The organism is Geodermatophilus sp. SYSU D00879, from assembly GCF_054050375.1.
Map to the genome: position 1 here is coordinate 114,273 of NZ_JBJGZF010000011.1, position 46,649 is coordinate 160,921.

General features: G+C 77.0%; 51 protein-coding genes (1 of these 51 only partly in view). 28 read left to right on the forward strand and 23 right to left on the reverse strand.

Annotated elements, in window-relative coordinates; translation table 11 throughout:
- Positions 1 to 312, reverse strand: partial view of a hypothetical protein gene (locus ACI79B_RS15340; protein ID WP_456928808.1) — the 5' end (the start) only. Its footprint begins 321 nt before the window's first position; 312 of the gene's 633 nt are visible here — the first part of the coding sequence; its start codon is at positions 310 to 312; its stop codon lies off the left edge, out of view.
- Positions 313 to 531: 219 nt separating this feature from the next.
- On the opposite strand from ACI79B_RS15340, the gene ACI79B_RS15345 reads away from it, so the two are divergent.
- Entirely contained in the window at positions 532 to 1,407 is an 876-nt protein-coding gene (locus tag ACI79B_RS15345) for an MIP/aquaporin family protein (RefSeq protein ID WP_456928809.1), read from the forward strand.
- Here the strand turns inward: ACI79B_RS15345 and ACI79B_RS15350 are convergent.
- Entirely contained in the window at positions 1,382 to 1,954 is a 573-nt protein-coding gene (locus tag ACI79B_RS15350) for an N-acetyltransferase family protein (protein WP_456928810.1), read from the reverse strand. The genes ACI79B_RS15345 and ACI79B_RS15350 overlap by 26 nt on opposite strands.
- Before the next feature lie 93 nt (positions 1,955 to 2,047).
- Here ACI79B_RS15350 and ACI79B_RS15355 point away from each other — a divergent pair, with 93 nt between their 5' ends.
- From ACI79B_RS15355 to ACI79B_RS15385, 7 genes are all read left to right on the forward strand, one after another.
- Positions 2,048 to 2,299 (forward strand): hypothetical protein, encoded by a 252-nt coding sequence (locus tag ACI79B_RS15355; RefSeq protein WP_456928811.1) that lies wholly within the window; start codon positions 2,048 to 2,050, stop codon positions 2,297 to 2,299.
- 69 nt (positions 2,300 to 2,368) lie between these two features.
- A complete protein-coding gene (locus ACI79B_RS15360) occupies positions 2,369 to 2,872 on the forward strand; it encodes a copper chaperone PCu(A)C (RefSeq protein WP_456928812.1) in 504 nt (167 codons plus the stop codon).
- A 90-nt stretch (positions 2,873 to 2,962) separates the two neighbouring features.
- Positions 2,963 to 3,931, forward strand: coding sequence for an NADPH:quinone oxidoreductase family protein (locus tag ACI79B_RS15365; protein WP_456928813.1), 969 nt, complete (start codon positions 2,963 to 2,965; stop codon positions 3,929 to 3,931).
- Between the two features lie 106 nt (positions 3,932 to 4,037).
- Positions 4,038 to 4,493, forward strand: coding sequence for an RDD family protein (locus ACI79B_RS15370; protein ID WP_456928814.1), 456 nt, complete (start codon positions 4,038 to 4,040; stop codon positions 4,491 to 4,493).
- A gap of 98 nt (positions 4,494 to 4,591) precedes the next feature.
- Positions 4,592 to 4,810 (forward strand): hypothetical protein, encoded by a 219-nt coding sequence (locus tag ACI79B_RS15375; RefSeq protein WP_456928815.1) that lies wholly within the window; start codon positions 4,592 to 4,594, stop codon positions 4,808 to 4,810.
- 76 nt (positions 4,811 to 4,886) lie between these two features.
- Positions 4,887 to 5,138, forward strand: a complete 252-nt coding sequence (locus tag ACI79B_RS15380) for a lipopolysaccharide assembly protein LapA domain-containing protein (RefSeq protein WP_456928816.1) — start codon at positions 4,887 to 4,889, stop codon at positions 5,136 to 5,138.
- 7 nt (positions 5,139 to 5,145) lie between these two features.
- A complete protein-coding gene (locus ACI79B_RS15385) occupies positions 5,146 to 5,574 on the forward strand; it encodes an ester cyclase (protein WP_456928817.1) in 429 nt (142 codons plus the stop codon).
- 10 nt (positions 5,575 to 5,584) lie between these two features.
- On the opposite strand, the gene ACI79B_RS15390 is transcribed toward ACI79B_RS15385, so the two are convergent.
- On the reverse strand, positions 5,585 to 6,265 hold the full coding sequence (locus tag ACI79B_RS15390; protein WP_456928818.1) for a response regulator: 681 nt from the start codon (positions 6,263 to 6,265) through the stop codon (positions 5,585 to 5,587).
- A complete protein-coding gene (locus ACI79B_RS15395) occupies positions 6,262 to 7,434 on the reverse strand; it encodes a sensor histidine kinase (protein ID WP_456928819.1) in 1,173 nt (390 codons plus the stop codon). The genes ACI79B_RS15390 and ACI79B_RS15395 overlap by 4 nt, the downstream gene beginning before the upstream one ends.
- Positions 7,435 to 7,635: 201 nt before the next feature.
- Between ACI79B_RS15395 and ACI79B_RS15400 the strand changes: the two genes are divergently transcribed.
- From ACI79B_RS15400 to ACI79B_RS15455, 12 genes are all read left to right on the forward strand, one after another.
- The gene (locus ACI79B_RS15400; RefSeq protein ID WP_456928820.1) at positions 7,636 to 8,469 is read left to right on the forward strand and encodes a hypothetical protein; all 834 of its coding nucleotides are present in this window, start codon (positions 7,636 to 7,638) and stop codon (positions 8,467 to 8,469) included.
- Between the two features lie 122 nt (positions 8,470 to 8,591).
- Positions 8,592 to 9,428 (forward strand): MEDS domain-containing protein, encoded by an 837-nt coding sequence (locus ACI79B_RS15405; protein WP_456928821.1) that lies wholly within the window; start codon positions 8,592 to 8,594, stop codon positions 9,426 to 9,428.
- A complete protein-coding gene (locus ACI79B_RS15410) occupies positions 9,425 to 10,360 on the forward strand; it encodes an anti-sigma factor RsbA family regulatory protein (RefSeq protein WP_456928822.1) in 936 nt (311 codons plus the stop codon). The genes ACI79B_RS15405 and ACI79B_RS15410 overlap by 4 nt, the downstream gene beginning before the upstream one ends.
- Positions 10,361 to 10,466: 106 nt before the next feature.
- Complete coding sequence (locus tag ACI79B_RS15415; protein ID WP_456928823.1) at positions 10,467 to 11,684, forward strand: Gfo/Idh/MocA family protein; 1,218 nt, start codon at positions 10,467 to 10,469, stop codon at positions 11,682 to 11,684.
- Between the two features lie 133 nt (positions 11,685 to 11,817).
- The gene (locus tag ACI79B_RS15420) at positions 11,818 to 12,792 is read left to right on the forward strand and encodes a substrate-binding domain-containing protein (RefSeq protein WP_456928824.1); all 975 of its coding nucleotides are present in this window, start codon (positions 11,818 to 11,820) and stop codon (positions 12,790 to 12,792) included.
- 60 nt (positions 12,793 to 12,852) lie between these two features.
- Positions 12,853 to 13,917: an ABC transporter permease gene (locus ACI79B_RS15425; RefSeq protein WP_456928825.1), complete on the forward strand. Its 1,065-nt coding sequence runs from the start codon at positions 12,853 to 12,855 to the stop codon at positions 13,915 to 13,917.
- A gap of 5 nt (positions 13,918 to 13,922) precedes the next feature.
- Positions 13,923 to 14,738 (forward strand): ATP-binding cassette domain-containing protein, encoded by an 816-nt coding sequence (locus tag ACI79B_RS15430; protein ID WP_456928826.1) that lies wholly within the window; start codon positions 13,923 to 13,925, stop codon positions 14,736 to 14,738.
- Between the two features lie 174 nt (positions 14,739 to 14,912).
- The gene (locus ACI79B_RS15435) at positions 14,913 to 17,186 is read left to right on the forward strand and encodes a cytochrome P450/oxidoreductase (protein WP_456928827.1); all 2,274 of its coding nucleotides are present in this window, start codon (positions 14,913 to 14,915) and stop codon (positions 17,184 to 17,186) included.
- Complete coding sequence (locus tag ACI79B_RS15440; protein WP_456928828.1) at positions 17,183 to 18,202, forward strand: Gfo/Idh/MocA family oxidoreductase; 1,020 nt, start codon at positions 17,183 to 17,185, stop codon at positions 18,200 to 18,202. Before ACI79B_RS15435 ends, ACI79B_RS15440 begins: the two co-directional genes overlap by 4 nt.
- A complete protein-coding gene (locus ACI79B_RS15445; RefSeq protein ID WP_456928829.1) occupies positions 18,199 to 18,975 on the forward strand; it encodes a TIM barrel protein in 777 nt (258 codons plus the stop codon). The genes ACI79B_RS15440 and ACI79B_RS15445 overlap by 4 nt, the downstream gene beginning before the upstream one ends.
- Positions 18,976 to 19,115: 140 nt before the next feature.
- Positions 19,116 to 19,844 (forward strand): GntR family transcriptional regulator, encoded by a 729-nt coding sequence (locus tag ACI79B_RS15450; protein WP_456928830.1) that lies wholly within the window; start codon positions 19,116 to 19,118, stop codon positions 19,842 to 19,844.
- A 126-nt stretch (positions 19,845 to 19,970) separates the two neighbouring features.
- Complete coding sequence (locus ACI79B_RS15455; RefSeq protein WP_456928831.1) at positions 19,971 to 20,174, forward strand: hypothetical protein; 204 nt, start codon at positions 19,971 to 19,973, stop codon at positions 20,172 to 20,174.
- A 13-nt stretch (positions 20,175 to 20,187) separates the two neighbouring features.
- Here ACI79B_RS15455 and ACI79B_RS15460 read toward each other — a convergent pair whose 3' ends face one another.
- Positions 20,188 to 20,781 (reverse strand): hypothetical protein, encoded by a 594-nt coding sequence (locus ACI79B_RS15460; RefSeq protein ID WP_456928832.1) that lies wholly within the window; start codon positions 20,779 to 20,781, stop codon positions 20,188 to 20,190.
- A 74-nt stretch (positions 20,782 to 20,855) separates the two neighbouring features.
- Positions 20,856 to 21,116 carry a hypothetical protein gene (locus ACI79B_RS15465; protein ID WP_456928833.1) on the reverse strand — a complete coding sequence of 87 codons (261 nt, stop codon included), beginning with the start codon at positions 21,114 to 21,116 and terminating at the stop codon, positions 20,856 to 20,858.
- Positions 21,117 to 21,213: 97 nt separating this feature from the next.
- Between ACI79B_RS15465 and ACI79B_RS15470 the strand changes: the two genes are divergently transcribed.
- On the forward strand, positions 21,214 to 21,972 hold the full coding sequence (locus tag ACI79B_RS15470) for an MBL fold metallo-hydrolase (protein WP_456928834.1): 759 nt from the start codon (positions 21,214 to 21,216) through the stop codon (positions 21,970 to 21,972).
- A gap of 63 nt (positions 21,973 to 22,035) precedes the next feature.
- A complete protein-coding gene (locus tag ACI79B_RS15475; RefSeq protein ID WP_456928835.1) occupies positions 22,036 to 22,851 on the forward strand; it encodes a DUF899 family protein in 816 nt (271 codons plus the stop codon).
- A gap of 12 nt (positions 22,852 to 22,863) precedes the next feature.
- Here the strand turns inward: ACI79B_RS15475 and ACI79B_RS15480 are convergent, their stop codons facing one another.
- From ACI79B_RS15480 to ACI79B_RS15535, 12 genes are all read right to left on the reverse strand, one after another.
- Complete coding sequence (locus ACI79B_RS15480) at positions 22,864 to 24,357, reverse strand: CoA-acylating methylmalonate-semialdehyde dehydrogenase (RefSeq protein ID WP_456928836.1); 1,494 nt, start codon at positions 24,355 to 24,357, stop codon at positions 22,864 to 22,866.
- A gap of 27 nt (positions 24,358 to 24,384) precedes the next feature.
- Positions 24,385 to 25,260 carry a sugar phosphate isomerase/epimerase family protein gene (locus ACI79B_RS15485; RefSeq protein ID WP_456928837.1) on the reverse strand — a complete coding sequence of 292 codons (876 nt, stop codon included), beginning with the start codon at positions 25,258 to 25,260 and terminating at the stop codon, positions 24,385 to 24,387.
- A complete protein-coding gene (locus tag ACI79B_RS15490; protein ID WP_456928838.1) occupies positions 25,257 to 26,330 on the reverse strand; it encodes a Gfo/Idh/MocA family protein in 1,074 nt (357 codons plus the stop codon). Before ACI79B_RS15490 ends, ACI79B_RS15485 begins: the two co-directional genes overlap by 4 nt.
- Entirely contained in the window at positions 26,327 to 27,286 is a 960-nt protein-coding gene (locus ACI79B_RS15495; protein ID WP_456928839.1) for a sugar phosphate isomerase/epimerase family protein, read from the reverse strand. Before ACI79B_RS15495 ends, ACI79B_RS15490 begins: the two co-directional genes overlap by 4 nt.
- A gap of 23 nt (positions 27,287 to 27,309) precedes the next feature.
- Positions 27,310 to 29,241 carry a 3D-(3,5/4)-trihydroxycyclohexane-1,2-dione acylhydrolase (decyclizing) gene (gene iolD / locus ACI79B_RS15500; RefSeq protein WP_456928840.1) on the reverse strand — a complete coding sequence of 644 codons (1,932 nt, stop codon included), beginning with the start codon at positions 29,239 to 29,241 and terminating at the stop codon, positions 27,310 to 27,312.
- Complete coding sequence (gene iolB, locus ACI79B_RS15505) at positions 29,238 to 30,215, reverse strand: 5-deoxy-glucuronate isomerase (RefSeq protein ID WP_456928841.1); 978 nt, start codon at positions 30,213 to 30,215, stop codon at positions 29,238 to 29,240. The genes iolD and iolB overlap by 4 nt, the downstream gene beginning before the upstream one ends.
- The gene (locus ACI79B_RS15510) at positions 30,212 to 31,147 is read right to left on the reverse strand and encodes a class I fructose-bisphosphate aldolase (protein WP_456928842.1); all 936 of its coding nucleotides are present in this window, start codon (positions 31,145 to 31,147) and stop codon (positions 30,212 to 30,214) included. The genes iolB and ACI79B_RS15510 overlap by 4 nt, the downstream gene beginning before the upstream one ends.
- The gene (gene iolC / locus ACI79B_RS15515) at positions 31,140 to 32,141 is read right to left on the reverse strand and encodes a 5-dehydro-2-deoxygluconokinase (protein WP_456928843.1); all 1,002 of its coding nucleotides are present in this window, start codon (positions 32,139 to 32,141) and stop codon (positions 31,140 to 31,142) included. Before iolC ends, ACI79B_RS15510 begins: the two co-directional genes overlap by 8 nt.
- A 129-nt stretch (positions 32,142 to 32,270) precedes the next feature.
- Positions 32,271 to 32,663, reverse strand: a complete 393-nt coding sequence (locus tag ACI79B_RS15520) for a hypothetical protein (protein WP_456928844.1) — start codon at positions 32,661 to 32,663, stop codon at positions 32,271 to 32,273.
- Positions 32,664 to 32,856: 193 nt separating this feature from the next.
- Positions 32,857 to 34,056, reverse strand: coding sequence for an MFS transporter (locus tag ACI79B_RS15525; protein ID WP_456928845.1), 1,200 nt, complete (start codon positions 34,054 to 34,056; stop codon positions 32,857 to 32,859).
- 29 nt (positions 34,057 to 34,085) lie between these two features.
- Positions 34,086 to 34,640: a TetR/AcrR family transcriptional regulator gene (locus ACI79B_RS15530; protein WP_456928846.1), complete on the reverse strand. Its 555-nt coding sequence runs from the start codon at positions 34,638 to 34,640 to the stop codon at positions 34,086 to 34,088.
- Positions 34,637 to 35,227, reverse strand: coding sequence for a sugar O-acetyltransferase (locus tag ACI79B_RS15535; protein WP_456928847.1), 591 nt, complete (start codon positions 35,225 to 35,227; stop codon positions 34,637 to 34,639). Before ACI79B_RS15535 ends, ACI79B_RS15530 begins: the two co-directional genes overlap by 4 nt.
- A 119-nt stretch (positions 35,228 to 35,346) precedes the next feature.
- On the opposite strand from ACI79B_RS15535, the gene ACI79B_RS15540 reads away from it, so the two are divergent.
- Both ACI79B_RS15540 and ACI79B_RS15545 read left to right on the forward strand, forming a co-directional pair.
- Positions 35,347 to 36,225, forward strand: a complete 879-nt coding sequence (locus ACI79B_RS15540) for an alpha/beta fold hydrolase (RefSeq protein WP_456928848.1) — start codon at positions 35,347 to 35,349, stop codon at positions 36,223 to 36,225.
- A gap of 98 nt (positions 36,226 to 36,323) precedes the next feature.
- Positions 36,324 to 36,509 (forward strand): DUF1918 domain-containing protein, encoded by a 186-nt coding sequence (locus ACI79B_RS15545; RefSeq protein ID WP_456928849.1) that lies wholly within the window; start codon positions 36,324 to 36,326, stop codon positions 36,507 to 36,509.
- Between the two features lie 260 nt (positions 36,510 to 36,769).
- Here the strand turns inward: ACI79B_RS15545 and ACI79B_RS15550 are convergent, their stop codons facing one another.
- From ACI79B_RS15550 to ACI79B_RS15565, 4 genes are all read right to left on the reverse strand, one after another.
- Positions 36,770 to 37,516, reverse strand: coding sequence for a PadR family transcriptional regulator (locus ACI79B_RS15550; RefSeq protein ID WP_456928850.1), 747 nt, complete (start codon positions 37,514 to 37,516; stop codon positions 36,770 to 36,772).
- Between the two features lie 56 nt (positions 37,517 to 37,572).
- Complete coding sequence (locus ACI79B_RS15555) at positions 37,573 to 38,028, reverse strand: hypothetical protein (RefSeq protein WP_456928851.1); 456 nt, start codon at positions 38,026 to 38,028, stop codon at positions 37,573 to 37,575.
- 64 nt (positions 38,029 to 38,092) lie between these two features.
- On the reverse strand, positions 38,093 to 39,070 hold the full coding sequence (locus ACI79B_RS15560) for a serine hydrolase (RefSeq protein WP_456928852.1): 978 nt from the start codon (positions 39,068 to 39,070) through the stop codon (positions 38,093 to 38,095).
- Between the two features lie 62 nt (positions 39,071 to 39,132).
- The gene (locus ACI79B_RS15565; protein ID WP_456928853.1) at positions 39,133 to 40,002 is read right to left on the reverse strand and encodes a LysR family transcriptional regulator; all 870 of its coding nucleotides are present in this window, start codon (positions 40,000 to 40,002) and stop codon (positions 39,133 to 39,135) included.
- A 61-nt stretch (positions 40,003 to 40,063) separates the two neighbouring features.
- Between ACI79B_RS15565 and ACI79B_RS15570 the strand changes: the two genes are divergently transcribed.
- From ACI79B_RS15570 to ACI79B_RS15580, 3 genes are all read left to right on the forward strand, one after another.
- Positions 40,064 to 40,990: an EamA family transporter gene (locus ACI79B_RS15570; RefSeq protein WP_456928854.1), complete on the forward strand. Its 927-nt coding sequence runs from the start codon at positions 40,064 to 40,066 to the stop codon at positions 40,988 to 40,990.
- Between the two features lie 76 nt (positions 40,991 to 41,066).
- Positions 41,067 to 41,657 carry a hypothetical protein gene (locus tag ACI79B_RS15575; protein ID WP_456928855.1) on the forward strand — a complete coding sequence of 197 codons (591 nt, stop codon included), beginning with the start codon at positions 41,067 to 41,069 and terminating at the stop codon, positions 41,655 to 41,657.
- 165 nt (positions 41,658 to 41,822) lie between these two features.
- Positions 41,823 to 42,407, forward strand: a complete 585-nt coding sequence (locus ACI79B_RS15580) for an AAA family ATPase (RefSeq protein ID WP_456928856.1) — start codon at positions 41,823 to 41,825, stop codon at positions 42,405 to 42,407.
- Here ACI79B_RS15580 and ACI79B_RS15585 read toward each other — a convergent pair.
- On the reverse strand, positions 42,355 to 44,913 hold the full coding sequence (locus ACI79B_RS15585; RefSeq protein ID WP_456928857.1) for an HAD-IC family P-type ATPase: 2,559 nt from the start codon (positions 44,911 to 44,913) through the stop codon (positions 42,355 to 42,357). The genes ACI79B_RS15580 and ACI79B_RS15585 overlap by 53 nt on opposite strands.
- Before the next feature lie 114 nt (positions 44,914 to 45,027).
- Between ACI79B_RS15585 and ACI79B_RS15590 the strand changes: the two genes are divergently transcribed.
- Positions 45,028 to 46,548: a sensor histidine kinase gene (locus ACI79B_RS15590; RefSeq protein ID WP_456928858.1), complete on the forward strand. Its 1,521-nt coding sequence runs from the start codon at positions 45,028 to 45,030 to the stop codon at positions 46,546 to 46,548.
- The last annotated feature ends 101 nt before the right edge of the window (positions 46,549 to 46,649 follow it).

Below are 46,649 nucleotides of genomic sequence, written 5' to 3' on the forward strand. Positions count from 1 at the left end.
GGCGGCGGCGGCCCGCACCGCGGCGTGGACGACGGCGGCGGTGCGGCGGGCGTCCCGGAACCGCGCGGTGCCGGCCAGCGCCGGGGCGAAGGCGGCGAGCAGCGGCCGCCCGTCATCGGTGGAGGCGTCGTTCACCAGCCGGGCCAGCGCGGCCAGCGTGGGGTCGGTGCAGCGGGGGTGGTCGTCGAAGGAGGCCCCGGCGAGCACCGAGACGTACTCCATGAGGCACGCGCCCTGCTCCGGCGACGCGTGCCACCCCGCACGGAGCCGGGGGAGCCCGTCGGGGACGACGGGACGGTCGGTCGTCGTCATGGCCACCACCTGTTCGGTCGACGGGCGGCGACGGCCGCGCGCGGGGGCGCGGCGCGCCGCCGGGACGGGCGTCCCGGCAGGCGCAGCCTCGTCCGGTGCGCCCGCCCGCACGTCGCCCGGACCGGATGAGTCGCGGCCGCAGGATCGTCCCGCGCGGACGGTGTCCGCGGGCGCGTGGGCGGCCACGGTCGTCGTCGGACCGGTGCACGGAGGTGGGCGATGGCCGGCGGCACGACGGCACCCCCGGAGCGGCGCCTGCTGCGCGCCATGGGCACGCCCGACTCGATGCTCGACGAGTTCGACTTCTGGGACCGCCGCCAGGAGGGACGGCGCCTGTTCGCCGAGCTGTTCGGCACCTTCCTGCTGGTGCTCGTGGCCGTCGGCGGGGGGATGGTGAACGCCCGTTTCGGCGGGTCGGCCGTGCCCTACGGCGCGCTGGTCGTCGCCCCGGCGCTCATGGTCACGGCGGTCATCCTGTCCATGGGCTGCGTCTCGGGGGCGCACCTGAACCCGGCGGTGAGCATCGCGTTCGCGCTGCGCGGCGACTTCCCGTTCCGGCGGGTGCCCGCCTACGTCGTCGCCCAGTTCCTCGGCGCCGTCCTCGCGACCCTGCTGCTGTGGGCCCTGGTCGGCCGGCAGGGCAGCGCCGGGCTCACCCTGCCCGGCCCGGGGATCTGGGTCACCACGGCGATGCTGTGGGAGGTCGTCCTCACCGTCGGGCTGGTCAGCGTGATCCTCGGCGTGTCCTCGGGGCCGCAGAACCTGGGGCCGATCGCGGCGGTCGGCGTCGGCAGCTACATCGCCCTGGCCGGGCTGTGGGGCTCACCGGTGAGCGGCGCCTCCATGAACCCCGCCCGGTCGCTGGGCCCGGCCCTCGTCCTCGGCGACTGGACGGCGTGGTGGGCCTACCTGCTCGGGCCCGCCACCGGCGCGGTGGTCGCCGTGGGCATCGCGGTCGTGCTGCGCGGCGCCGGGGGAGGGCGCAGCGGGCGGCTCGCGGCCCAGGGCGTGCTGGGCGAGGACCGGCGGGCGCCCGCCGCCGGCGCACCCGGGGTCAGCGCACCGGGAGTCAGGGGACCGGGGGCAGGTCGGTGACCTCGACGGTGAGCTCGCCGCCGCCTGCGTGCCGCACGGTCATCGACCCGGCCCGGCGCAGCATCCCCAGCGAGGAGCGGTTGTGCGCGGCCACGCTGGTGCGCAGCCGGACGACGTCGCGGGGCCGGCGGGCGAGCACGGCGTCCAGCAGCGCCCGGCCCACGCCGCGGCCCTGCCAGGCGTCGAGCACGGTGACCGCGACGTCCGCCGTCCCCGGCTCGCCCGGCCAGCGCACCAGCCGGGCCACGCCCACCGGGCGCGCACCGCCCTCGGCCGGGAAGGCGGTGAGGACGACGGCGACGTGGTCGACGCCGTCCACGCCGTCGACCAGCAGCCGCAGCAGGGAGTCGGAGAGCTCGGGCAGGTCGGTGAGGAAGCGGGAGCGGCGCGACTCGCGCGAGAGCTCGGCGTACCCGGCCCGCAGCGCCTCGCCGTCGGTGTCCAGCAGCGGCCAGATCAGGGCGGGCGTGCCGTCGGCGAGGACGGCCTCCGTCAGCGGGCCGGCCGTGCCGGGGGCCCGCTCGGTGGTCGTGCTCGGGGTGCTCATGGAACGTGCAACGCCCGCCGGGGCCCCGGGCGTCCGGGATGTGCGCGGGAGCACGTCGTTGCCACGGGGCGCCGCGGCCCGCACCCTCGCTGCATGACGCGCAGGGGGACGTCCACCGGCACCGTGGTCCGCTGGGACGAGCAGGCGCGTGGCGCCGTCGTCGAGGTACCCGGCCTGGCGGGCGACTGCTGGGCCGACGCTGCCGCCGTCGACCCGGCCGGCGGCGTGCTGCGCGCCGGGCAGGTGGTCACCGTCGACTGGGTCGAGGAGCCGGCGCACGGGCGGCCGTTCCGCGCGGTGCGCGTCCGGCGGCGGGAGGACCTGCAGGCCACCCCCGGCGCCTGAGCCCGGACCCGGCGCGCGACCGGCAGCAGGGAGCACGGCGACGCTCCGCCCCGACGTCTGGAGGAGACCGTGGAGCAGCGGACCGGAGCACGCACACCCCTCGGGACGGCGACCGGCGCGGCGGTCCTCGTCCTCCTCGCGGCCGCGTGCGGCACGGGGCAGGACGCGGAGACCACCCAGGAGGTGCCGGACACCCCGGGCGTCGACGGCTCGGTCGGGCAGGTCGCGTTGAGCGACGTGTACCTCGACGCCGACGCGACGATCGCGGCGGGCGACTCGGTCGCCCTGCGCGGCGCGCTGACCAACGACGGGGACACCGACGACCGGCTGGTCTCGGTGAGCACGCCTTCGGCCGGGTCGGTCGCGCTCCTCGACGAGCAGGGCGACAGCAGTCCCGACGGCATCGACCTGCCCGCCGACGGTTCGGTCGACGCCACGCAGGGCCAGGCGCGGATGCAGCTCGACGACGTGACCGCCGACATCACCACCACGGACACCGTGCAGGTCACGTTCGCCTTCCAGGAGGCCGGGCAGGTGCAGCTCGACGTGCCCGTCGGGACGGCGGGCACGTAGGGACCGCGGGGGCACCCGCCGCGGCCGGTGGGGCCGCGGGCGTGCTCTGACACACTCGCCGCACCGTCTCCCGAGCCCCCAGGAGGACCCGTGCGCGCCGCGCAGATCACCCGCCTCGACGGCCCCTCGGCCATCTCCGTCGCCGACGTCCCCGAGCCCGACGCCGACGGCAAGGTCGTGATCGACGTGCACGTCGCCGGCGTGACCTTCCCCGAGGTGCTGCTCAGCCGCGGCGAGTACCAGCTCAAGCCGCCGGTGCCGTTCGTGCCCGGCAGCGAGGTGGCCGGCGTGGTGCGCAGCGCCCCGGAGGGCAGCGGGCTCACCGCCGGCCAGAGGGTGGCCGCCTTCCCCGGCTTCGGCGGCTTCGCCGAGGTGGCCGCGGCCGACCCGGGCTTCGTCTTCCCGCTGCCCGACGCGGTCTCCTTCGAGCAGGGCGCCGCGCTGCCGATGAACTACCTGACCATGCACTTCGCGCTGCGCCGGCGCGGGCAGCTGCGCGAGGGCGAGACGGTGCTCGTGCACGGCGCCGCCGGCGGGCTGGGGACGGCGGGCGTGCAGCTCGCCAAGGCCTACGGCGCGCGGGTGCTCGCGGTGGTGTCCAGCGAGGCCAAGGGCGAGGTGGCCCGCGCCGCCGGCGCCGACGAGGTCGTGCTCGCCGACGGGTTCCGCGAGCGGGTCAAGGAGCTCACCGGCGGCCGCGGCGTCGACGTCGTCGCCGACCCGGTCGGCGGGGACCGGTTCACCGACTCGCTGCGCAGCCTCGGCCGCGAGGGCCGGCTGCTGGTGCTCGGCTTCACCGGCGGCGAGATCCCCACGGTCAAGGTCAACCGGCTGCTCCTCAACAACGTCTCGGTGGTCGGCGTCGGCTGGGGCGCGTTCTGGACGGGCGACCCCGGCTTCGTGCGCGACCAGTGGGCCGACCTGCTGCCGCTGCTCGAGCAGGGCCGCCTCCAGCCGGTGCTCGGCACGGTGCACGACCTCGCCGACGCCGCGGCCGCGGTCACCGAGCTCGACGAGCGCCGCGCCACCGGCAAGGTCCTGCTGCGCGTGCGGGACTGACCCGGGGCCGAAGGGCCCCGCGCGCCCGGGCCGTCCGGGCGTGGGGCCGGGCCGGGCCGCCCCGCGAGGCTGGGGCGGTCCGTCCCGCACCCCGCAGGAGGCAGCCATGACGGCGCTCCACCCCCCGTACGCCGCGACCACCGACGTCCACGTCACCGGCCGCCGCGTCGTCGCCACGCTGATCGACGGCGTGGTCATCGGCGGCGCCTACACCCTGCTCGCCGCCGGCACCGACTCGATCGAGCAGGTGGGCCCCTGGGAGTGGGTGTCCGACGCCCCGCCGTGGGCCACCCTGCTGTACGTCCTCGTGGCCGCCGCCTACTTCGTCCTCATGGAGGGCGGGCTCGGGCAGACGCTGGGCAAGATGGCGACCGGGATCCGGGTCATCGACGAGCGGACCGGCGCCACGCCGCCGGGCTACGCCGCCGCGGCGATCCGCACCGTGCTGCGGGTGGTCGACGGCCTCCTCGGCTACCTGGTGGCCTTCGTCGTCGCCCTCTCCAACCCCCGCCGGCAGCGGCTCGGGGACATGGCCGCGCACACCCTCGTCGTCCGGACCTGACCCGGGCGGGGAGGACGCGGCGCCCGGCCCGGGCCCGGGCCGGGCGCCGTCCGGCCGACGCCGCGGCCGACGAACGGTCCCGGCGCCTGGCCGGGCTGGTGGGCCCGGCGCTGCTCGCGATCTCCGCGTCGGAGGCGGTGAACCCCGACCCGGTGCGGGAGCAGTACCGCTCGGTCAGCCACCTCGACGGCTCGCTGGTGTTCGTCGCCGGCCTGTCCCCGGCCGCCGGGCGGAGGTCGCGCGGTCGCGCGCCGCCGTCCGGTCGCCGGTCGTCGGGCGCCGCTCCCGGCCGGTCCTGCCTCGTCCGTCCGGGGTGAGGCGTCGCCCGCCGCCTCGGCGGGACGGTGGCGCGTCCGGCCTCGTCCGTGCGACTCCCGACCGGCGGAGGACCCCATGGCCAAGACGTCACCCGCCAGCACCCCGCCCGCGGCCCCGTCGACCCGGCCGGCCCGGCGCCGGATCCGGTCGGGGCAGGTCCTCGCGCTGGTCCTCGCCGTCGTGACGGTCGCGTTCATCGTGCAGAACCGCGACCGGGTCACCGTCGACCTGTTCACCGTCGACGTCTCGGCGCCGCTGTGGCTGATCCTCACGATCGTGCTGCTGATCGGCGTTCTCCTGGGGATGATCCTGCGCTCCCGGCGGTGACGGACCGATGGCCTTCGACGTCGACCGGCTGCTGCGGCTGTGGACCGAGCCGCTGCCCGGGGGACCCGCCGCGGAGGAGGCGTTCCGCGCCGTCTACACCGACCCCGTCACGGTCAACGGCCGGCCGCTGACCGCCGCCGACCTCGTCGCCCGCGCCCGGGCGGTGCAGGGGACCTTCGAACGGGTGGAGCGGCAGGTCGTCGCCGTGGTCGAGGACGGCGACCGGGTCGCGCTCGCCTTCCGGATGGGCGGTCGGCACGTCGGGCCGCTGCAGACCGCGGCCGGCCCGCTGCCGCCCACCGGGCGGGACCTGTGGCTGCGGGTGGTCGACGTCCTCACCCTCGACGGCGGCCGGATCGCCGACATCTGGATGGTCGCCGACGAGCTCGGCGCCCTGGTCGCCGTCGACGCCGTCCGGCTGGCCGCACCCGCCTGAGGGGCGCGGGTCAGGGGCCCTCGGGCCGCACCCCGGCCGCCGACGGGTCGACGAACCCCGTCCGGTAGGCCCACACGACGGCCTGCGTGCGGTCGCGGACGCCGAGCTTGGCCAGGATCGCCTTCACGTGCGTCTTGACCGTCTCCGGCGACAGCCACACCCGGCGCGCGATCTCGGCGTTGGACAGCCCGTCGGCCATGGCGCGCAGCACCTCCGCCTCCCGCCCGGTCAGCTGCGCGGCCAGCCGCAGCCGTTCCCGGTCGGGCGCGCGCCGGCCGGCGTACGCGGCGAGCAGCCGCCGGGTGACGGCCGGCGCGACGAGGGCGTCACCCGTGGCGACCGTGCGGATGCCGTCGACGAGCTGCTCGGGCGTCGCCCGCTTGAGGAGGAAGCCGTCGGCGCCGGCCTCCAGGGCGTCGTCGACCACCTCGTCGAGGTCGAAGGTGGTCAGGACGAGCACCCGGGGCCGCCGCGGCCACGAGGTGATCTCCCGGGTCGCCGCGACGCCGTCCAGCCGCGGCATGCGGACGTCCATGAGCACCACGTCCGGGTGCAGCGTGCGGGCCCGCTCGACCGCCTCCCGGCCGTCGGCCGCCTCGCCGACGACGGTGAGGTCCTCCTCGGCGTCGAGCAGCGCCCGCAGCCCGCTGCGCACGAGGACGTCGTCGTCGGCCAGCAGCACCCGGATCACGACGGCACCTCCGCGGCCACGGGCAGCACCGCGCGCACGCGGAAGCCGCCGTCCACCGGCCCGGCCTCGAGCTCGCCGCCCGCCAGCCGCGCCCGCTCCCGCATGTTGACCAGCCCGTGCCCGGGCACCGGGGCGGCCGCCGGCTCGCACTCGTTGAGGACCTCGACCAGGACCTGCGGGCCGGTGCGCCGCACCTCCACCCGGATCCGGCCACCCGGCGTGTGACGGACGGCGTTGGTCAGCGCCTCCTGCACGATGCGGTACACCGCCCGGGCGGTCCCCGCGGGCAGTTCGGCGCCGTCGGCGCGCAGCTCCACCTCGCGGCCGGTCGCGCGGACCCGCTCGGCCATCGCCGCCAGGTCGGCGGGCGTCGGCGCGGACGGCTCCGGGGCCCCGCCGCCGTCGGGCCCGAGCACCCGGAGCAGCCGGCCGAGCTCGTCGAGGGCCGACCGCCCGGCCGACTCGATGGACGCCAGCGCCTCCTGCGCGTAGGCCGGGTTGGCGGCGAACACCCGGCGCCCGACCCCGGCCTGCAGGACCACCACGTTGACCGTGTGTCCCAGCGAGTCGTGCAGCTCGCGGGCCAGCCGGCCGCGCTCCTCGGCGAGCAGACGCTCGGCCGCCAGCGCCCGGCGGCGGCTCTCCGCCTCCCGCGACGCCCCGGCGGCCACCGCCCGGGCCATCCGGCTGCTGAGGACCCCGGCGACGGTGGCGACGAGGAAGCTCAGCGCGATCGAGGGCAGCGCGTCCAGGGGATCGCCGCGGTCGAGGGCCACGTAGCCGGCGACGCCCAGCCCCGCGACGACGGTGGCGGCCACGCGGAGCCGGGTGCCGCCGACGGCGAAGCAGCTGAACAGGGCGAACCACGCCGGCCAGGCCAGGACGTCGATCGGCGAGCCGGCGGCCGACGTCGCCACGATGGCCAGGGCGGTCCCGATCATGGACGCCAGCGGTGCCGTCTGGCGCCACAGCAGCGCCAGCGGGCCGGCGGCCGCGGCGGCCAGCGTGAGCGCGTCCGGCGGCTGGTACGGCGGCTCGGCCGGCACGGCGAGGGCGAGGCCGACCGCGACGACGGCCACGCAGCCGGCGAGCACCGCGTCCGTGCGGGTGCCGGCCCACGGGCGGCGGACGTGCGCCCCGGACCGGGGCACGGCGGTCGACGACGACACCTCCCATCGTCCCGCCGGCGGGTGCCCGGGCGGGAGACCCGCGGGAGTCGTGCGGGTCCCTCGCGCGAGGGAGGTGCGCCGCCGGGAGGACCACCCCCGCGGGAGCGGGACCGCCCCCGCGCGGGGCTCGTGCGCACCCCGGCGCCGGGCCGACGCTCGTCCCGCACACAGCAGGCCCCCCGACAGCGAACGAGGGACGTCATGGACACCCAGCGCGCACCCGGCCGGCCGGCCCCGCGGGACCGGCACGCTCCCGTCCGCAGGACCACCCGGGCCCGGCGCGTCGGCGCCGGCGTCGCCGGCGCCCTCCTCCTGGTCCCCGGCCTCGCCCTGGCCGCCGGGGGCGGCACCGTCGTCTGGGCGCACGCCCACGAGCGGTCCGACGGCTTCGTCGTCTCCCCGTGGGAGGGGTTCCGCTCCGACGGCTCCGCCCTGGTGAGCGACCGCGTCGACCTGGCCGCCGCGCCGGACTGGCTGCCGCTGCCGGAGTCCCTGGGCGACGCCCGCCTCGAGGTGACCGCGACCGGCGCCGCCGACGTCTTCGTGGGGATCGCCCCCGCGGACGACGCCGAGCGGTACCTCGACGGCGTCGCCCGGACCGTCGTCGGCGGGCTGGGCTTCGACGGGCCCGCGACCGGTGGCGACCCGCTGCCGGGAGGCGCACCGGCGGAGCCCCCCGCCGGGCAGGACCTCTGGACCGCGCAGGCCTCCGGGACCGGCACCCAGGCGGTGACCTGGGACCCGGCCGGCGGCGACTGGGTGTTCGTGGTGATGAACGCCGACGGCTCGCCGGGAGTGGACGTCGAGGCCCGGATCGGCGCGGAGGCGCCCGTGCTGGGCGGCATCGGGTGGGCGGCCCTGGTCGTCGGCGCGCTGCTCACCGCCGGCGGGGCGCGGCTGTTCATCCGGGCCGCCCGGCGGCCGCAGGACGGGGCGGGCGTGTACCGGCAGCCGCAGCGGGACTGGACGACACCCCGGCCGGTGGTCCCGGTCCGGCTCCCGGGGCGGGAGGAGCCCCCGGTGCCCACGCGGTGAGCCCGGGCGCCCGCGGGACGGCGCCCCTCCGGTCGACGGCCGGAGGGGCGCCGTCGTGTCCGCCGCGGAACGGATCCGTCCGGGACCTGACAGCGGGGTCCCCGGTCGGTAGCGTCGCGGGGGTGACCGCCCTCCAGGGTCTGGACACCCCGACCGGACTCCGGCCGGGGGACCACGCCTGCTGGTCCTTCCGCGACGGCGCCGACCTGGCCGCGGCGGTCGTGCCCTTCCTCGAGGAGGGCCGCCGGCGCGACGAGCAACTGGTCGTGGTCGGCCCCTCGCGGTCGGCCCTGCTCGCCGCCGTGTCGGGGCTGCCGCACCGGGACGAGCTGCTCGCCGACGGCCGGCTGGACCTGCAGACCACCGGCGACAGCTACACCTCCGCGGGCGGCCTCACCCCGGCCGGGCAGGTGGAGCACTACCGCGCGGCGACGCGGGCGGCGCTCGCCGCGGGGCGCACCGGCCTGCGGGTGGCCGCGGACGTCACCGAGCTGATCCGCGGCGGGCGGCCCGGCCGCCGCCTGCTGCACGCCTACGAGCAGCTCGCCGACGAGCTCATGGGCGCGGTCCCGATGACCGCGCTGTGCCTCTACGACGCATCGGTGGGCGTGGAGGCCCTCGGGCCGGTCGCCGTGCTCCACCCGCTGCAGCACCTCGGCGACCGGCTGCCGCTGGCGCACCTCTCCGGCCGCGGCCCCCGGCTGTCGCTGCACGGCGAGGTGGACCTCACCGAGGCCGCACACGTCGCGACCGCCCTGGTCGACGTCGCCGGCGACACCCCCGGCGAGCTGGTGCTCGACCTCGCGGACCTCGACTTCCTCGACGTCGCGGGCGCCCGGGCCCTGGCCGGCGCGGCGCGGGAGCTGGCCGCCCGCGGGATCGAGCTGCGGCCGGTGGGGGCACGCCGGAACGTGCGCCGCTGCCTGGAGCTGTTCGGCCTCCTCCCGGAGCAGCCGTGACCTGGCTGCGCCCGACCGGTGACTGGGACGGCACCGGCCTCGCCCACGAGGGGTTCGTGTTCTCCTCCGACGCCGAGGTGGTCGAGCGGGTGGTGCCCTTCCTCCTCGAGGGCTTCCGCCGCGACGAGCCGGTGCTCGTGGTCGCCGGGGAGCGGGTGCGCGGCCTGCTCGCCGGGCAGCTGGGGACCGACCTCGGCCGGCTGGCGGTCTTCGCCGCCGCCGAGACCTGGTGGCGCGGCGGCCACGGCACGCTGCAGGCCTACGACCGCGACCTGCGCGCCCTCCGCGCCGAGGCGCCGCGCTGGCGGCTGGCCGCCGAGCCGGTGTGGCTGGCCCGCGAGGACGGGCGGCAGTGGAGCCGCTTCGAGGCGGTGGCCAACCGCTGCTACGACACGATGCCGTACTACAGCCTGTGCCTGCACGACGCCCAGCGGCTGCCCGCCGACGTCCTCGCGGCGGTCGCGCGCACCCACCCGATGACCTGGGACGGCGCCGCCCCGGTGCCCCAGCCGGCGTACGAGGACCCGGCCGGCTTCCTCCGCGCGGTGCAGCCGGCCTGGACCCGGCGGCCCGCGGCCGCCGCCGTCCTCCCCGTGACGTCGCCGGCGCAGGGCCGCCGCGCGCTGAGCGTGCTGCTGCCGGCCGGCCGGCGCGCGCGGCTGGGCGACGTCGTCCTGGCCGCCCACGAGCTGCTGGTCAACGCGCTGCGCGCCGCGCCCTTCGCGGAGCTGTCGACCTGGACCGACGGCGACGCGTTCGTGGTCGAGGTGGCCGACGGCGGGCCGGGCCTGGCCGACGAGACGCTCGGCTACGTGCCCCCCGACCCCGCCGGCGGCGCGCGGGGGATGTGGCTGGCGTGGAGCCTGGCCGACGACGCCGCCGTCCGCACCGGGCCGGCCGGCACCACGGTCCGGCTGTTCTTCCGCTCCTGACCCGGCGGCCCCGACCCGGCGGCCCTGACCCGGCGGCGCCGAGGGGTCCCGGCGGGCCGCTCCGGGCCTACGCTCGCTCCCACTCACGGGGCCGAGGGGGCGTGCCGTGGGCGGGAGCGGGCCGGGGACCGGGCGTCCGGTCGGGGTCGCGGTCGTCGGGTTCGGCTGGATGGGCACCGTGCACGCCCGCGCGCACGTCCGGGTCGGGCACCACTTCCCCGACCTGCCCGTCGTCCCGCGGCTGGTCGCCGTCGCCGACGACGTCCCCGGCCGCGCCGAGGCCGCCGCCGCCCGCTACGGCTTCGCGACGGCGACCACGGACTGGCGGGCGGTGCTGGCCGACCCGCGCGTGGAGCTCGTGTCGGTCACCGCGCCCAACTGGCTGCACCGGGAGGTCGGCGCCGCGGTCGCGGGGTCCGGCCGGCACCTGTGGATCGAGAAGCCGGTGGGCCTGACCGCCGACGACGCCCGCGCGGTGGCCGGCGCGGCCGCGGCGGCGGGGGTGCAGGGCGTCGTCGGGTTCAGCTACCGGAACGTGCCCGCGGTCGCGCTGGCGCGGGAGATGGTCGCCGCCGGCGAGATCGGCCGGGTGACCCACGCGCGCGTGGCCTTCCTCAGTGACTACGCCGCCGCGCCGGAGGGGGCGCTGACCTGGCGGTACGAGCGGGCCCGCGGCGGCAGCGGGGTGCTCGCCGACCTCGGCTCGCACGCCGTCGACCTGGTCCGCCACCTGCTAAGCGACGAGATCGAGTCCGTGCTCGCCGACACGGCGGTGTTCGTGCCGCAGCGGCCCCGGCCGGCCGGGCCGACGTCGGGGCACGCGCTGGCGGCCGGCGGCGTCCCGGGGCCGGTGGAGAACGACGACCACGTCGCCGCGCTGCTGCGGCTGTCCTCCGGCGCGCGGGTGGCGCTGGAGGCCAGCCGGGTGGCGGCGGGGGAGCAGAACGCCTACGGCTTCGAGGTGCACGGCAGCGCCGGGCGCCTGGCGTGGGACTTCCGCCGGATGGGCGAGCTGCAGGTCAGCCGCGGCCCGCTCGCGCAGGACCAGCCCGTGACCACCGTGCTGGTCGGCCCCGGGGCGGGGGAGTACGCGGCCTTCCAGCCCGGGCCCGCCAACCCGATGGGCTTCGACGACCTCAAGGTCGTCGAGGCCCGCGACGCGCTGCTGGCGGCCGCGACCGGCGAGCCGCACGGCGCGACCCTGGCCGGCGCGGTGCGGGCGGCGGACGTGCTCGACGCGATCGCGGAGTCCGCCGCCCGGGGGGAGCGGGTGGCGGTCCGCGCGGACCGGGCGGTCCCGGTCGGGGGCACGCCGGACCCTTGACGCCCCTGGTGCCCCATGTCACATTCCACATGTCACTATGTCCAGACATAAGGACGTCGTCGCGACGGGGGGTCCGGCGTCTGGACCGGCCGACGGCCGCCAGCAGGGTGGCCATCCCGACGAGGAGACGCCCATGAGGAGGACCCGCAGGTCGCTGCAGCTGGCGGTGGCGGTGAGCGTGACGGCCGTGGTCGCGAGTGCGTGCAGCAGCGAGGGCGGCGCCCGGAACGAGGGCGGCGGTGCGGACCAGGGCGACTACACCATCGCGATGATCACGCACGAGACCCCGGGGGACACCTTCTGGGACAAGATCCGCGCCGGCGCGGAGGCCGCCGCCGACGCCCACGGCCTCACGCTCAACTACTCGAACGACCCGGACTCCAGCGAGGAGGCCACCCTCGTCCAGAACGCCGTCGACCAGGGCGTCGACGGCATCGCGGTCACCCTCGCCTTCCCCGACGCGGTCGGGCCGGCGGCGCGGTCGGCCATGGACGCCGGCATCCCCGTCGTCGCCTTCAACTCGGGGATCAACGACTACCAGAACTACGGCGTGCCGATGTACTTCGGGTCCAACGAGGACCTCGCCGGCCAGACCGTCGGCTCTCGCATCGCCGAGGACGGCGGCGGCAAGGCCCTCTGCGTGATCCAGGAGCAGGGGCAGATCGCCCTCGAGACCCGGTGCGCCGGCGTGGCCAAGACCTTCCCGACCACCGAGAACATCAACGTCCCCGGCGCCGACCTGCCCGCGGTGCAGCAGACGATCGGGGCCAAGCTCCAGCAGGACCCGGCGATCACGCACGTCGTCACGCTGGGCGCCCCGGTCGCCCTCGCGGCGCAGCAGGCCAAGTCCGACACCGGCAGCCAGGCCGAGATCGTCACCTTCGACCTCAACGCCGACGTCGCCGCGGCGATCCAGAGCGGGGACATCGCGTTCTCGGTCGACCAGCAGCCCTACGTGCAGGGCTACATGGCCGTCACCGCGCTGTGGCTGAACATCACCAACGGCAACGACATCGGCGGCGGCGGCCCCGTCCTCACCGGCCCGTCGATCGTCGACGAGGAGAACATCGGCCCGATCGTCGAGTACGCGAACAACAACACCCGGTAACCCCGCTCGGGGGGAGCCGGGGCCGCCCGGCTCCCCCCGCCTCCCTCCAGGAGTGCAGACATGAGCTCATCCGTGGCGACACCCCCGTCGGCGGCGCCGCCGTCGGCCGCTGTCCAGTCGCGCCCCCAGCGGTCGCTGGTCTCCCGCCTGCTGGCGCGCCCCGAGGTCGGCGCCCTGGCCGCCGCGATCGCGATCTTCGCCTTCTTCTACGCGGTGGCCCCGCCCTTCCGGACGCTGCCCGCCTTCGCGACCGTGCTGTACGCCAGCTCGACCATCGGCATCGTCGCGGTGGGGGTCGCGCTGCTGATGATCGGCGGCGAGTTCGACCTGTCCTCCGGCGTCACGGTGACCACGGCCGCGCTCGCGTCGGCGATGCTCTCCTACCAGTACAGCCTGAACATGTGGGTGGGCGTCGTCTTCAGCCTCGCCGTCGCGCTGGTCATCGGGTTCGTCAACGGCTACCTGGTGGTGCGGACGGGGATACCCAGCTTCCTCATCACGCTGAGCACCTTCTTCATCCTCCAGGGCGTCAACCTCGGCGTCACCAAGATCGTCACGGGCACCGTGGCGACGCCCAACGTGAGTGACATCGACGGCTTCGACGCCGCCAGGACGGTCTTCGCCGCCGACGTCGACCTCGGCTTCATGACGGTGAAGATCACGGTGCTGTGGTGGCTGCTGTTCGTGGCCGTGGGCACCTGGCTGCTGCTGCGGACCCGCACCGGCAACTGGATCACCGCCTCGGGCGGCAACCCGGCCAGCGCCCGCGCGGTCGGCGTCCCGGTGCGCAAGGTCAAGATCGGCCTGTTCATGGGCGTCTCGTTCCTGGCCTGGTTCCTCGGGATGCACCTGCTGTTCAACTTCAGCTCGGTCCAGTCCGGCCTCGGCATCGGCAACGAGTTCATCTACATCATCGCCGCGGTCGTCGGCGGGGCCCTGCTCACCGGCGGCTACGGCTCGGCGGTGGGGTCGGCCCTCGGCGCCTTCATCTTCGGCATGACGACGCAGGGGATCGTCTTCGCCGGCTGGGACCCGAACTGGTTCCGGACCTTCCTCGGCGTGATGCTCCTGCTCGCCGTGATGGTCAACCTCTACGTCAAGAACTACGCCGAGCGCAGGAAGTGACGACGATGACCGACACCATCACCGAACACGCCGCGCCCGACCTGAAGGCCGGCACGCCACTGGTCGAGATGCACGACGTCGGCAAGTCCTACGGCGCCATCCGGGCCCTCGAGGGCATCGACCTGACCGTCAACGCCGGGGAGGTGGCCTGCGTCCTCGGGGACAACGGCGCCGGCAAGTCGACGCTCATCAAGATCATCTCGGGGCTGCACCCGCACACCGAGGGCACGCTGCGGGTCGACGGCCAGGAGCGGCACTTCAGCTCGCCGCGGGAGGCGCTCGACGCCGGCATCGCGACCGTCTACCAGGACCTCGCCGTCGTGAGCCTCATGGAGGTCTGGCGCAACTTCTTCCTCGGCTCGGAGATCCGCAAGGGCAAGTACCCGATGGCGCCGCTGGACATCAAGGCCATGCGGGAGATCGCCGACACCGAACTGCAGAAGATGGGCATCGTCGTCAAGGACATCAACCAGCCGATCGGCACGCTGTCGGGCGGTCAGCGCCAGTGCGTGGCCATCGCCCGGGCGGTGTACTTCGGCGCGCGCGTGCTCATCCTCGACGAGCCGACCGCCGCGCTCGGCGTCAAGCAGTCCGGCGTGGTGCTCAAGTACACGGCCGCGGCCCGCGACGCGGGCCTCGGGGTCGTGTTCATCACCCACAACCCGCACCACGCCTTCATGGTCGGGGACCACTTCGTGATCCTGAAGCTGGGCCGGCGGGTGCTGGACAAGAAGCGCGCCGAGGTCACCCTCGAGGAGCTCACCGGCGAGATGGCCGGCGGCCAGGAGCTCGCCGAGCTCTCGCACGAGCTCAAGCGCTGACGGCACCCCGGCTCCCCTCCGCGCGGCCCGCGCGGGGGAGGGCCGGCCCGTGCCCGCCTCCCCGCCGCCGGACCCCCCGGACGCCGGGGCGACGCCGCACGCCCGCGCCGGCCCGGCGGGACCGGCGACGGCACCGCCCGCACGACGCCCACCGCACGAGGCAGGGAGCCCGCCGTGACGACCACCGCCACCCGCACCGCCACCGCGATCGACTACGACCCCTTCCGGCCGGACTTCTACACGTCCGACCCCTTCGGCCTGTACCGCCGGATGCGCGACGAGGCGCCGGTGTGGCACAGCGAGCGCTGGGGCTGGTACGTGCTCACCCGCTTCGAGGACGTCCGTGCCGCGGCCCTGGACGCGGACACCTTCCGCAGCTTCGAGGGCATGGACATCGACGACAGCCGCCTGGAGCAGGCCCCGCCGGGGTCGATCGGGAGCATGGACAACCCCCGGCACGACCAGGTCCGCTCGGTGGTGCAGCCCTACTTCGTGCCCCGCCGGATCGCCGAGCGGGAGGACGGCATCCGCGCCGTCGTCCGCGGGCTGGTCGGCTCCTGGCGGGACCGCGGCACCGGCGGGCGGGGCACGGTCGACATCGCCCAGGAGCTGGCCTGGCCGATGCCCTTCGACGTCTTCTTCCACCTCATGGGCCTGCCGGGCCGGCACGACCCCGACCCGCTGGAGCAGGCGCGGCGCGAGCAGCTCGAGCACTGGACGCACGAGCTCAAGGACCGGGTGCCCGGCACGCCGCACCTCACCCCGGTCGCGCGGGCGGCCACCGCCGGCGTCCAGCAGTTCTTCATCGACCTGCTCGACGACCGCCGCCGCGCCGCCCGCGACGACCTGGTGACCCGGTTCGTCCAGGCCGACGTCGACGGCGTGCCGTTCGTGCCAGAGCGGGTGACGACGGAGTCCGAGGTCAGCGGCCTGATGATGATCCTGTTCCTCGGCGGTGTGGAGTCCACCGCGGGGCTGACCGGGACGCTGTTCGAGCTGCTGGCCGAGAACCCGGACCAGCGGGCGCTGCTGCAGTCCGACCCCTCGCTCATCCCGGCCGCGGTCGAGGAGGCCATGCGGCTGATCACCCCGCTGCAGCTGACCGCCCGGACCACCTCCCGCGAGGTGACGCTGCACGGGGTGACGATCCCGGCCGGCGGCCGGGTCGTGCTGGTCACGGGCGCGGCCAACCGCGACGAGCGGCAGTTCCCCGACCCCGACACCTTCGACCTCACCCGGCCCCGCGGCCGCCACCTCGGCTTCGGCGAGGGCGTGCACGGCTGCCTGGGCGCCCCGCTGGCCCGGCTCGAGGCGCGGATCGCGCTGGAGGAGGCGCTGCCGGTGCTCGGCGACTACACCCTCGCCGGCCCGCCGGTCTTCTACCCGAGCTCGCCGAACATGTACGTCTGGAAGAACCTGCCGATCAGCTTCGGCGGGGGCACCCGGCACCGCCCGCACCTGGAGGAGGTCCGGCACCGGACCACCAGCGTCACCCTCGCCACCACCGAGTTCGAGGCGCCGGCGCGGGTGGCGGCCAAGCGCGCTGTCGCCGACGGCGTGGTGGAGCTCGTGCTGCGCGCCGCCGACGGCGCCCCGCTGCCGGCCTGGGAGCCGGGCGCGCACGTCGACCTGGTGCTCGACGGGGCGCCCACCCGGCAGTACTCGCTCTGCGGCGACCCCGCCGACCACTCCGCCTACCGGCTCGGCGTGCTGCGCGACCCCGACGGGCGCGGCAGCTCCCGGTACGTGCACGACACCCTGCGCGAGGGCGACCCGGTGCGGGTGCGCGGCCCGCGGAACAACTTCCCGCTCGCGCCCTCGCCGCGGTACCTGTTCGTCGCCGGCGGCATCGGCATCACGCCGGTCCTGCCGATGATCCGGGCGGCCGAGGCGGCCGGCGCCGACTGGCGGCTGGTCTACGGCGGCCGGCGCCGCGCCTCGATGGCCTTCCTCGACGAGCTGACCCCCCACGGCGACCGGGTGTCGGTCCGCCCGCAGGACGAGACCGGCCTGCTCGACCTGCCCGGGCTGCTCGGCACCCCGCAGCCGGACACCCTCGTCTACTGCTGCGGTCCCGAGCCGCTGCTCGCCGCGGTCGAGCGGGCGGTCGCCGGCTGGCCCCCGCGGTCGCTGCGCGTGGAGCGCTTCGCCCCGCGGCCGCAGACCGGGCCGGTGCGGAACGAGCCGTTCGAGGTGGTGCTGCAGCGCAGCGAGCTGACCCTGCCCGTGCCGGTGGACCGCTCGATCCTGTCGGTGGTGGAGGCGGCCGGGGTCGGGGTGCTGTCCTCCTGCGCGGAGGGCACCTGCGGCACCTGCGAGACGGCGGTGCTGGCGGGCACCCCCGACCACCGCGACTCGGTGCTCACCGACGACGAGCGGCAGGCCGGCGACTGCATGATGATCTGCGTCTCCCGCGCCGCGGGCCCGCGTCTGGTGCTGGACCTGTGACCGCCGGCCCGCTGGGCGTCGCCCTCCTGGGGTCGGGGCGGATGGGCGCCTTCCACGCGCAGACCCTGGCCCGGCGGCTGCCGTCCGCGCGGCTGGTGGCGGTGGCCGACCCCGCCCAGGGCGCCGCCGAGTACCTGACCGGGGTGCTCGGCGCGGGCCGGGCCTACACCGACGCGGCGCAGGTGTGGGACGACCCGGACGTCGACGCCGTCGTCGTCGCCGCACCCGCCCGCGCGCACACCGACCTCGTGGTCGCCGCCGCGGCCGCCGGCCGGCACGTGTTCTGCGAGAAGCCGATGGCGGTGACGCTGGCTGACGCCGACCGCGCGATCGACGCCGCCCGCGCCGCCGGCGTGGTGCTGCAGGTGGGCTTCAACCGCCGCTTCGCCGCGGACTGGGCCGCCGCCCGGGCGCTGCTGGACGACGGCACGCTCGGCACGCCGCGGCTGCTGCGCTCGCTCACCCGCGACCCGGGCGGCTTCGTCCCGGCCCGGGTACGCCCGGACACCGTCTTCCTGGAGACGCTCATCCACGACTTCGACACGCTGCGGTTCCTGCACCCCGGCGCGGAGGTCGTGGAGGTGCACGCCGTCGCCGACGCGCTGGTCGAGCCCGCCTGGCGGGACCGGGGGCTGCTGGACACCGCGGTCGTCGTGGTCCGCTTCGACGACGGCGCGATGGGGGTCGCCGAGGCCTGCTTCGAGGCGGCCTACGGCTACGACGTCCGCGGCGAGGTGCTCGGCTCCGGCGGCATGGCCACCATGGGCGACGGCCGCCGCACCGGCATGGTGTTCTCCGGCGCCGGCGGCCGGGTCACCGAGACCGTCCGCAGCGACCAGGAGCTGTTCGGCGACGCCTACACCGCCGAGCTCGCCGCGTTCGTCGACGCCGTCCGCGGCGGGACGCCGCCCCCGGTCACCGGCGAGGACGCCCGCGCGGCGCTGGCGATCGCGCTGACCGCGGCGGAGTCGGTCCGCGCGGGCCGGCCGGTGCGGACCGACGAGGTGGAGAAGTGAGCCGGTACCGGCTGGCGGCGTCGGCGGAGATGCTCTTCCTCGACCTGCCCTTCGCCGAGCGGGTGCGGCGGATCGCCGCCGCCGGCCTCGAGGTCGAGATCTGGGACTGGACGGCGAAGGACCTCGACGCGCTCGCCGCCACCGGCGCCACGTTCTCCTCGATGACCGGCTACGTCACCGGCACCCTCGCCGACGACGACGGCGCGGCCGAGCTGCTGCGCACCGCCGGGCGCTCGCTGGCCGCCGCCGAGCGGCTGGACTGCCCCCGGCTGAACGTGCACGGCACGGGGCTGGACGGCCGCGGGCTGCCCGTCGTCCCCGCGGCCGTGGTGACCCCGGCCATGTGGCTGACCGCCGCCCGCACCCTCACCCGGCTGGCGGAGCTCGGCGAGCGGGCCGGGCGGGTGTTCACGCTGGAGAACCTCAACACCGCCGTGGACCACCCCGGCACCCCGTTCGCCCGCGCCGCGGACACGATCGCGCTGGTCGAGGCGGTGGACAGCCCGCACCTGCGGCTCAACCTCGACCTCTACCACGCGCAGATCGGCGAGGGGAACCTGGTCGCGCTGGTGGAACGGGCGATGCCGCTGGTCGGTGAGGTGCAGGTGGCCGACGTCCCGGGGCGGTGCGAGCCGGGCACGGGGGAGATCCGCCACGAGGCGGTCGCGGCGGCGCTGGACCGGCTCGGCTACGACGGCGTCGTCGCACTGGAGGGCTGGGCGTCCGGCGACCCGGCCGACGCGCTGGCGGCGTTCCGCACCGCCTACGACTGACGTCATTTGTCCGGACGTCCTGATGTCCGGCTCCCCCGATGAGGGGACGACAGGACGTGACCGGTCGGGTGCGATCATCGGGGACGCGGGAGGCGGGTCCTCCGGACCGACCCGCGGAACTCGCTTCCCGGGAGGCAGACGTGCTCACCTTCGACATCGACCGTTCGAGCCCCACGCCGCTGTACTTCCAGCTGGCGCAGGCCATCGAGGGGGCGATCACCGGCGGCTCGCTGCCCCCGGGTTCCCGGCTGGAGAACGAGCTGCTGCTCGCCCAGCGCTACGGGCTGTCCCGGCCGACCGTCCGCCGGGCGGTGCAGGAGCTGGTCGACAAGGGACTGCTGGTCCGCAAGCGCGGCGTGGGCACCCAGGTGATCCAGCCGCACGTCCGCCGGTCGGTGGAGCTCACCAGCCTCTACGACGACCTGTCCCGCGCCGGCGAGGCGCCGACGACCGAGGTGCTGTCCCTGGAGCGGCGGGCCGCGCCGGCCGACGTCGCCGGGGAGCTCGACCTGGCGCTGGGGGAGGAGATCGTGGTGGTCCGCCGGCTGCGCCGCTCGCACGGCGAGCCGCTGGCGCTGATGACCAACCACCTGCCCGGCCGGTTCGACCCGTCGGTGGAGGACCTCACCGAGCGGGGGCTCTACCAGTACCTGCGCGCGCAGGGGGTGCACCTGCGGGTCGCCCACCAGCGGATCGGGGCGCGCCTGGCCCGGGCCGACGAGGCCCGGCTGCTGGAGGAGCCGCCGCGGGCGGCGCTGCTGACCATGGAGCGGACGGCGTTCGACGACAAGGGCGGGCCGGTGGAGCTCGGCCGGCACGTCTACCGCGCGTCCCGCTACGACTTCGAGACGACGCTCGTCGGCCGCTGACGGCCGCGCGGGTGCGTTTCGTCACGGTGCCGACACTCACAGCCCCGGAGGGGGACCGGCGCGCCACGCGCGAGGACGATGGAGTCGGTACGGAGAGACGACGCAGACGCAGCACGGAGAACCGCCATGACCACCCTCCTCACCCCCTCCCGCCGCGGCTCGGTGTGGCAGCGGTCCCGCCGCGCCCTCGAGCGCGAGCTGGCCGACTACGCGACCACCGCCGACCGCGACGAGCTCGCCGCCCTGCTCGAGGGCCGCGGCGCCGGCGAGAGCCTCGCCGCCGAGATCCTCGGCCGCCAGGCGCGCCGGGCGCTGTTCGCCTCCGCCTGACCGGGGCCGGCGGCTAGGGGAGCCGCTCGAGCTCCCCGCCGTCCCACTGCCAGCGGACGGTCATCCGCCCCGACGGCCCGCCGGCGTGGGTGTCGCCCGGCTCGTACACCCGCATGACCGCGACCACCCGGCCGTCCTCGACCGAGAGCCCGTCCGGGTCGTAGACCGGCGGCAGGACGTCGGCCCGCGGCAGCGTGCGCGGGCTCGGCAGCACGGCGAGCGGGCGGCCGTCGGCGTCGAGGACGTGCACCTCCTCGACGATCCCGTTCGACGGCTGCGGGGAGCACCGCAGCAGGACGACGGCGTCCGGCCGGCCGTCGCCGTCGACGTCCCCGCCCACCGCGGCCGCGAGGGAGACGTCGAACCAGTCGTAGGGACCCGCCTCGGCGGCCACCCGCGCCGAGCCGTCCCGCAGGGGCGCCGCGAACCCGTCCGGGACGACGCCGTCGCAGGTCACGGTGTAGGTGGTGTTCCGCCAGTCGGGGGCGCGCGTCGCCGGAGCCGCCGCCGGGGCGGACGAGGCGCCCGGGTCGCCGGCGCAGCCGGCCAGCAGGAGGCAGGCCCCCACGCCGGCCGCGCTCAGCCGGCGGATCGCCGCGTCGGACATCGGGCCTCACCTCGGCCGGGGCGGAGGAACGGGGGAGCACCCCTCCGGGAACGAGCGTCCCACCGTCCGGGCCCTCAGGCGAACGGGTTGTCGCCGGCCTCGACCTGCGCCGCGAGCTCCCGCAGCGCCGCCCGGTCCGGCGTGCCGCCGGCCTCCCGCACCGCGGCCTCCAGCGCGGCGGCCACCTCGTCGGCCGGCCGCCCCGACATCCGGTCGGCGACCGCGGCCAGCGTGGGCGCCACCCGCTCGCTCAGCAGCCGCTCCCGCCGCGGGTCCGGCGGGCGCAGCAGCCGCAGCAGCTCCTGCTGCAGCCCGCTGCGGGGTCGGCGTCCCACCGGTTCCCTCCCTCCGACGGCCCGGCCAGTCGACACCCCGCCGGGCGGCCGGACAACCCCCACGGCGCTACCGTCCGTGCGGGGGGAGGGAGCGCCGGTGCACGAGGTCACCGAGGACGTCTTCTGCGTGCCGGGCACCGCGGTCAACCGGCTGCTGGTCCGCGACGGCCGCGCCCTGACCGTGGTCGACGCCGGGTACCCGGGCGACGCCGCGAGCCTCGCCGACGCGGTCCACGCCCTGGGCTCCCGCCCGGAGGACGTGCGCGCCGTCCTGGTCACGCACGCCCACGTCGACCACGTCGGCGGGCTGTCCGCCCTCGCGCCGGGCACCCCCGTGCTCGTGCACCCCGACGAGCTGCCGAACGCCCGCGGGGAGCGTCGCGAGCAGGCCACGCCCCTCGACGTCGCCGTCCGGGCCTGGCGGCCGCGGGTCGCCCGGTGGGCGCTGTCCATCGTGCGGGCCGGGGCCACCGCGCACCCCGTCGTCGCCGCGGCGCGGCCGTTCCCCGGCGGCGGCCCGGACGGCGGCCCGGACGGCGGCCCGCTGGACCTCCCGGGCGGGCCGGTCCCCGTGCCCACGCCCGGCCACACCTCCGGGCACACCGCCTACCTGTTCCCCCGGCACGGGGTGGTGGCGACCGGCGACGCGCTGGTCACCGGCCACCCGACGTCGCGGGTGCGCGGGCCGCAGCTGCTGCCGGGGTTCTTCGCCGCCTCCCCGGGCCGCGCCCGGGACGCCCTCGGCGCCCTCGCCGCGCTGCCGGCCGACCTGCTCGTCCCCGGCCACGGCGACCCCTGGCGGGGCGACCTCGCGGAGGCGGTGGCGCTGGCCCGCCGCGGAGGGGTCCCGCGATGAGTCCCGGCCGGTGCGCCGGTCCTCCCTGGGAACCGTCGGTGACGAGATCCCCCGGAGGACGCCATGACGACCACCCCGGACCGCCCGGCCCCGGCGCCGGCCGGCCGCCCGCCCGTCGTCGACCGGGCCAGCTGGCAGGCCGCGCGGGACGAGCTCCTGGTGCGCGAGAAGGCGCACACCCGGGAGGGCGACGCCATCGCCGCGGCCCGCCGCCGGCTGCCGATGGTGGAGGTCGACGGGACCGCCGAGCTCGTCGGACCCGGCGGCCCGGTCCCGTTCCCGGAGCTGTTCCAGGGCCGCGACGAGCTCCTCGTCTACCACTCCATGTGGTACGACGGCGCGCCGCACCAGGGGCAGTGCGAGGGCTGCACCTTCAACCTGTGGCACCTGCGCGACACCGTCTACCTCGCCGCCCGCGGCGTCTCGTTCGCCGTCCTCACCTCCGGCGCCTGGGACGAGGTGGCGCCCTTCGTCGCGTTCATGGGCTACACCCAGCCCTGGTTCTCGGTGCGGGGCGTGGAGGAGCGGATCGCTACGGAGGAGGGGCACCTGTCCTGCTACCTGCGCGACGGCGACCGGGTCTTCCTCACCTACTCCACGACCGGCCGGGGCAACGAGCCGGCCGACGGGACGCTCGGCCTGCTCGACATGACGCCCTACGGCCGCCGCGAGGCGTGGGAGGACGTCCCCGAGGGCTGGCCCGCGGCCCCGCAGGTGGGCTCACCGGTCGGCGGGCACGGCGCGCCGATCTGCTGGTACTGGCGCTCGGACGCCGACGGGAACGCCGCCTGGGGCCCGACCAGCCGCCCGGTGCCGCAGTGGACCCGCCCCGGGGCGACCCCCGTGGACACCCTCGGCCGGCGGGCCTCCCACCACTGACCGGGCGCCCGCTCAGGCGTTCTGGGGGAAGCCCAGGTTCAGACCGCCGTGGCTCGGGTCCAGCCAGCGGGAGGTGATCACCTTGCCGCGGGTGTAGAAGTGCACGCCCTCGGCGCCGTGGGCGTGGGAGTCGCCGAACAGGCTGTTCTTCCACCCGCCGAAGGAGTAGTAGGCCATCGGCACCGGGATCGGCACGTTGATGCCGATCATCCCGACCTCCACCTCGTGCTGGAACCGCCGGGCCGCCCCGCCGTCGTTGGTGAAGATCGCCGTCCCGTTGCCGTACTCGTTGCGGTTGACCAGCTCGACGGCGTGCTCGTAGCTGTCCACCCGCAGCACCGACAGCACCGGCCCGAAGATCTCGTCGGTGTAGACGCTCATGTGCGGCTCGACGTGGTCGACCAGCGTCGGGCCGAGCCAGAAGCCCTCCTCGGCGCCGTCGGGCTGCACCTGCCGGCCGTCGACGACGACCTTCGCGCCCTCCCGCTCACCGGCCGCGACGTAGGACTCGACGCGGTCCCGGTGCCGCCGGCTGATCAGCGGGCCCATGTCGCAGCCCTTGCGGCCGTCCCCGGTCCGCAGCGTGCGGGTGCGCTCGGCGATCCGGGCGACCAGGTCGTCGCCGATCCCGCCGACGGCGAGCACGGCGCTGATCGCCATGCACCGCTCGCCGGCGGAGCCGAAGCCGGAGTTCACCGCCTGGTCGGCGGCGAGGTCGAGGTCGGCGTCGGGCAGCACGACCATGTGGTTCTTCGCGCCGCCGAGGGCCTGCACGCGCTTGCCGTGCCGGGTGCCGGTCTCGTAGACGTACCGGGCGATCGGGGTGGACCCGACGAAGGACACCGCCTTGACGTCGGGGTGCTCGAGCAGCCGGTCGACGGCGACCTTGTCGCCCTGGGCGACGTTGAACACGCCGTCGGGCAGCCCGGCCTCCTTCCACAGCTCGGCCATCCAGACCGCCGCGGAGGGGTCCTGCTCGCTGGGCTTGAGGACGACGGTGTTGCCGGTGGCGATCGCGATGGGGAAGAACCACATCGGGACCATCGCCGGGAAGTTGAACGGGCTGATCACCGCGACCGGGCCGAGCGGCTGGCGGACGGAGTGCACGTCGACGTCGGTCGAGGCGTTCTCGGTGAACCCGCCGCGGACCAGCGAGGGCACGCCGCAGGCGTACTCGACGACCTCCTGGCCGCGGGAGACCTCGCCCAGGGCGTCGTCGAGGACCTTGCCGTGCTCGGCGGTGATGATCGCGGCGAGCTCGGGCTTGCGGGCGTTGAGCAGCTCGCGGAAGCGGAACAGCACCGCGGTGCGCTTGGCCAGCGAGGTGTCCCGCCAGGCGGGGAAGGCGGCGGCCGCCGCGGCGACGGCGGCGTCGACCTCCTCGACCGAGGCCAGGGCGACCGCGCCGGTGACCTCGCCGGTGGCGGAGTCGGTCACCTCGCCGGTGCGGCCGCTGGTCCCGTCGCGGCGGGCGCCGTCGATCCAGTGGGGGATGTGCGTGGGCATGGTCTCTGCTCCTCGGGGGAGGGCTCCTCAGGGGAGGGTGCCGTCGGGGAAGTGCTTGGTGACCAGCTCGCGGATGGCCGCGAGCATCCGCGTGCCGGACTCGCGGGCCTGCTCGTCCCACCCGAAGACGCAGGTGGTGAGGACGCCGTCGAAGCCGATCCCGGCCAGCGCGGCGAAGGCCGCGTCGAAGTCGACGTCGCCGCGGCCGATCTCCATGTGCTGGTGGACGCGGGTGGTGTTGCCCGGCGGGTTGGTGATGTAGCGCAGCCCGTCGGAGGCGCGGTGGTCCATCGAGTCGGCGACGTGCACGTGGGTGAGCAGGTCGCCGGCGTGCGCGACGATCCCGGCCGCGTCGTCGCCCTGGTGGAAGGTGTGCGGCGTGCAGTAGAGGAACGACACGCACGGCGAGTCGATGGCGCGGACCATGTCGACGGCCGGGTGGCCGAGCTCGATGAAGTCGTCCGGGTGCGGCTCGAGGGCGAGCCGGACGCCCTCCCGCTCGAGGACCGGCAGCAGCTCCTCCATCGACCGCCAGAACATCGCCTCGGCGAGCTCCGGCGCCTCGGGCCGGCCGTTGAACTCGGAGTTCACCGTGTCCACCCCGAGCTCGACGGTGATCTCGATCGCCCGCTTCCAGTACCGGACGGCGGCCTGCCGCTCGACCTCGCCGGGTCCCGACCAGCGCATGACCGGCAGCACCGAGGTGACGCCGACGCCGGCGTCGGCCAGCCGCGACCGGAACGCCCGCACGGTGGCGAGGTCGACGCGGGGGTGCTTGAAGAACGGGACGAAGTCCTCGCGCGGGGACAGCTCCACCCACTCGTAGCCCATCGCGGCCACGACGTCGGGCAGCTCCAGCAGCGGGGTGGTCCGCAGCATCTGGGGGTCCAGGGCGATCCTCACCGCGCCTCCAGCCGGACCTCGGTGCGCCGGCCCGTGCGCAGCGCCTCCACCCCCGCGGCGCACACGGCCTGGGCGGCGTAGCCGTCCCACGCGCCGGGGCCGTCGACGTCGCCGCGGCGGGCGGCGTCGGCCCACCGCTGCACCTCGATGTCGTAGGCCCGGCCGAACCGCTGCCGGAAGTCCGGCGCCACCCCGGTCGACCGGGTGGCGCCCGCCGGCCCGCCGCGCTGCCGCACCAGGCCGAGGTCGAGGCCGATCAGGGCGCTGCCGTCCTCGCCGACCACCTCGGTGCGCACCTCGTAGCCGACACCGGTGCTGACGAAGCACTCGACGTCGACCAGCCGGCCGCCGGTGGTCTCCAGCAGCACCAGCAGCGGGTCGGACTGGCCCGGGACGGCGTGCCGGGTGGCCCGCGGCCGCAGCACGGTGACCGCGGCGATCTCCTCGGCGAGCAGGAACCGCGCGACGTCGACCTCGTGCACCACCGAGTCGTTGACCATCATCTCGCTGGTGAAGTGCGGCGGGACGGCCGCGTTGCGGTGGGCGCAGTGCACGACCAGCGGTTCGCCGAGCGCGCCGGAGCGGACCAGCGCCTCGAGCTCGGCGTACTCGGGGTCGAACCGGCGCATGAAGCCGACCTGCACCAGCCGGCGGCCGGTGCGGGCGGTGTACGCGTCCTCCGCCCGGACGACGGCCAGCGAGCTCCCGGCGTCCATGGTGAGCGGCTTCTCGCACAGCACCGGCTTGCCGTGCTCGATGCAGGCGAGCACCTGCTCCTCGTGGAACCGGCCGGGGGTGGCGACGAGGACGGCGTCGACGTCGTCGTCGGCGATGGCGGCCAGCGGGTCGCCGACCACCCGGCAGCCGGGCACCGTGCCGGCCACCTGCTCCGCCTTCTCCGGGAACGCGTCGCTGACCGCGGCCACCGAGGTGCCGGAGATGCGGCTGTGCAGCCGGGCGACGTGGTCGGCGCCCATCATCCCGACGCCGAGGACGGCGACGCGCAGGTCGCGAGCGGCGACGTCGGCGAGCTCCGGGAGCGCCCCGGCGCGGGTCTCGGCGGTGGTCACGCCCGGGCCTCCGATCGGGCGGCGGGGGCCTTCGGGGCGCCGATCCGCAGCGACGGGAAGCCGCAGGAGCCGATGTAGCGGTGGGTGCGCCGCGCGATCGGGAGGGGGACGTCCGGCGGGCACGGGTACAGGTCGTGCTCGACGATCGCGAACACGTCGAGGCCGAGCTCCTCGATCGCCTCGAACAGCGGCGGGTAGGCGGGCTCCCCGTTGGGGGGTTCCACGAACGCGTTCATCCTGACCGCGTCCGGCCAGGTGACGTCCTTCTCCAGCACCTCGTCGACGACCCGGGGGTCGACCTGCTTGAGGTGCAGGTAGCCGATCCGCTCCGGGTACCTCCGGAGCAGCCCGAGGTTGTCCCCGCGGTAGTAGCTGACGTGCCCGGTGTCCAGGCACAGCGGCACGTACCGCGGGTCGGTGTCGGCGAGGAACCGCTCGATGTCCCGCTGCCAGCCCACGTGGGTCTCCGCGTGCGGGTGGAAGGCGATCGACAGGCCGTACTCCTCCTGCACCGCCCTCCCGAGCCGGGTCACGCCGGTGGTCTTCGCCGTCCACTGCTCGGGGGTGAGGTGCCGCGACTCGACGTCGGCGCCGGTCTTCTGGTCCCGGAAGGTGTCCGGGATGACGACGACGTGCGTGCCGCCCAGCGCCTTCGTCAGCGCGGCGACGTCGCGCACCTGGCTCCACACCGCGTCCCAGGAGTCGGGCCGGTGCAGGTGCTCGAAGACGGTGCCCGCCGACACCCGCAGGCCGCGGGCGGAGAGCTCGTCGGACAGCCGCGCGGGGTCGGTGGGCAGGTAGCCGTAGGGGCCGAGCTCGATCCACTCGTAGCCGCAGGCGCTGACCTCGTCGAGGAACTGCCGCCAGGGCACCTGGTCGGGGTCGTCGGGGAACCACACGCCCCAGGAGTCGGGAGCCGAGCCCACCCGGATCCGCGCGCCGTGCTGCTGTGTCATCGGGTCTCCTCCGGTCTCGGGGGTCAGGGCTGGGTGGGGACGAGGTGGGACCGCTGGCGCGCCTTCCGGCTCTCGTAGACGGCGCGGGCGCGCCGGGTGCTCTCGAGCGTGGACACCTCGCTGACCGGCACGTCCCACCACGACTCGCTGGAGGGGGCGTCGACCAGCGGGTCGGTCTCGACGTGCACGACCGTCGTCCGGTCGCTCGCCTTGGCCTTGCGCAGGGCGGCCTCGAGGCTCGGGCCGTCCTGGGCGGAGAGGACGTCGACGCCGAGGCTGGCGGCGTTGGCGGCCAGGTCGACCGGCAGCACCCCGCCGTCGAGCCGGCCGGAGTCCGACCGGTAGCGGTACCGGGTGCCGAACCGCTGGGACCCGAGGGACTCCGACAGGGCGCCGATCGAGGCGAAGCCGTGGTTCTGCACCAGGACGACGACGATCTTGACGCCCTCCTGCACGGCGGTGACCAGCTCGGTCGGCATCATCAGGTAGGAGCCGTCGCCGACCATGACGAAGACGTCGCGGTCGGGGCCGGCCATCCGGATGCCGATGCCGCCGGGGATCTCGTAGCCCATGCACGAGTAGCCGTACTCGACGTGGTAGCCCTTCGGGTCCCGGACCCGCCACATCTTGTGCAGGTCCCCGGGCATGGAGCCGGCGGCGCACACCACCACGTCCCGCGGCGCGGACACCTCGTTGACGATCCCGATGACCTCGTTCTGGGTGAGCCGGCCGCCCTCGCCGGCGCTGGGGACCGGCGGGTGGTAGGCCGCCTCGACGGTCGCCTCCCACGCGGCGGCGAGCTCGGCGGTGCGGGCCCGGTAGGCGTCGTCGACCGACCAGCCGGCCAGCGCCTCGCCGAGCGCGGTGATGGCCTCGCGGGCGTCGGCCTGCACGGTGACGCCGGCGTGCTTGGCGGCGTCCATCCCCGCGACGTTGACGTTGACGAAGCGCACGCCGGGGTCGGCGAACGCGGTGCGGGAGGCGGTGGTGAAGTCCTGGTACCGGGTGCCGATGCCGATGACGACGTCGGCCTCGCGGGCCAGCGCGTTGGCCGCGGTGGTGCCGGTGGAGCCGATCGCGCCGACCGACTGCGGGTGGTCGAAGGGCAGCGCGCCCTTGCCGGCCTGGGTCTGCGCGACCGGGATGCCGGTGGCGGTGGCGAAGACGTCCAGCGCCTCGGTGGCGGAGGAGTAGATGACGCCCCCGCCGGCGACGACCAGCGGCCGCCGGGCGGAGCGGACCACCTCGACGGCGCGCTGCAGCGCGGCACGCTCGGCCACCGGCCGGCCCACGTGCCAGGTGCGCGGGGCGAACAGCTCCACCGGCCAGTCGAAGGCCTCGGCCTGCACGTCCTGCGGGAAGCAGAGGGTGACCGCGCCGGTCTCGGCCGGGTCGGTGAGCACCCGCATCGCGCCGAGCAGCGCGCCGGGCAGCTGCTCGGGCCGCCAGACGCGGTCGAAGTACCGCGACACCGGGCGGAACGCGTCGTTGACCGTGACGTCGCCGCTGTCGGGGCGCTCGAGCTCCTGCAGCAGCGGGCCGGCGGCGCGGGTGGCGAACGTGTCGGCCGGCAGCAGCAGCACCGGCAGCCGGTTGATCGTCGCCAGCGCGGCGCCGGTGAGCATGTTGGTCGAGCCGGGGCCCACGCTGGGGGAGACCGCCCAGGTCTGCAGCCGGTCCTTCGCGCGGGCGTAGGCGACCGCGGTGTGCACCATCGCCTGCTCGTTGCGGCCGAGCACGTAGGGCAGCGCCCCCGGGGTGTCGACCTCGGCCTGCAGCAAGGCCTGGCCGAGGCCGGCGACGTTGCCGTGGCCGAAGATGCCGAGGCAGCCGGCGAACAGCCGCTGCCGCCGCCCGTCGCGCTCGGTGGACTGCTGGGCGAGGAACCGCACGACCGCCTGGGCGACGGTCAGCCGGGCGGTCCCGGGACGGGCCTGCGGCGGGGTCTGGCTCACGACGGGGACGCTCCCTCCGGGTCGGGACGGGGGGTGGGCAGCGGCAGCCGCGGGTCGACGTCCTCGCCGGCCCAGGTGCCGCGGACCCAGGCGTGCGCGGGGTCGTCGACGATCCGCCACGCCCGCTCGGGGCCGGGGCCGGCCATGACGTTGAGGTAGTAGAGGTCGTGCCCGGGGGCGGCGACGGAGGGGCCGTGCCAGCCGTGCGGCACCAGGACGACGTCGCGGTCGCGGACCTCGGCGAGCACGTCGATCGGCCGCTCGGCGGTGCCGTAGACGCGGTGGTAGGCCAGGCCCGGCTGCCCCTGCGGGCCGGAGGCGACCTCGAAGTAGTAGACCTCCTCGAGCTCGCTCTCCTCGGCGGAGGTCTCGTCGTGCTTGTGCGGCGGCCAGCTCGACCAGTTGCCGCCCGGGGTGAGCACCTCGCAGGCGATCACCGAGTCGGCCTCGAACACCCCGGCGGTGGCGAAGTTGTGCACCTGCCGGCTGGACCGTCCGGCGCCGCGCAGCTCGACCGGGACGCCGGCGGCCGGGCCGTACCGGACGGGGAGCCGCCGGCGCGCCCGGGCGCTGCACAGCGCGAACCGCCCGCCGTTGCGGCTGGACAGCTCGGCGGTGGCCCCGAGGGGCAGGTAGGCGAAGTCGGTCGGCCCGGCGAAGACGCAGCTTCGGCCGGTGAGGGTCAGCACCTCGCCGTCGCAGGTGACGGTCACCCCGCCCTCCAGCGGGACGACGACGACCTCGTCGGGGCCGGTGTCGAGGACGTGCCGGCCCCCGGCGGGCAGCTCGAGCACCCGCAGGCCGGTGTGGCCCCAGCCGGCCGACTCGGGGGTGACCTCGAGGGCGTAGGGGCCGGCGGCGGCCGTCCCGGCGGGCAGGTGCAGGGAGCGGGTGTCGGGCGCGGTGGTCCTGGGTGCGAGGGTCCTGGGTCCGGGGGTCCTGGGTGCGGGGGTCCTGGGGGTGGTGGCGGTCACGGCCGGCTCCCTCCGTGGACGAGCGCGACGGCGGTGTCCACCGCGGCCTCGACGTCGTCGTCGGGTGGGTAGAGCAGCGTCCGGCCGACGACCAGCCCGCGCACCGGGGGCAGCGCGAGGGCGTCGCGCCACTGGGCGTAGGTCTCCTCGGGCCGGCGGGAGGGGTCGCCGCCGAGCAGCAGGGTCGGCAGCGTCGTCGCGTCCGCGACCCGCTCCATCTCCGCGACCACCGGCAGCTTCAGCCAGGTGTAGGCGGAGGTGGCGCCCAGGCCCTGGGCGACGTGCACGCTCTTGACGACCGCGTCGGTGGACAGGTCGTTGACCACCCGCCCGTCGACCCGCCGCGACAGGAACGGCTCGAGCACCGCCACCAGCCCGGCCCGCGCCAGGTCGGTCACCGCGCGGCCGGCCGCCTCCATCGACACGACCGTGGCCGGGTCGTCGAGGTCGAAGCGGTTGAGCATCTTCGCCGCGTCGAACCGGGCGTCGACGACGCCCTGCACGTCGTAGCCGGTCATCCGGTCGTCCATCTCGAACACCGAGCCGGCCAGGCCGCCCCGGTTCATCGACGCGACGACGACCTTGTCCTCCAGCGCGCCGAGCAGCAGCAGGTCCTCGGCGACGTCGGCGGTGGCCAGCAGCCCGTCGACGCCGGGGCGGGCGAGCGCGGCGCGCAGCCGGTCGAGCATCTCGGTGCGGCTGTGCATCGCGGTGGGCCGGCCCTGCGCCGACAGCGCCCCGCGGGCGGGGTGGTCGGCGGCGACCAGCATGAGCCGCCCGTCCTCGGGGAGGAACGCGGGCCGCCGGCGGCGGGTGGCCAGGGCCCGGCCGATCGCCTGCGGGGTGCGGCTGCGCAGCTCGGTGACCTCGGCGTAGGTGGTGCACAGCGGCGGGGGCGTCCCGACGTCGGGGACCAGGGCGGTGTCAGACACGGGTGCCCTCCAGTCGGGGGGTGGGGACGGGCGAGCGGTGGGCGGCGAGGTGCGCGGCCACCTCGGCGGCCGTGGGCATCGCGGTCGAGCACTCCAGCCGCGAGGCGACGATCGCCCCGGCCGCGTTGGCCTCGCGCAGCAGCTGCTCCAGCGGCAGGCCGGTCAGGAGCCCGTGGATGAGGGAGCCGCCGAAGGCGTCGCCGGCGCCGAGGCCGTTGACGACGTCGACCGGGGTGGGCGGGACCACGACGCGCTCGGTGCGCGTCCTGCCGAGGACGCCCGCCGGCCCCTGCTTGACCACGGCCAGCTCGACCCCGGCGGCCAGGAGCGCGTCGGCGGCCCGGTCGGGGTCGGTCTCGCCGGTGGCGACCTCGCACTCCTCCCGGTTGCCGACGGCGACCGTGACGTGGGGGAGGGCGGCGCGGACCTGCTCGGCGGCCTCCCCCCGGGAGGACCAGAACACCGGCCGGTAGTCGAGGTCCAGCACGGTGTGCCGGCGGCGGCCCCGGGCCTCCCAGGCGGCGTGGTGCGCCGAGCGGCTCGGCTCCTCCGACAGCCCGGTGACCGTGGCCCAGAACAGCTGCGCGCCGCGGACCGCGTCGAGGTCCAGGTCCCCGGGACGCAGCTGCAGGTCCGGCGCGGTGGGGCGGCGGTAGAAGTACAGCGGGAAGTCGTCGGGCGGGAAGACCTCGCAGAAGGTCACCGGTGTCGGGTGGTCGGGGTCGACCACGACGAACCGGTCGTCCACCCCCAGCTCGCGCAGCGCCCGGCGGACGAAGCGGCCGAAGGGGTCGTCGCCGACGCCGGTGACCAGCGCCGGGGAGTGCCCGAGCCGGGCCGCGGCGACGGCGACGTTGGCGGCGCTGCCGCCCAGGTACTTGCCGAAGCTCTCGACGTCCTCGAGGCCCACCCCGACCTGCAGGGGGTAGACGTCGACGCCGCTGCGCCCCATGACCACGACGTCCAGCGCCTGCGCGTCGGGGGTGTCGTCCACGGTCCGCTCCGTCCTGTGCGTCGTGCCCCGTGGGACCCGACTGTGCGCCGGGACACCTCACGGCGTCAAGGCTTTGTCAGGACATAGCGACATCTTGTCGTGAACGCGGCGGAGCGGCGCCGCCCCGGCTCAGCGGGGGTCGAACAGCACCACCTCGCCGGGCGTGACCTCGAACGGGTTGGCCCACCCCGAGGCGGTGCCGGTGATCGGCTGCGCGTCGGTGACGACGTGGTGGGGCGCCGCGGGGGACGCGCCCGGGTAGACGGCGAGCACGCGGGCGGGGTCGGTGAGCTCCTCGGTGTGCTCGAGCCACTCCCCGCGGCGCAGCAGCCGCGTCGTCCGCCGCCCGCGCAGCTCGCGGCCCACCTCGGCGACCCACCGGGCGCCGTCCTGGTCGAAGGCGACCGAGCGCACCCGCGCCCCCGGCGGCGCGGGCGCGCAGCCGGCGAACTCGGCGAGCGCCTCGTAGAGCCGCTCGGCCTGGTCGTCGTCGGTGGCGCGGGGCAGGAAGAAGGCGGTCACCGGCCGATCCTGACGCGGGCCACCGACACTCCGGGATGCGGACCGTGCACGGGGAGTGCACCCTGGGTGGGCACACGCTCTGCCGCGGCCGAGTAGAGGGGGACTCCTCCGCCGGGCACCGGGCCAGGTTCCGAGCACCGCTCCCTGGCCCGGCTCCGGACAGGCCGGTCGTGCACCACCGGATGCCGGGCCCTCAGGTCGCGCGGCTCACCGAGGCCTTCAGCACCCGGCCGCACACCACCGTGGCCACCCCGGCGACGACGACGGTCAGCAGCCCGACCCGCAGGCTGGTCGCGTCGGCGAGGGCGCCCACCAGCGGCGGGGACACCAGGAAGCCGATCCGCAGCAGCCAGTTCACCACCGTCAGCCCCACGCCGTGCCGCAGTCCGGGCAGGTCGTCGGCCGCGGCGTAGACGGCCGGCACCAGGGTGGCGACGCCCAGCCCGGCCAGCGCGAACCCGACCAGCGTCGTCGCCAGCGACGGCACCGCCAGCGCCAGGCCCGTGCCGGCGGCCACCATCGCGCCGCCGACGCGGGCCACCCGGCGCTGCCCGAACCGGTCGACGACGCGGTCGCCGGTCAGCCGGCCGACGGTCATCGCCAGCGACAGCGCGACGAACCCCAGCCCCGCGGCCGCCGCGCCCGTCCCGACCTCGGTGCGCAGCCACAGCGCGCTCCACGAGGAGCCCGCGTCCTCGACGAACGCCCCGCACGCGGCGAGCACGCCGAGCGCGGCCAGCGGCAGCGCGACCGCCCGCACCGTCCCCCGCCCCCCGGCGGGCACGGCGTCCTCGGGCACCTCCTCCCGGTCCGGGCCCGGCAGCATCGACCGGCGCGCCACCAGCGCGACGACGGCGAAGACGGCCGCGACCACGCCCAGGTGCCACCCGAGCGGGACGCGCAGGCCCGCCGCGGCGGAGCCCAGCAGCCCGCCCGCCACCGCACCGATGCTCCAGAGGCCGTGGAAGGCGTTGAGGATCGACCGGTCGTAGGCCCGCTGCACCCGCAGGCCGTGCGCGTTCTGCGCGACGTCGACGACGGCGTCCAGCGCGCCGGCGACGAACAGCGCCCCGGCGAACAGCCACCACGACGGCGCGACGGCGGCGCCCCAGACGGCTGCGGCCAGCGCCACCAGGCCCCAGGAGGCCACCCGCGCCGAGCCGAACCGGCGCATGAGCGCGGCCGACGCCAGCGCGGACACCAGCGCGCCGAGCGGCAGGGCGGCCAGCGCCGCGCCGAGCTCGGCGTTGGAGACACCCAGCCGGTCCTTGACCTCGGGCAGCCGCGGCACCAGGTCGGCGTAGAGCACCGCGTTGACGAAGAAGCAGGTGGCGACGGCGGCGCGGGCGGCGCGCAGCCGGGGCGGGGCGGTGACCGGGAGGGTGTCCGACACGGGCGTCCTGTCTGGAGGGGCGGGAGGGGTCAGGCGGCAAAGCGGAGGATGGCGGCCCGGAGCTGGGCGCGGTTCATCGGGTCGGTGGACAGGGCGCTGTGCAGCACCAGCCCCTCGACCAGGGCGTCGAGCTCGCGGGCGGTGACCGGGTCGAAGTGGCGCTCCAGGCTCGCCCGGCTGCGCTGCATCCAGTCCTGGGTGACCGCGCGCAGCGCCGGCCGGCGGGCCGCGGCGACGTAGAGCTCGACGGCGAGCAGCAGGTCCCGGCCGGAGCCCAGGAGGTCGCCGGAGAGGTGCTCGACCAGCGCGTCCAGGGCCGCGGCCCGGTCGGGCGCGGCGCGCATCCGCGCGTCGAACCGGGCGGCCACCTCCCCGACGTGCCGGGTGAACGCCGCGGCGTGCAGTTCGTCCAGGCTCGCGAAGTGGTAGGTCGTCGACCCCAGTGGCACGTCGGCGGCGCGGGCGATGGCCCGGTGCGTCGCGCCGGTGACGCCGGCGTCGGCGATGACGTCCAGCGCCGTGGCCACCAGCCGGTCGCGGCGGCCGGGGTCGTGCCGCCGCGGCCGCCGGGCAGGGGTGGTCACCCCCGGTCCAGCTGGCGGACCACCCGGGCCGGGTTGCCGACGGCGACCACGCCGGCCGGCAGGTCGCGCGTCACCACCGACCCGGCGCCGACGACGGTGTCCGCGCCGATCGTGACGCCCGGGAGCACGACCACCCCGCCGCCGAGCCACACGTCGTCGCCGATGGTGATCGGCTCCGCGGCCTCCCACTCGTCCCGCCGCGGCCCGGGCTCGACCGGGTGGGTGGGGGTGAGCAGCTGGACGTTCGGGCCGATCTGCACGTCGTCGCCGATGGTGATCGCCGCGACGTCGAGGGCGACCAGGCCGGAGTTGGCGAAGCAGCGGGCGCCGATGCTGATCCGGCTGCCGTGGTCGACGTACAGCGGCGGGCGGATCTCGGTCCCCTCGCCGACCGAGCCGAGCAGCCGCCCGAGCAGCTCCCGGCGCAGCGGGCGCTGGCGGACCGAGGTGGCGTTGTACGCGGCGACCAGGTCCAGGGCGGCGGCGCTCTCCTCGGCGAGCTCGGGGTCGTCGGCGACGTAGAGGTCCCCGGCGAGCATCCGCTCGCTCATGGTCCGGCCGTCGTCCGGGTCGGACGGCGAGGTCATGCGGACGAGCGTACACATCCATGCGGACACCCGTACGCACCGCCCGGCGCGGCGCACCGATGACTCCGGCCCACCGCGGGGGTCCACCCGTCGTCCCCACTCTCCCCGGGAGGCCCGAGATGACCAGCACCGCCCCTGCGCTCGAGACCCGCACCCTCGAGGTGCCCGGCGCCGTCCTCACCTACGACGTCCGTCCCGGCCCGGCCGGCGCGCCGGTGCTGCTGCTGGTCGGCTCGCCCATGGGCGCGGCCGGGTTCGGCACGCTGGCCGGGTACTTCGCCGACCGCACGGTGGTCACCTACGACCCGCGCGGCTCCGAGCGCAGCCGCCGCACCGACGGCGCCGCCACGAGCACGCCCGAGGAGCACGCCGACGACCTGTCGGGCGTCATCGCCGCGGTCGGCGGCGGCCCGGTCGACGTCTTCGCCAGCAGCGGCGGGGCGGTGAACGCGCTCACCCTCGTCGCCCGCCACCCGGAGCAGGTGCGCACGCTCGTCGCGCACGAGCCGCCGTCGGTGCCCCACCTCCCCGATGCCGCGGAGGCCTCCGCCGCCACCCGCGCCGTGGGGGAGGCCTACCGGCAGTCCGGCTTCGGCGCCGGGATGGCGGCGTTTATCCGGCTGGTCGCCCACCGCGGCCCGGTGACGCCCGAGCTCACCGGCCCCGCGCCCGACCCCGCCCTGTTCGGCCTGCCGGCCGAGGACGACGGCTCGCGCGACGACGTCCTGCTCGGGCAGAACCTCATCTCGTGCACCCACCACGAGCACGACGTCGCGGCGCTGCGGGCCGCGCCCACCCGGGTCGTGGTCGCCGTCGGCGCCGAGTCCGAGGGGGAGCTCGCGCACCGCGGCGGCCTGGGCGTGGCCGCGGCGCTGGGAACCGAGCCGGTCGTCTTCCCCGGCGGGCACGCCGGCTTCCTCGGCGGCGAGTACGGCGAGACCGGGGAGCCCGAGGCGTTCGCCGCCCGGCTGCGCGCGGTGCTCGACGGGGCGGCCTGAGGGCCTTGTCCCGCCCCGGTGGCAGCGGGAGGCTGGACTCGCCAGGACGAGCAGCGAGCAGGGCCAGCCACCGCCGGGAGGTCGCCGTGGAAGCGCGCGTGGGGGACAGGATCGTCGTCCGCTCGACCCACCAGGGGGAGCCGGACCGCACCGGACGGGTGCTCGAGGTCCGCGGGCAGGGCGGGGCGCCGCCGTACGTCGTCCAGTGGGACGCCGACGGGCACACCGGCGTCTTCTACCCGGCGGGCACCTGCGCCGTCGTCCCCGAGCCGGCCGGGGCCTGACCCGGGGGCCGTCCCTCGCGGGACGGCCCCCGGGTCGGCGGTCGGGGCGGCTTCTCGCGTGCCCCTCTGGACCGCCGGACCGTGTCCGCGGCCCCGCGCCCCTGCCGGGGCGGGTGCGGGCGCGTCGCCACGCAGGCCGTTATCCCCAACTTCGGCCGCGACCGGGCGGGACGTGCGCACACCGCGCGCCGAGGCGGTCCCCCGGCCGCGCCGAGGCCCCCGCCGCGGGGTGTGGCGGGGGCCCCGGCTTGCGGTGCGGGTCAGGCCTGCGGGGTCTCCGGCGTGCCGGCGTCGGGGGTGCCGTCGGGCCCCTCGGCGAGCAGCAGGTACAGCGCCCGGCGGGCCTCGGCGAGGACGCCGGCCGCGGCGGTGAGCTGGGCCTCGCTGCCGGTGCGCGCCACCTGGCGGACCGCGCCGTGCAGCTGCTCGAGCAGGCCGCGCAGGTCGGCGGCGGGTGCGCCCTCGGGGCCGCCGGCGAAGGGGTCGTTCCCCGTGCCGCGCAGCTCCTCGACGGCGCTCCGGCCGGCGTCGGTGAGGGTGGCGAGCTTGCGGCCCGCGTCGGCGGTCACCGTCACCAGGCCCTCGTCCTCGAGCTGGCTGAGAGTCGGGTAGATCGCCCCGGGGCTGGGTGTCCAGCGGCCGCCGCTGCGCTCGGCGATCGCCTGCATGAGCTGGTAGCCGTGCATGGGCTGCTCGGCCAGCAGCAGCAGGACGGCGGCGCGGACGTCGCCGCGCGGGGCACGCCCGCGCCCGCCGCGGCGCCGCCAACCCGCCCCCGGGTCGAACCCCGGGCCGAAGCCGGGACTGAACCCGGGGCCGGGCCGTGCGCCGGGCCCGCCCGGGCCGCCGAAGCCGAAGCCGAAGGGGCCGGCACCCCCGGCGCCGGGCCCGCCCGGGCCGAACCCGTGCGGCCGGTGTCCGTGCGGGTGGTGTCCGTGCGGCTGGTGTCCGTGTCCGTGGCCGCGGCCCCCGGGCCGCCACCCCTCGAAGCGTGGATCGTGGGTCATGACTGCCTCCTGACGTATCGGATGACAGTAACGATATATCGCGATAGGACGTCCGTCTAGGGCGTGAAGGAGTCCGCGGCGATCGCCTGGACGGCCGCCTCGCCGAGCGCGTCGACCTCGGCGGCCAGCACGCGCAGGGGGACGGGCTCCCCGGAGCGGAGCAGGCCGGTGAGCCGGCCGGCGACCCGGCCGATCCGCCCGGCCGGCTCGAGGCCGGGCTCGGCGGGAGCCGGCGGGACGAGCCACCAGGGCTGGTCGATCTCCGCGCTGAGCGCCGGCAGCCGGCGCAGGAGGGCCGCGCTCTCGGCGGCCAGGCGCCACCAGGTGCCCGGCCGCAGCTCCGGGGGCCCGGACTCCCCGGCGGCCGCCCAGCGCAGCAGGCGCACCACCTCGCCCCAGACCACGTCGGAGACGACGTCGCCGACCGGCCCGTCTTCGGGGGAGCGCCGGGCCAGCACGAGGGCGCGGGTCGTTGCGGGGTCGAACAGCCAGGGCGCGGTGTCGCGGTCCATGACGGCACGCTGCCCCCGCACCCTCCCGGAGGCCTGGGCCCGGCCTGTGAGCTCCCTGGGTGCCTCAGCCGAGCGTGGCGCGCACCGCCGCGGCGGCGGAGTCGAGGGCGGCGCGGGCGCGCCCCCACGACGTCCCGGCCGGGAAGTCGCCGAGCAGCACGACGACGGTGCCCGAGGGCAGCACGCCGGCCGAGTGCAGCTGCCGCCGGCCGTCGACGCAGCAGAGCCAGCCCTGCTTGGCCGCCACGCCGGTGCCGCCGGCGAGCAGGCCGAACGCCTGGTCGAACCCGTCGTCCGCGGTCGGCGCGGTGTCCCGCATCCAGCCGAGCAGCGTGGCGGCCGGCCCGTCGCCGAGCGCGTCGGCCAGCCCGGCGAGCAGGGCGGCGAGGTCGGCCGCGCTGAGCGTCGCCTCGCCCCACTGGCCGGCGACCCGCGGCGGCGCGGTGGCGGTCAGGCCGGCGTCGGCGGCGGTCGCGGTGACGAGGGCGGCGCCGTCGTAGCGGTCCCACAGGGTGCTCATCGCGCCGTCGTCGGAGGTCACGATCGCCCGCTCCATCAGCGCCAGGTCGCCCTCGCCGAGGTCGAGCGCGCCCGCCGCGTCCAGGGCCAGCAGCCGGGCGACGACGTGCAGCTTGACCAGCGACGCCGACAGCAGCGCCTCCCCGGCGGCGGGACCGGTGACCAGCGGCCGGCCGTACACGTCGGCCACCGCCACCGCGATCGTGCCGTCCGCCGCGCCGGCGGCCGCATCGACGGCGGCCAGCACCCCGGCCTCGTCGACGGCGACCGGCGGCGGGACGCGGACCGTGGACTCCCCGGCGGCGCCCAGGGCGCGGATCTCGGCGGGCGTGCCCGGCCCCGGCGCGACGGTGGCCCGCCCGGTGCCCGGCGCGCCGGACTCCCCGACCCAGAGCACCACCGCCAGCACGCCCGCCGCGGTCACCACCAGCACCGACGCGAGCACGATCGTCAGTGCGCCGAGGGCCAGCCGCGCCAGCGGCCCCCGGCTCGAGCGCCCGGACGGCGGGCGGGCGGGGCGCACGGGCCCAGCCTGGACCAGACAGGAGTCGCGCGGGGGACGTCCGTGTGTCGTTCCTGCGCAGGTCAGCCGGGAGCCGAGGCGCCGGACAGGTGCGCGCGGACCACCTCGACGAGGTCGGCCAGGCCCGGCGGCGGGCCGTCGGCCCACCAGGCCAGCCGGATCTGGACCGGCGGCGCGTCGCGCAGCAGCCGGTAGGCGACGCCGGGCCGCGGGTGGTGCCGCGCGGTGCCCTCGGCGGTCACGCCGGCGACCTGCCCGGCGGCGATGGCGGTGAGCCACGCGTCCACCCCGCGGACGTCGCGGATCTCCGCCGGCGCGTGCGGGGCGGTCCACAGCCGCGCCGTCGTCGTGCCGGTCGCGCCGTCGGAGGCCAGCACGCGGCCGCTCAGGTCGGCCAGCCGCAGGCTGCGGCGGCGGGCCAACGGGTCGTCGGCGGCCAGGGCGGCGTAGCGCCGCTCGGTGCCCACCAGCGCGGTCCGCAGCCGGGGGTCGGCCGCCGCGCGGCGCAGCACGGCCACGTCGGCCAGTCCCTCGGCCAGCCCGGCGGTCGGGGTGTTGGAGTGGACGAACACCAGCGACGCACCGGGCGCGGTCCGGGCCCACTCGCGCTGCACCGCGGCGGTGTGCCGGCCCAGCGCCGCCCAGGCGTAGCCGACGCGCAGCTCCCCGCGGCCCTGCTCGGCGGCGCGCCGCAGCGCGGCGACCTCCTCGACGACGCGGCGGGCGTGCGCGGCCACCCGCGTGCCGGCCGGCGTGAGCGTGACCGCACGGGTGGTGCGGTGCAGGACCCGGGTGCCCAGGGCCCGCTCCAGGGCGGCGACGGTCCGCGACACCGAGGCCTGCGTGGTGTGCAGCGCGGTCGCGGCGGCGGTGAAGGTCCCGGTGTCGACGACGGCCAGCAGCGCCCGCAGCTGCCGCACCTCCGGATCCATACGCCGACCGTATCGCCGGGTGCGGGACCGGCATTTCCCCCGCGCGCCCGGCGTGCCCAGGATGGGTCGGGTGCCCGCCCCCTCCGCTCCGCCCCCGCCCGCCCGGCCGGGGACCGCCCGCGGCCTCGCCACCCTGCTGGTCAGCTCCGCCAGCAACCAGACCGGTGCCGCCCTCGGGGCGCAGGCCTTCCCGGCCGTCGGCCCCGCCGGGGTGGTCGCGGTGCGGCAGTGGGTGGCCGCCGCGGTGCTGCTGCCGCTGGCCCGCCCGGCCGTGCACCGCCTGACCTGGCCGCAGTGGTGGCCGGTGCTGCTGCTGGCCGCCGTCCTCGGCGGGATGAACCTGGCGCTGTACTCCGCGATCGAGCGGATCGGGCTGGGCCTCGCGGTCACCCTGGAGTTCCTCGGGCCCCTGGCCGTGGCCCTGGCCGGGTCGCGGTCGCGACGGGACCTGCTGGTCGCGGCCGCCGCGGCCGGCGGCGTGTGGCTGCTCGTGCTGCCCGGCGGTTCCAGCGACTGGGTCGGGATCGGCCTGGGCCTCGCCGCCGCGGGCTGCTGGGCGTCCTACATCCTGCTCAACCGGGTGGCCGGCGCCCGGCTGCCGGGGCTGCAGGCGCCCGCGCTCGCGACCGCCCTGTGCGCGCTGGCCGTCACCCCGGTCGTCGTCGTCCTCGTCGTGCAGGAGCGGCTCACCGGCGCGCCGCTGGCGTGCGCCGTCGCGGCCGGGGTGCTCGCCTCCGCGGTGCCCTACGCCGCCGACGTGGTCGCGCTGCGCCTGGTCCCGCCGCGCGCCTTCGGTGTCCTGTGCAGCGCGCACCCGGTGTGGGCGGCGCTGGCCGGCGCGGTGCTGCTCGGGCAGGTGCTCGAGCTGCACGAGTGGGCCGGCCTCGGCGTCGTGGTGCTGGCCGACGCCGCGGCGGTGCTGCTGCACACGCCGCGGCCGGCGCAGGCCCGCCGCGGCGAGGTCCACAGTCCCGCCACGGCCGCCTGACAGGTCCGCCACAGGAACGGCCCGCACGGTCGGGAGGACGGCCGGACCTGCCGGCCGCCCGAACGAGGAGAACCCCGTGCGCAAGAAGATCGTGCTCGCCACCACGGCAGGCGTCCTGGCCGTCGGCGGCCTCGCCCTCGCCGCCCCGGCCATGGCCGACGACGACACGACTCCCGAGACCTCCGCGACCTCGGCCGTGGACCGCATCCGCGACGCCCTCACCGGCCTGGTCGACGACGGGTCGATCACCGCCGAGCAGGCCGACGAGGTCGCCACCACGCTGGGCGAGGCGGGCCTCGGCGACCACGGCCACGGCGGCGGCCCCGGCCGCGGCCTGGACCTGTCGGTGGCCGCCGGGACGCTCGGCCTGTCCGAGGACGACCTGCGCACCGCGCTCGAGGCCGACGGCGCCAGCCTCGCCTCGGTCGCGGAGGAGCAGGGCGTGGCGGTCGACGACCTCGTCGCCGCGCTCGTGCAGGCCGGACAGGACCGGCTCGACGACGCCGTCGCCGACGGCCGGCTCACCCAGGAGGAGGCCGACGAGCGCGCGGCCGGCCTGGAGAGCCGCGTGACCGACCTGGTGGAGAGGACCGACGTCGACCTCGACGGCCCCCGCGGCGGCCGCGGTGGCCCGGACGGCGACGGCCCGGCCGGCGGGGGCGACTGACCGTCCCGGCACCCCGCGGCGCCGTCCTCCGTTGGGGAGGACGGCGCCGCGCTGCATCCCGGTCCCCGCGCACGCGGGGCGGCTCCGCGGGACGCCGCGCCGGTACCGTCCGCCGCCCCGCCGGAGTGCACCCCCGCGACGGCCGGCGCCCGGAGGAGGAGACCCGTGACCACCACCCTGCCGACGACGCGGCCCGACGACCGCCCACCGGCGCCGGCCCGCACGCTGGTCGTCGTCGGCGGCCTGCCCGGCAGCGGCAAGACCACGCTGGTGCGGCGCGTGCTCGGCGACGGCGTCCCGGGCGTGGCCGCGGTCGACTCCGAGGACGTGGCCGCCCGCTGGCGCACCGGCTCGCGGGTGCCCTACCGCCTGGTGCGCCCGCTGGTGCACACCGCGCACCGGCTGCGCGTCCTCCGGGTGCTCGCCGGCCCCGCGCCGGTCGTCGTCCTCACCGACCCGTGGACCAGCCGCTGGTGGCGCCCGGTGGTGCTGCGGGCGGCCCGCCGGGCCGGGCGCGCGGTCCGGCTGGTGCTGCTGGACGTCTCCGCCGCCGACGCCGCCGAGGGCCAGCGCATCCGCGGCCGCCGCATCCCCGAGGGCCGGATGCGCCGGCACGCCGGCCGCTGGGACCGCTACCGCGCCGCGGACCCGGCGCCCGGGGAGGTGCTGGTCGTCGACCGGCCGCGGGCGGCCGCGCTCACCCTCGCCGAGCTCCTGGGTCCCGTGACCCCGGCGGCTGCAGCGGGCTGACCACCCCGGTCAGGCCCAGCGCCCGCTCGAGCAGCCGGAACCGGTAGGCCGCGGTGAGCACCGCGAACCAGAGGACCAGCGCGGGCAGCACGGTCTCGAACACCGGGTCGGCGGCCTCGGTGAGCCCGAAGTAGGTGGTGAACGCCGGCCAGAACAGCCCGGCGGAGAACACCACCACCAGCGCGAGGACCAGCAGCGCCGGGCGGCGGTCGCCGTCGGGGCGGGTCCAGGCGGCGAACCACCGGGTGGGCGGCTTGAGGAACAGGACGAGCAGGAACGCGGCGTAGGAGACGAACGTCGACAGCGCGGTCTGCGCGCCGATCGTGGCCGCGGCCTCGGCGAAGCCGACGTCGTCGGAGGACACGCCGGTGTAGGCCTCGAAGTCCTCGACGACGAAGGAGGGGACGGCGTCGTCGGTGAACCCCTGCAGCAGGTCGGTGTAGTGCCGGGCGTAGACGGCGACCCCGCCCGCCGCGGTCACCAGCACCGCCGGCACGACGAACCGCCACAGCGTGGTCAGCAGGTGCGGGTCGGGCGGGGACGGGCGGGCCCAGGCGGTGAGGAACAGCGTCGGGACGCCGACGGTGAGCAGGGTCAGCCCCACGTTCGCCGGGGAGTAGGGGAAGCCCAGCCCCAGCATGGTGACGGCCAGGATGACCAGCCCCTGGGTGCCGACGCGGGCCAGGAACACCTGCATCGAGGTGCTGATCCCGGTGATGATCCGGCGGCCCTCGTGCGCCGCCGGCAGCAGCGCGGCCAGCGAGTCGCCGGTCAGCACGATGTCGGCGACGTCGCGGGTGACCGCGCTGCCGCCGGCCATCGCCACGCCGACGTGCGCCCGCTTGAGCGCGCGGGCGTCGTTGACGCCGTCGCCGACCATCGCCACGTAGCCCCCGGCCCGGCGCAGCGCGTCGACCAGCCGCTCCTTCTGCTCCGGGGCGATCCGCCCGAACACCGTCGTCCGCGCGACGACGTCGCCGAGCTGCGCCTCCGACAGCTCCGCCAGCGCCGGGCCGGCCACCGGCTCGCCGGGCTCGAGGCCCGCCCGCCGCGCCAGCGCCGCCACCGTGGCCGGGTCGTCGCCGGAGACCACCTTGACCGCGATGCCGTCCGCGGTGAGCCGGGCGAGGGTGTCCACGACGCCGGGGCGCAGCTCGTCGGCCAGCGCGACGACGGCCAGCGGCTCCAGGGCCGGCAGCCGCGCCCGCCCGGCGCCGTCGCGCAGCGGGGCGTCCCGGCCGGCGCGGGCGAGCACCAGCACCCGCAGCCCGCGCCCGGCCAGCTCGCGCACGGGGACGCCCAGCGGCTCGCCGGTCAGCCGCGGCGCCAGCGTGTCGGGGGCGCCGAGGACCAGCACGGCGTCGGCGGTGCGCAGCGCGCTCCACCGCAGCGCGGAGGAGAACGGCACCTCCTCGACGACCGGCACCGGCTCGCCGGGCAGCGCCCCGGCCAGCGCCGCCGTCGTCAGGTTGCCCGCGGCGGTACTGCGGGCCATCGACCCCAGCAGCCGCTCCACCTCGGCGGCCGGCAGCGGCCCGGCCGGCCGCACCTGCGCCAGCGACAGCCGGCCGGTGGTGAGCGTGCCGGTCTTGTCGGTGCAGACGACGTCGACGTTGCTCACCGACTCCACCGCGTTCACCTGCTGCACCAGCGCGCCGCGCCCGGCGCTCTTCGCCGCGCCGACGGTGTAGGCGACCGCGACGAGGAAGAACAGCCCGTAGGGCACCAGCCCGGACAGCACCGCGGTGGTCTGCACGGTCCGCACCAGGGTGAAGCCCTCGAGCGCGGCCTGGGCCAGGATCGTCACGCTCATCAGCAGCACGAGCAGCATGACCAGCCGGACGACGAAGTCGATCCGCCGCTGCAGCGGGGTGCGGTCGGTGGAGGCCCGGCGCGCCTCGGCGGTCAGCCGGCCGGCGTAGGACGCCGCGCCGACCTCGCGGGCCAGCTGGGTGCCCTCGCCGCCGGCGACGAACGAGCCCGACAACAGGTCGTCGCCGGGCTCCTTCGGCAGCGCCTCGGACTCACCGGTCAGCAGCGACTCGTCCACCTCCAGCCGCCCGGCCAGCACCGGCCCGTCGACGACGACCTGCCCGCCCGGGCGCAGCCGCAGCACGTCGCCGAGCACGACCTCCTCCGGCGGCACCTCGGTGTCGGCGCCGTCGCGGACCACCGTCACCGTGCCGCGCGCGAGCAGCTGCAGCCGGTCGAGCTTGCGCTTGGCGCGGATCTCCTGCACCGCGCTGATCGCGGCGTTGACCAGCCCGAGGCCGACGCTGGTGAACGCGTCGCTGTACCGGCCCAGCGCCAGCAGCGCCGCGCCGATGGTGAACAGGATGACGTTGAAGAAGGAGAAGACGTTCGTGCGCAGGATGACCGCGTAGCCGCGCGAGGACGCGCTGACCGCGACGTTGCCCTCGCCGCGCCGGTGCCGCGCCCGCGCCTCTGCCGCGGTCAGGCCCGCCGGCGCCGGGGGAGGGGTCAGGTCGGTGGTCCCCGTCGTCATCACCGACGAGCCTGACAGGCGGGACGGCGGGCGGCGCGGCGGAGCGCGCAGGACCCAGCCGACTCCCGCCCCGCGTCCAGGGAACGCCCAGCTCCGGCGCGGACCGTGGTCGCCGTGACGACGCGTGCCCACCCCGGCCGGGCCCGGCCCCGCTCCCTGCGGGCGCGGCTGCTGTGGGTCTTCCTCGTGCCCCTGGCCCTCGTGCTCGTCGTGGTGGGGGTGGCGGCGACCGCCGCGGTCCGCGGCGAGCTGCTCGGCCAGGTCGACGACCGGCTGGCCGCCGCCGTGACCCGCTCCACGCACGCCGACGGCGGGCCGGTCGCGCCCGGCTACGGCGACCCGGGGGGCGGGCCGGACTTCCTGCTCGTCCCCGGCCAGGGGGACGGCACGCTCGGCGCGCGCGTCGTCGACGGCACGGTCACCGAGGCCGCCGTCATCGGGCCCGCGGGCGACGGCGAGGCGCTGGGCGCCCGGGAGGCCGCCGCACTGGCCGGCGTCCCCGCCGACGGGGCGGCGCGCACCGTCGACCTCGGCCCGCTGGGGGACTACCGGGTGGTCGCCGCGCCCGCCGGCGACGGCGAGGTGCTGGTCACCGGCCTGCCGCTGGCCTCGGCCGAGGCCGCGCTGGCCCGGCTGGTCGCCGTCGAGGTGGCCGCCGGGCTGCTGGGGCTGCTGGCCGCCGGCGTCGCCGGGTCGGTGGTGGTCGGCCGCACGCTGCGCCCGCTGCACCGGGTCGCCGCCACCGCCGGGCGGGTCGCCGCGCTGCCGCTGTCCAGCGGCGAGGTGCGGCTGCCCGACCGGGTGCCGGCCGCCGACACCGACCCGCGCACCGAGGTCGGCCGGGTGGGCGCGGCGCTCAACCGGCTGCTGGACTCGGTGGAGTCCGGCATCGCCGCGCGGCAGGCGTCGGAGACGCGGCTGCGCCGGTTCGTCGCCGACGCCGGCCACGAGCTGCGCACCCCGGTCACCTCCATCCGCGGCTACACCGAGCTGGTGCGCCGCCGCGGCGGGCTGCCCGAGGACGCCGACGCCTCGCTGCGCCGGGTGGAGGCCGAGGCGGTGCGCATGTCCGGCCTGGTCGACGACCTGCTGCTGCTCGCCCGCCTCGACGCCGGCCGCGAGCTCGCCGTCGGCACCGTGGACCTCACCGGGCTGGTCATGGACGCGGTCAGCGACGCGCACGCCGCCGGCCCGGGACACCGCTGGCGGGTGGACCTGCCCGGCGCGGCCGTGCTCGTCCCCGGCGACGCCGCCCGGCTGCACCAGGTACTGGCCAACCTGCTGGCCAACGTCCGCACGCACACACCGGCCGGGACGACGGCGACCACCCGGCTGCGCGCCGAGGACGGCACCGCGGTGCTCGAGGTCGCCGACGACGGCCCGGGCGTGCCCGCCGACCTGCAGGCGGGGGTGTTCGAGCGGTTCGCCCGCGGCGACTCGGCGCGCTCGCGGGCGGGCGGCAGCACCGGCCTCGGGCTGGCGATCGTCGCGGCCGTGGTGGCCGGGCACGGCGGGACCGTCGGCGTGGACAGCCGGCCCGGGCGGACGGTGTTCACCATGCGGCTGCCCGGCGCCGCCGTCGCCGAGCCCGCGGACGACGACGCGCTCGAGCCGGCCGGCGGCGTCCGCGCATGATCAGCCGGCCTGATCGTGCTGCGTCCTGGCTCACCGTCGACCGGGAGCCAGGACGCGCGGCGGTGAGCCAGGACGCGCGGCGGTGAGCCAGGACGCGCGGC

Excerpts from the sequence above, each read along its gene's own strand:
- ACI79B_RS15460 (WP_456928832.1), bottom strand. The coding sequence starts at position 20,781 with ATGTCCGACGCGGCGATCCGCCGGCTGAGCGCGGCCGGCGTGGGGGCC.
- ACI79B_RS15430 (WP_456928826.1), top strand. The coding sequence starts at position 13,923 with ATGACCGACACCATCACCGAACACGCCGCGCCCGACCTGAAGGCCGGC.
- ACI79B_RS15370 (WP_456928814.1), top strand. The coding sequence starts at position 4,038 with ATGACGGCGCTCCACCCCCCGTACGCCGCGACCACCGACGTCCACGTC.
- ACI79B_RS15350 (WP_456928810.1), bottom strand. The coding sequence starts at position 1,954 with ATGAGCACCCCGAGCACGACCACCGAGCGGGCCCCCGGCACGGCCGGC.
- ACI79B_RS15570 (WP_456928854.1), top strand. The coding sequence starts at position 40,064 with ATGGGTCGGGTGCCCGCCCCCTCCGCTCCGCCCCCGCCCGCCCGGCCG.
- ACI79B_RS15345 (WP_456928809.1), top strand. The coding sequence starts at position 532 with ATGGCCGGCGGCACGACGGCACCCCCGGAGCGGCGCCTGCTGCGCGCC.
- ACI79B_RS15495 (WP_456928839.1), bottom strand. The coding sequence starts at position 27,286 with ATGACACAGCAGCACGGCGCGCGGATCCGGGTGGGCTCGGCTCCCGAC.
- ACI79B_RS15550 (WP_456928850.1), bottom strand. The coding sequence starts at position 37,516 with ATGACCCACGATCCACGCTTCGAGGGGTGGCGGCCCGGGGGCCGCGGC.
- ACI79B_RS15565 (WP_456928853.1), bottom strand. The coding sequence starts at position 40,002 with ATGGATCCGGAGGTGCGGCAGCTGCGGGCGCTGCTGGCCGTCGTCGAC.
- ACI79B_RS15385 (WP_456928817.1), top strand. The coding sequence starts at position 5,146 with ATGGCCTTCGACGTCGACCGGCTGCTGCGGCTGTGGACCGAGCCGCTG.
- ACI79B_RS15555 (WP_456928851.1), bottom strand. The coding sequence starts at position 38,028 with ATGGACCGCGACACCGCGCCCTGGCTGTTCGACCCCGCAACGACCCGC.
- ACI79B_RS15425 (WP_456928825.1), top strand. The coding sequence starts at position 12,853 with ATGAGCTCATCCGTGGCGACACCCCCGTCGGCGGCGCCGCCGTCGGCC.
- ACI79B_RS15355 (WP_456928811.1), top strand. The coding sequence starts at position 2,048 with ATGACGCGCAGGGGGACGTCCACCGGCACCGTGGTCCGCTGGGACGAG.
- ACI79B_RS15420 (WP_456928824.1), top strand. The coding sequence starts at position 11,818 with ATGAGGAGGACCCGCAGGTCGCTGCAGCTGGCGGTGGCGGTGAGCGTG.
- ACI79B_RS15455 (WP_456928831.1), top strand. The coding sequence starts at position 19,971 with ATGACCACCCTCCTCACCCCCTCCCGCCGCGGCTCGGTGTGGCAGCGG.
- ACI79B_RS15400 (WP_456928820.1), top strand. The coding sequence starts at position 7,636 with ATGGACACCCAGCGCGCACCCGGCCGGCCGGCCCCGCGGGACCGGCAC.
- ACI79B_RS15475 (WP_456928835.1), top strand. The coding sequence starts at position 22,036 with ATGACGACCACCCCGGACCGCCCGGCCCCGGCGCCGGCCGGCCGCCCG.
- ACI79B_RS15585 (WP_456928857.1), bottom strand. The coding sequence starts at position 44,913 with ATGACGACGGGGACCACCGACCTGACCCCTCCCCCGGCGCCGGCGGGC.
- ACI79B_RS15380 (WP_456928816.1), top strand. The coding sequence starts at position 4,887 with ATGGCCAAGACGTCACCCGCCAGCACCCCGCCCGCGGCCCCGTCGACC.
- ACI79B_RS15540 (WP_456928848.1), top strand. The coding sequence starts at position 35,347 with ATGACCAGCACCGCCCCTGCGCTCGAGACCCGCACCCTCGAGGTGCCC.
- ACI79B_RS15480 (WP_456928836.1), bottom strand. The coding sequence starts at position 24,357 with ATGCCCACGCACATCCCCCACTGGATCGACGGCGCCCGCCGCGACGGG.
- ACI79B_RS15535 (WP_456928847.1), bottom strand. The coding sequence starts at position 35,227 with ATGACCTCGCCGTCCGACCCGGACGACGGCCGGACCATGAGCGAGCGG.